We start from the raw sequence: 57671 nt of genomic DNA on the forward strand, positions 1-57671 counted from the left end.
GCCAGGGCCGAAGCGATGGCCGGTAAACGGGCGGTTATACACACATATAACAACCGCGTTAATGCGTTAGAAGCGGAAATGCGTTCCAGCCTCGCTCTTTTAGATGATGCTCACCGTCGTTTAAAACTTTACGGAGATGAGCTACTTGGGCTGGCTGAACAGGCCGTTGAAAACAGCCGGACCAGTTATGAAAGCGGACGAACCGGCATTCTGGAAGTTATTGACAGTGAACGTTCCCTGCTTGATTTACAATTACTCTCCTGGCGAGCGGCTGCCGATGCTTGGAAACAGAGGATCATCATCCAGACTTTGGTCAATCAACCGATACAAGGGTTCGTGAGTACGGAGAAACAAAATGAATAAAATAGCTGTAATTATACTCTGTAGTGCCTTTTTTTTTGTTGGTTTAAGCGTAGGGCGCTATTTCCTGCCTTCGACCCCATCTTCGGAAAACGAAAACTACATCCAGCTCGCTTCGAGCGAAAAAAGTGAGGAGCAGGAACCAGCCATATGGACCTGCTCCATGCATCCGCAGATACAGCAACCAGAGCCTGGAAACTGTCCTATCTGCGGCATGGCCTTGATCCCACTTGAAAAAGATAACAGCGATGATGACTCTCCCCGAGCGATGAGCATGAGTCGGAGTTCACGAGCACTTGCTGATATCCAGACGACTCCCGTGACACGCGAGTTCCCTGAGATGCAGGTCCGTTTGGTGGGGAAACTAGCCTATGACGAAACCCGGGTAAAATCTCTTACAGCCAGGTTTCCTGCACGGATTGATGAACTGTATGTCAATTTTACCGGCGTAAAAGTAAAAACAGGCGAACATCTGGCCAAGGTCTACAGTCCCGAACTCCTTACTGCTCAACGTGAACTGCTGACGGCCTATAAACGTGACCCTAACAGTTCTATTACCCGCGCCGCTCGTGGAAAGCTTCGTCTTTGGGGCCTTTTACCGTACCAGGTTGACAGCATTATTAAAAAAGGAAAGGCTCGTGACCACTTCGTGCTGCGTGCGCCCATAGGGGGACTCGTAGTATCTAAAAACGTTCAGGAAGGGGATTACGTTCAAACAGGTAGCCCCTTCTTTCGCATTGTTGATCTCACCGAACTGTGGCTTAACCTTGATGCCTATGAATCTGATATTACCTGGCTCCGTTATGGACAGGAGGTTGCATTTTCGGTGGAGTCTTTTCCGGGTGAAGAATTTCATGGTCGGATTGCCTTCATTGAACCTGAGGTAGACAGGAAAACCCGGACGGTTTCCATCCGGGTCAATGTTCCCAATCAGGATGGACGACTTAAGCCAGGGATGTTTGCCCGTGGCGATGTTGCCGTTAAAATGGCAGAAGGTGGCCAGGTTTTTGCCCCTGAATTTGCCGGTAAATGGATAAGCCCCATGCATCCTGAGATTATTAAGGATGGACCTGGCAAGTGTGATGTTTGCGGCATGCCCCTTGTTCCGGCTGAAGAGTTGGGTTACGTGGAAAATGTAGACGTTGCCATGCCGTTGGTTATCCCTGATTCTGCAGTCTTGCGCACCGGTAAACGAGCTGTAGTTTATGTAGCAAAGCAAGATGCCAAGCGACCAACGTACGAGGGACGGGAAGTTGTACTGGGCCCACGAGCAGGTAATTTTTTTATAGTCAAGAGTGGACTGAGTGAAGGTGAACGGATTGTTAGCAATGGTGCCTTCAAGATCGACAGTGCTCTCCAGATTCAGGCTAAGCCAAGCATGATGAACCCTCAAGGAGGGGGGCCTGCATCGGTCCACGACCATGGCGGTACAAGTACCACCGCAGAAGCGGATAACGCCCATCAAGAGGGCGCTGCAATGGTTGAAATTTCCGGTGATCTTGGCGCACAGTTACTCTCGCCCTACCTCGCCCTTCAGGCGGCACTGGCTGCAGATGACCTGGCTGCTGCCAAGGCCGGCCTCAAGGCAATGATGGAAATCGCCGGTCATGCAGGAAAACTCCCTGAAATGCTCCATTCCATGCTGGCTGCGGAATCACTGGACGACGTACGTCGTCCACATTTTGAAACGCTTTCCAATGCCTTAATTGCGGCCGTCAAAGCAAATCCTACATCATTTACCAGCGAATTACTGATTATGCATTGTCCTATGGCCTTTGGTGATCGTGGAGCGGACTGGCTACAGATGTCTGAACCACTCCAAAACCCCTATTTCGGGGCTGTTATGCTGACTTGCGGTGATGTTAAGGAACGGCTGATTCCAAATCAAAATGGACACGACGAGCATGATCACTGAGCAATCATCCAATCCGATTAACAAGCTCATCCGTTTTTGCCTGGAGAATAAGCTTGTTGTGGTACTTTTTACTGTTGTCCTGATTCTCTGGGGTGTCATGGTTGCCCCCTTTGACTGGGAATTCGAAACATTCCCGCGCGACCCGGTACCGGTCGATGCTATCCCGGATATCGGTGAAAATCAGCAAATCGTTTTTACCAAGTGGATGGGACGTTCCCCCCAGGACATTGAGGATCAAATAACCTATCCCTTAACCACTGCTTTGCTTGGTCTTCCTCAGGTAAAAACCATTCGCAGTTACTCCATGTTTGGTTTTTCGTCCATCTATATCATTTTCAAAGAAGACGTTGAATTCTACTGGACACGCAGTAGAATCCTTGAGAAGCTCAATAGCTTGCCATCCGGAACCTTGCCGCAGGGGGTTACCCCGCAACTGGGCCCAGATGCCACCGCACTGGGGCAGATTTTCTGGTATACCTTGGAGGGCATGGATAGCAGTGGCAACCCAACCGGAGGGTGGGATCTGGATGAACTGCGCAGCATCCAGGATTGGTATGTTCGCTATGGTTTGCAAGGTGTCGATGGAGTAGCAGAGGTGTCATCCATTGGCGGTTTTGTAAAAGAATACCAGGTTGATGTCGATCCTGATGCCCTGCGTACCTATAACATTGCCTTGCATGAGGTCTTTAATGCTGTACGTGCGAGTAATCTTGATGTCGGTGCCCGTACAATAGAAGTCAATAGTGTCGAGTATGTAATTCGCGGTCTTGGATTCATTGAAAACCTTGATGACCTACGACAGACTGTTATTACCCAGCGCAACAATATTCCTGTAACCCTTGATCAGATTGCTCAGGTTGCCTATGGGCCGGCCCTGAGGCGTGGAGCCCTTGATAAGGCAGGAGCAGAGGCCGTAGGGGGTGTTGTTGTCACCCGCTATGGTGAAAATCCGCTTGCGGTTATCAAGCGTGTGAAAGAGAAGATTGAAAAAATATCGCCTGGCCTGCCCAAAAAAAAAATGGAGGATGGAACCCTCAGCCAGGTTAAGATTGTACCATTTTACGATCGTACCGGTTTGATATACGAAACGTTGGGAACCTTAGAGGATGCCGTTCGCCAACAAATTTTAGTGACGATCATCGTCGTTGTTGTGATGGTGCTCCATTTGCGCAGCGCCACCTTGATTTCCGGTGTTCTTCCCCTGGCAGTATTGTTTGCCTTTATCGGCATGCGGCTTTTCAAGGTCGATGCCAATGTTGTCGCCTTGTCTGGGATTGCTATTGCCATTGGGACGATTGTGGATATGGGCGTGGTGCTCACCGAAAATATCCTCAAACATCTTGACGATGCTGCGCCAAAAGAGAATCGACTGGAAGTTGTGTACCGGGCCTGTACGGAAGTAGCCAGTGCCGTTGTAACGGCCGTGCTTACCACTGTTATCAGCTTTCTCCCTGTCTTCACCATGGAAGCAGCAGAAGGGAAGCTGTTCCGTCCGCTGGCGTATACAAAGACCTTTGCCCTTATTGGCTCTATTGTCGTTGCTTTAACCATACTCCCGCCACTTGCCCACTGGCTTATTGCCGGTACACACAAGGCAAGATGGTCAAAAATAGGCCTTTGGGGAACTATTGCCCTGTTGGGTCTCGTAGGAATGGCTTTCATCTCATGGTTTCCTTGGTGGCTTGGCCTACTGATGATCATTACTGCAGTCTTCCATTTGGCAGACCAAAAGCTCCCGTTCAATGTACGTCGCGTTATTTTGTTTTTATTTAATATCATTGTTGCAGTACTGGTTGCCATATGGCTGGCTGAGGACTGGAAGCCACTTGGACCAGAACAGCAATCCCACAATATGATTTTCGTGCTGCTTACAGTGGGCGGGCTACTGACATTTATTTATTTCTTTATTCATTTCTATGCAAAGATCCTGGCGGCTATTTTACGCTGTAAGACTGCCTTCCTCCTCTTCAGTAGTGTTATCGTAATTTTTGGTTTTACAGTGTGGCTTGGAGCAGACAAGGTGCTGGGGTGGATGCCGGAAACATTGAGGAACTCCCGACCTTACGTATCCCTGGCACACAACGTCCCCGGCCTGGGTAAGGAGTTTATGCCGGCATTGGATGAAGGGTCGTATCTCTTGATGCCGACCACCATGCCCCATGCATCGATCGGCGAGGCAATGGATGTGTTACGTAAGCAGGACATGGCGATTAATGCGATCCCGGAAGTTGAGCTGGCTGTAGGGAAACTTGGGCGGGTGGAAAGTCCGCTCGATCCTGCTCCTATTTCAATGATAGAAACAATTATCACCTATGCTTCGGAATTTAAGACCGACAATGACGGTCGTATCCTGACCTTTGCCTACAATGGAGAGGAGGATGTTTTTCTCCGTGATGAGGGTAACAACCTGATCCTGGATAAAAAGGGTCGCCCTTTTCGTCAATGGCGTGATGAAATTAAAAGCCCTGACGACATCTGGGACTTGATAGTTGATGCGGCCTCGATTTCGGGAACCACATCAGCGCCCAAGCTGCAGCCTATTGCCGCCAGAATAGTGATGTTGCAGAGCGGTATGCGTGCTCCCATGGGATTAAAGGTATATGGGCCAGATCTGGAGACAATCGAAAAGACAGCTCTGGATATCGAGGGCCTTTTGAAACAGGTTCCTTCTGTCAAAGCTGAAGCTGTCCTTGCAGATCGTATTGTCGGCAAACCATACCTTGAGGTGGATATCAACCGGGAGGCCATAGCCCGTTACGGAATAAAGGTAAAGATGGTCCAGGATGTGATCGAAGTAGCTATCGGCGGCAAACCGATCACCCAAACAGTCGAGGGACGAGAACGTTACTCCGTTCGAGTGCGCTATATGAGGGAATTAAGAGATACCATTGAATCTATCTCCACCATTTTGGTCGCTGCGCCCGACGGAACCCAGATACCGCTACGCGAGCTGGCTTCCATCAATTATGTCCGTGGCCCGCAGGTCATCAAAAGCGAAGACACGTTTCTGGTCGGCTATGTGATTTTTGATAAAAAGCAAGGGTATGCCGAAGTGGAAGTAGTGGAGCAGGCACAGGCGTTCCTACAGGGTAAAATACGCTCAGGTGAGCTATCCATTCCATCAGGAGTTAATTATACGTTCACCGGGAGTTATGAGAATCAGGTTCGTGCTGAGAAAAAACTCAAAATTGTACTGCCTATTGCCCTGTTCGCCATTTGGCTCATTCTCTACTTTCAGTTTAAAAAGAACGTAACCACCATGCTCGTCTTCTCAGGTATCCTCTTCGCATGGTCCGGGGGCTTCATCATGATTTGGCTCTACGGGCAGCCTTGGTTTCTTAATTTTGAGATATTGGGTCACAACCTGCGGGGGTTATTTCAAATGGGGACTATAAACTTGAGTGTTGCGGTCTGGGTAGGCTTTCTTGCTCTTTTTGGGATTGCTACAGATAATGGCGTAATTGTCTGCACCTATCTGCAACAGGTCTTTAAAGAACAATCGCCAGGTACTGTCGCAACTATCCGGGCTGCCACAGTGCAAGCAGGTGAAAGGCGTGTACGCCCTGCGATGATGACAAGCGCTACGACGATCCTGGCGCTTTTACCTGTGCTGACGTCCACAGGTAGAGGGTCTGATGTGATGGTTCCCATGGCAATACCAACATTCGGTGGTATGATGCTTGCCATCCTTACTATTTTTGTTGTCCCGGTATTTTACTGTGGCTTGGCTGAAATATCTCTGAAGCTGAAATTAAAAACTACCACTGCTGATGAGCAGGGGTAAGCGTTGTACGAACTTTCAATCCGTTATTTACGAAAAAATACCTCCTAAATCCTGCAATTGCCAAGTTTGATATGCAAGATTTAGGAAGTTTGTTAACTTTACTCAAGGAATTCTTCAATTGTATTGACCATGGGGATGAAGGAATCAAACCCAGATATTTCAAATATTTCTCGGATGTGATCCTGAGCCTTCCAGATTCCAAATTTGTTGCCGCTTTTTTTAAGACTGCGCGCAAAATTAAAAATAACTCTGAGCCCTGCACTGGAGATATACTCAAGTTCCGCAAAATCCATGATAAGTGGTTTACCCGGCTGCATGGAAAAAGAAGATATCCAATGTTCTGCTTCTTCAGCAGTACCGGAGTCAAGGCGACCAATGATATTGATAATGATATAGTCGTTACTGTCTGATGTAGTGATTTGCATAGAGGCTTTTTTTGTTATTTAATTGTTTTTGTAAATCTGAGAATGTTTTTCTCATCTTTTCTTGCGTATGTATAGCTATCTACAAAGTGTCGTACTAAATGGATACCAAGCCCTCCAGCCTGTCGCTCTTCAAAGGGCCTGCGTATGTCGGGAGATTCGACTTGAAGAGGGTTGAAAACCGGTCCATTGTCCTTATACACTATCAGTAGATCAGGGCCTGCCCGTTCCAGTGACACTTCAATTGAATTGGCAAATTCAGTGGAACAATATTTGAAAAAATTGGTATAGAGTTCTTCGATTATCAGAATTATTTCCAGGATTATTTTGTGAGAAACATCCCAAGTTTCAGCTAAATTTTCACATTGCATTCGGAATGCTTCAAAACTATCTTCTGATGAATCCAAAAAAAAGTGTACTTTCATATTGTAAATGATACCCACCCTTTAACTCTTTCAGCTATTAGGTTATGTCCGTCTTTGCGCCGTTTTTCCAGTAACAAGTTCGTGTAACACGCCATTGCTACGCATCAATTCTTTATACGTACCGTATTCTACCAATTTACCGGATTTCATTACACCCACGGCGTCAAAATGTTGAATTGTATCCAGTCGATGTACTACAGCAATAACCGTACGTTTCCCTTTCCACCTCTCTATTAGTCGTTGAATCCTTGCTTGTGATTTATTGTCCAGGGCTGAGGTCGCTTCATCCATGAGGATCACTTTTGGCTCTTTGAGCAGAACCCTGGCAATGGCAAGTTTTTGTTTTTGCCCACCTGATAATTTGTCGCCCATATTTCCCACATTATATTCCATTCCCGCTTCAGCAACATCTTCCAGGCAATCTTCCTCTATCAGCAGGCGAATGATTGCCTGATTCACCTGTTCGTTGGGTAAAGTTTCATCGGTCTTCATCTTGCCAAAAAGGATGTTGTTAAAAACAGATCTTCCCTGGATAGGTTCGTCTTTTTTTAAATATGTAAATAAATCTGTATACTCTCGATTACTTAATTGCTTCCAGTGAGGCCTGACGGAGAGGATACGGGCTTCAAGGCCGGGAGGCATTGAAAAAGATGAATGGATACCTGGCGCATATAACAATGCTGTTTTGAGGAGAAGATGTTGCTCCTTGATGGAAAGCTCATAGTGTGGGGTTGCATCCAGTCGGCTGACAAGTGACACATATTCTGATGCCGCATCAACAGAGATAGGGGTAGCCAGTATCGCTTTTTCATTGTTCTTTGATGCAAGGTGATACTCGACAGACAGTTTCGCTATTTGCTTTCCTAAAGCAAGTAAAGGGGGAATGAGGTTGTGTTTGCTGAGAAAATCTATAAAAGACGATTGAGCGAAAAGGGCCGTAAAGGTACTCTCTGTATCCCGCGATACGGCAAAAGTAATATTGTCCAGAATGGTTGAATATTGAAGATAGACTTTATGGTCATAAAACTCAATATAACGTTCATGCGGTGTGCCGGAATTACGCCTAAATTTTTCCCGCATAGTAATAAGCTTAGAGGTTACAGCCGGCGTTGAATTTTCATAAGCGGTCTCAAGGCCGAACCGAATGACGTCAACAAAAAAGCCGGCCTGTTGAAGACTTAAAATAAGGTGGTCAAGGTGGGGAGATTGAAACGTTTTTTTCTCAACACCGCTCTTACTGTCAACGGAATGGTGCGCATAGAGAAGGTTATCGAGTACGCTTCCCGAAAAAATAAATGGATGCTGAGAGATATACCCCACATGCTTTATAAGCTCACTTTTAGGTATGTTTTTTATCTCTATTCCATCAAGCTTTATGGAACCGCTGGTATAGCTAAACATTTTAGCAAGACATTGCACGAGCGTAGACTTACCGCTTCCGGAAAATCCAACCAAAGCAAGGTGTTGACCTGGCTGTAAGGAGAGTGTTACCTGCTGTAACAATGCTTTACCTTCTGCAACAGTGTATCCCACATTGGACAACTCCAAAGCTCCATGAATGGACACAGAGTCCATTGCTTGTCCAGTAAGTAGAGGCATAGAGGGGATATCAAAGGACTGCATGGTTCGTTGATATCGTACCGAAGCGTCCTGGTATACCTGATAAAACTCAATCAGTTCTTTCCAGGGATCATACAATTTTTCTTGAGCAGAAAGAAAGGCAACCATTGAGCCAAGTGCAAGCTGCCCGTTCATAACCAAGTAGCCCCCAAAGATGAACACGATAAAGGGACCGAGATTAACAAAATAGTTGTTTGTCGATTTGATACTAAAACGAAATAAAGACCATTTGAGTCGTATAGATTGGAGATGCTCAACAAGTTGATCGAACTTCCGTTTTTCAATGGAATAAGCACCGTGAACATTGATTTCATGAATGCCGGTAATCGATTCCGTAATCTGGCTTGCAACCAACCGGGATTGATCCACTCTCTTCTTATTGAGTCGGTTGGCCTTTTTCTGTAAATAAGGAACGAAAATGACAACAATCGGATAAATTGCCAGTGTGCAAAGGGCCAGCTGCGGGTGGAGCCAGAGCAGATAGCCCGCAAAGGCGAGTAATGTCAGTATATTAGCCACAGGGGCAGCCAGCGCCATCCCAGCAAAAGTACCAGCTGATGCCAGTTCAGTCATAAGGGAGGCTACGACTACACCTGGTTGAGTGTTGCGGAAAAAAAGAAGAGGTAGAGAAATTATATGACTATAGAGGGCTGTTCTCATACGCAATATAGCCTGTTCACCTATTCTTGCCTGTAGGTAATTAACACACAGTTTACTTACCCCGGTAATCGTGACGGCAAGCAGGTAAATGGCGCAATAAACTAATAATTGGTCAAGTTTTTTAAGAACTATTGCCTCGTTTACGATCCGTTTTTGCATCTCCAAAGGTATGACTCGAGCAATCACCATTACTGCTATCAACACAAGTAAAAGCAGTTGCAATTTCAGGTTTTTGTGAAACGCCCAGAAAAACAGATTCTTCTTGGTTACCGGAGGCTGTATTGGTTGAGTATCGGCTTTCACGTTTTGATGCTTTTGCTAGATGAAAGAGTTGAAGACGATGATAGGTTATTGGCCAAAGAGTTCTGCTCAAGTGAAATAACGACCAGCGTAATGTCATCCATTTGTTCAGCATCTCCTCGGAATACGGTAACCTCCTCGATGATCTTTTGGATTATCTGAGCAGGTTGGGCGTGATGGTTATTTCGAATAATCTCTTTTACCCTTTCTTTGCCAAAACGTTCCAATTGCTCATTTTCAAGATCCCACACTCCATCACTACCAATAATGAGAATATGTTTGGAGTGCGTCAGGTGGAAAGTATTACCCTTGTATTGGATGTCGGCATCCAAGCCGAGCACTAATCCTTTTCCTAGCAGTTCTGTAAAAGTATCATTTGCAGGAGTAAAAAGAAGGGCAGGCTCATGACCGGCTCGAATCCATTCAACGGTGTTGTTGTTCGGTTCTATTTCAAGGTAAAACAGTGAAGCGAAATTGCCATATTGTAATGTGTCCCAACACAGGTATCGATTGACATCGTTTATACGCTCTGCTGCTAACCCAGGCTTCTGAACTCGAACACGTAAAAGGGCCCTGAGGGTTGCCATGAGTAGCGCTGCACCTATACCATGGCCAACAACATCACCGACAGCTACATGAAGTTTTCCAGGATGTGTTTCTGATTCGATAAAATCGAAGTAATCTCCTCCGGTTTCGTCACAATAAATACTTACGCCGCTTGCAGTTATTCCTTTGTCTGAATAGTCATTCTGGGGCAAAAGTGTCATCTGCACTTCTTTTGCAATCTCCATTGCTTTGTGCAGCTGCAGGCCCCGTTGGAGTTGAGAGGTCATTCGGTTGAAGCTATGGAGTAAATCACCGACTTCGTCTTTTGTGGAAACCTTAAACGGTTTGCTGAAGTTTCCGTTTGCCAGCTCGTCTGCTGCTGTTGATACCTGCTTGATGGATTGGGTGGTTTGTTTAAAGCTGGAGCGAATAAACCACAGTAAAACTGTGATGCAAGACAGAGCTGTAATAATGTATGCAAGTCTGAATTTTATCAGCGGCTGCAGTACCTTCTTTCCTGGAGCTATAATCACCATCGTCCAAGGAGCTTGATGCAGTCGATAAAATCCGCTGATCTCCGTCGGAGGGATGCCTTTGCCAAAAACAATTCCAGATTCATCCGTTGATAACGCAGCTAATGTCTTTTTTTCAAGAGCGTTAGACTGGCCGAACTGTTTGGTCGAGTGTTGAGCGGTTTGTTCTTTGTTATTAATTGTTTGAGCTAGAATATGACCATCCTGATCAACAATATACGCCTTATAGATATTCCACCATTTAGATTGAATTGTTTGCGCAATGAGTTGTTCAAAATCAAGATATAGTTCTATCTTACCGATTATTTCATCCTCCATGTTTACAAGACTGGTGCTCAACAGGACGTTGTTTTGCTCAACAGCTACTTCATAGAGAGGCGGGGTAACTCCCAGTACTTTACCTGTATTTTTTTCATTTTTTGACCGGTGTAATATATGCCGTCTCATTCTGAGCCCCTGGCTTCCCATTTCATTGGGCCATTCGGCATTGATCTCAGTTACTCCCTGAATTTGATGCAAGCGATCAACAATGATTTCATGAATGCCGGTTTCCAAATCTCTTTTTGACATGCCGTCGAGAAAAGAAAGTAATTGTTTTGGCCGGTTAAGCTGCATGTCAATATTATGGGCGGCTTTTTCCAACTGAGCCAGCGCCGTTTCTCCCCACTGGTCAACCAGAACATTACGGACAGCTATAAAGCCAAAGACACCTGTCAGGGTCAGAAACAGGAAAATCGGCAGTATAATGAACACCACGGTTCGTTGGTGGAGTGTTTTTGGCTCGTACATAGGCTTGATTATAAATGGAGTGTGGGTAAGGCGTTAGAAACAGTTACTAACAATAAGTATAAACTACTATTTATAGGTAAACTTATGCAGCTTTTTTTTTGAATGGTTTTGCCGGTGAGAGTAATAACAGGGAAATATCAGATAACTTTGATGGAGGAATGGCAATAGTTGGGAGTACTATAAAAAAATTGACCAGGGATATTTAGTGGTGTTCTTCAAACTCTTTTCGCTTTTATCGGTGAGTATAACAAACTGCCAAGGTTTGCTTTGCTCAGTATTGGCCGGCATGACGTATACTTCCTGATGAGGTTTTAGCACAGAGTACGTAGAAAATCCTCCCGGACCAAAGTCAACATCTTTCCACTAAGCCGCGATTAGTAGGGCAGATCCGGGCCTTCAAGTAACACCCGGGAAGCTTGTCAACCCGGATGTATTCTTATCGAGTCTATAAGAGTAAAAAGCAGAGAGCCATAACCAGTGTCGGTACAAAAGCGTAGATTAGCAGGAGTAGCGGGGATATACCGTTGCTGAAGTAATCTTTCAGGAGTGCCTGCCCTGCTGGATTCGGGGCGTTTGCAATTACAGTAAGTCCACCTCCGGTAACTGCACCTGCTACCACCGCGTATTTCAGACTATCGGTGAAACCGGGGACCAGGGTACTCAGATACGTTATGGCGGCATTATCGTTAAAGGCTGTAAGCACGGTTGCACTCAGCATCAGAGGCAGTTCGTGCAGGCTGCCAAGCACAGGGCCTATCCACCACCCCTGCAGTCCGCCGTGAATGACCAAGCCACCCAGAAAAAAGCCTACAAGTATAGGTGATTTGAGATTAACCGTGTTCTGAAAAGGCCATGTAACATGGGAAAAGCCTATAAAAAAGAGCAGGCCGGATACAAATATTGCCGGGTAATGGGCAGTCGTAATAGTCCAGACCATAAAGCCCACATGGATGGCCGTAATCCAACCCGGAACATCACCGCAACGTTTATCCCAGTTGGGGTCGATAAGCTTTGGTCTTTTGTCTCTGGGGAGTAACCCTGGTACAGAGACACACATTTGCTGGGTCTTGAGGTCTTCAAATTCCTGTTCAAAGGTTTCTTCAAGAAGAGTACAATCTGTGTTGTCGAGGCAGTTACACGCTGTTAAGGTAGACTCTTTCGCAGTACTCTTAATTCGCTCAAACTCTTGTTGTAAATCATGGCCTATGCGCTCCTCAGCCATTTTTAAATCTTGTTTAAGAAAATCGCTGTGGATATATTTTTCCCTGATTTCATTTTTGAGCAGGGAGAGCATAAAGTTCTTTTCCAGGCCGGCAATTTCTTTTTTAAACACCCAAAAGACCATGGTGTTGGATATGAGAATACCAATAACAGCCTTCCAGCCGAAAGTAGTGAACATGAAGGGAAGATTCCAATCCCAGGAAGCCGCGACCATGAGTACCGGTGGGGCGGCAAAATGGGTAAGCGTTCCTCCTACCGAGACATTGACAAAAAGCAGGGCAATGGTGGCATATTTAAATTTATTGCTTGGTTTTAATTCATAAAATTTTTGTGCCAATAGCATCGCAGAAATTGTCATGGCAGCCGGTTCTGTAATAAAAGAACCCAGGATTGGCCCCAAGGTCATGATAGTTAACCACCACGCCGCCAATGTACCCTGAAAAACTCCGGCTATTCGGCTCATAATATTTTCCGATAGTTTCAGAATAGGGCGGGAGGATGCCAGCGTCATGATAACCACCACAAACATCGGCTCTGTGTAATTGACGCCACTTATATAATTGACAAAGGTATGCCAGTCATAGAAGAAAATAACAGCAGCCGTAAGCACCACTGCCCAGAGACCAAAGATAACCTCAACTTCTCCAAGAAAGTGAAAGAGCTCTGCAAGCAGATGGGTAGAGCTTTCTGATGCACGGCCAGACTCGATCTCTTTTTGATGCTCTGCCTTCCACTTATGCGCATAATAAAGGAATTTACTGCTTAGAAATGTATGAATAATAGCAGCCAGAAAAATGAGACTAGCCACCAGGTTAAACGGGGTGTGGCTGATGCGATGTTTAAGAATAGCTCCTATGCCGACAATGTCAGCATCATGATAACTTGCAAAGCTTGGTGGGAAATTAATAGCGGCTTCATGTGATTCCGGGCCACCTCCTCCCGCATAGACAGAGGTCGAAAGCAGCAAAAAAAATAAAAAAAGGATGATTTTTGCACACATTTTCATAAACTTCCTTCAGCTTTTTTAGTCGTTTTTTGTGAAAAGCAGATAGCGTACTGTAGGGTATAATGTAAATAATCTCATATGTTCAGTGGGATAGCCTATCCAGTTTATACTTTTTTGACAAGAATAATACAGGCGGTGTGGCTAAAGATAGGCAAAGGTTTCAATCGTGGATTCTGAAAATGAAAAGCAGGTTTTATGCCATCTTACCCGATGAGATGCCTGCTGAGTATGTGGGGCAATTTTTCAGGAAAATCTGGCCGACCTTTTGCTTCTCAATGGTGACTTACGTTCCATGGCTCTGGGCAAAAGATTCTCTTGGGCATTTGGCCGGCTTGATTTATGGATTCCGCTTGCTTCTTCTTCTGTAACTATTCAGCAGCACCCCACGGAGTCTGCGCTTACCTCTCTCCACGATCTGCCCGCTCAGCATACCGATGTATAGCTAATCGGTCAGCTTGTGAACATTTGGAGCACTGCTGAACAGTTACATTTCGGGGTAGATTGACAGTTTTTAGATCTTCGCTGAATAGTTACCTTCTTCTTTTATTAATTGGGGGTGTCTTGAAAAAATATTGTTACCGGGTTCAGGCTCAAGATAGGTATTGCTACAATTAAATTATGCGGAGGAAAAAATGATTATTGATGCGCATGTGCACTGCGGCATTCAGGACAATTCTCCACCACAGGCTTTGCAGGACTACCTAGACTATAGCAGCGGTTCCGGTATTACAGGAGCTGTTATGTTTCCTCCTGTTGCCGAGATCTATGATCGCTGGGATTATCAGTTTGAAGATACTGTCTATTGGCAGAAAAGACGGCAGCGTGCCAACGAATATCTCTTGTATATCGGTACAGATGATTTTCAGGTATTCCCTTATTTCTTTATCTGGAACGATTTTGCAGTTGAGCAGATAACCATGGAACATAAGGGGATCAAATGGCATCGCCACGATGATGAGCCGGAGTACCACTATACCAGTGAATTGTGTGAAAAGGCGGTGGAGGAAATCAGGAGACGGAATATGCCGGTGGTATTGGAAGAGGAGCTGGCTAATACCCTTTGCTTTATTCAAGAGATTGCCCCAGGGGTCAAGGTTATTATTCCTCACCTGGGCGGCCTCAATGGTGGTTATGAAGCCATTAAGGCTAACGGCTTGTGGGCACTGCCCAATGTTTATGCCGACACCGCTTTAGCCGCATCACATGAGATGCAGGATTATATTCACCATTATGGTACCGAGCGATTGTTTTTTGGTTCGGATTTTCCCTTTGGCGATCCAAAAAACGAATTAAAAAAAGTCTTGCGGCTGAAGGTCTCAGAGCGGGAAAAGGACCGTCTTGTTGCCGGAAACATTCTTGATTTGCTGGCCACAAGTAATATCACCAGGTAACTAGTCACAGTACAATCTAAATGTTCGGATAAAGTCTTTTCAGTTTTATCCGCGCATCATCCGTCTTAAGTTGCCAATGGACCTGCGTCTGCCGGTTGTTTCGATCCAGTCGCGGAAGCGGTGCTGCCATTCTGCCCGCGTTTCCCTCCATTCCGGGTTTGTTGCCATTATGCCGCCCGCGCATTTATAATATCCGCACCTGGCCAAACCGTCACATACAAATTCCGCAATGTCGCTGAAGTAGGCGCCGTGCTCCTGGGGATTGTATGCGTTAACAAGCATAAGGCCATTATCCTGGTCAGTAACAAACAGCTGCTCATCCCGGGCCATGGATCCAAACGTGAAAAAAAAAGGAAAAGGAGGAGGGCCCAATTGCTCCTGGGCCAATTCAATGTGTCGCTGCACAAAACTTCTGCCGATAACGGCCATTGCGGTGCCAACCATATGAGAATTGGCATCTTCACTGACCATGCGGACAAAGCTGTCTTTTTACCTGGTGGGACAATGCTTCAAGATCTTCGACCAAAGGTTGTTGAAAGATAGAGTTCACCAACAGCAGACTGTTTTGTGACTCATAACGAACGATATCGGTTAATTCTATGACACCAACAGGCCACCTGTCTTTCATGATGGGAAGATGCTTGATACTGCATCGTAACACCATCAGCATGGCCTCGTACACATATGCGTTATGATCAAGGCTCAATCAGCTATGTTGTCATAACCTCGGCTACTGGAGTATCGTACGGCAGCCCGGAAGCCAGAATACGAATACAAAGATCCCTATCCGTCAGGATACCGATTATCTGCTTTTTTCGGTTTTTCTTTTCGAACTCGCTTCTTTTTTCCCCGACCATGACCGCAGGCACATTCTCCTCTGCCATTTTTTGAGCGGCAAGCTGAATGGTGGTCTTGCCTGATATTATAACCGGTTCGCGAGTGAGCAGGTCTTTCACCTTGACTGTTGTCAGATCATTATCGCCGACAGTAGTGACGACCTGATGCAGCCGGGTACTGTTTTCAAGTTCTACAAAGTCTGAAAAATCTTCGTTTTTCGAGCAAAAATCATGAAAAATATCTTCAGGTAAACCATAAACCAGCGTGTCTTCAATTGCTTTTGCTTGCAACCGAACCAGATTGTTCATCAACAATCCCATCTGACCGAACAGATCCCCCTGTTCAAGGCGATTATATAACTTGCCGTTGCTCTGGTATATTTCGACAGCTCCACTTCGAATCACATAAAGATGATGGATCCTGTCTCCATAGCGCAAGATATCACTGCCTGCCTGGTAATAGGCAACCTCCATCGACGACAATGCACAATTTACAGATTCAACAGGCAAAGTATCAAAAGGCGGGTATTGAATGAGGAAGTCCCTGATTTCAAATAACTCCATATCCATCAAACGTAATCGTCACAGTTTTGAAACTGAGAACTCTCCTAAATAATTGATTAAAAACAATTTCATCCATTGAAAGGGATTGCAATTTCCGCAGTAATTGAGCTTATTATCATGCGTACCCATGTGTTGCACCGCTGCGGAAAAAGAACATATACATATTGCCGACCAAATAGCAAATACAGGATGACTAAAAAATGTTTGTAGAAGATCATGTAGAGTTTACCGGATTATCGGGAAAGACCTATACATTTGAGGTGTATCCTAAAAGTGCTCAGCTTCCTGAAGCCGGCGGTATTTTTATTGTTACGTATATGCATCCGCGTGGTCATCGAGCTGGATTCAAGGTAAATTCTCTTCACGTTGGAGTGGCTGATAATCTTCATGCAGCGGTACATGCTCTCAAAACAGAAGAAATGCTTTTGAAAAAATGCTGGAATTATACCTGCATAATGAACCTTGATACACCTGTTACAAGAGATGCATATTGTGCTGACCTGAATGCGCATCTTTCGTTGGAGAAGGAGAGAGGGGACTGATTGCCTGTTTCGGCAATGTTAAATATGGTATGGCCATGGAAGCAAGGTTGTGCCTGAATGAACAATTTCCCCGGCCGTGAACATTTTTGATATCTAAGAATCAGGACCGGGAAGAGTCTAAAATTTCAACCCTACGTTCAGTGATGAGGTCTGTAAAGAGTATGTGCTGTCCAGGCTTAAAATAGAACTTGGACACAATACCCTGGGGTAAAGAGGGACTAACCTTAAACGACGATTAGCCTTTTTTGCGCTGTAAGGGTAAATTAAAGAGCAACAGGCCGGAGAAAATGAAAAAAATTCCAGCGATATGATAGGTCTGAAAACGCTCTTCCAGGAAAATCATGGCCAGTAGAGCAGTAAAAAGTGGCAGTAGATTGATATAGAGACCAGCGCGATTTGCGCCAATTTCGTAAATCCCCCGATTCCAGCATAAGTAGGCAAGAATGGATGGAAAGAACGCAAAGTAAATCAGGCTGAGAATAACCGATTGTGACACTACCCAGGGAGGCTCTGATTGTATTTCCCAAAGGTAAAGTGGTAACAGGAAGACAACACCAACAGCAAAAGTCGCGGTTAAAAAACTCAGTGGGTGAATATCCGGCCGTTTGCGTAGCAGAGCTGTGTAAGTAGCGTAAAGAATAATTGCCAGCAACATAATCAGATCGCCGATTACAAATTCCAGATCCTTCAGTCTCTGCATGTCGCCCCGTATAATAATATAGCCGGCTCCGCCAGCGCAAAGAGCGATGGCAAACATCTGCCTTAACGTAATACGATCACCAAACAGAAGAAAACTGATCAGGACAATAATAGCCGGCATAATGGATTGAGTAAGTGAAATATTAATAGCTGTGGTCGTGTGAGCTGCCGTGTAGAGAAGAACATTGAATGAAGCAATACCTAGCAACCCGAGCAGAAGAATGGTTTTCCAGCCTTTTTTTATTTCGGGCCAGTCATTGCTTACATAGGACCACGTGAATGGGATCAATACCGATAAGGCGATGGTCCAGCGCCAGAAAGCTAAGGTGATCGGTGGAATTTGGTCGGCAATAAACCTGGCCAGGGTTGCATTCCCCGCCCAGAAAAAGGGGGGCAAAATCATCAGCAGGTAGACCCACTTTAAATTAGGTTTCATATCGGCCAAGGTTAAGGTTATCATATTGAAGGTCGAGACATTTTCATATTCCCTTCACTGAAAGTCTTGTCTGTATGCGAGCCCCCGTTGGCAAGGGAGCATTATATTTACAGAGGCGCAAGTTTGATCAGAAGAATTCTCGTTTTATTGCCAGAGGGAAAATAGTGACAGACCGTACACAGAATTTGCAGTCGAGATCCTATATTTTATCTTCCAAAACCTCCCGTATTGTTCTGGACAATTCCTCACGCAGTATTGGTTTTGACAAAAAAGCTTTGATGCCGATGGCATCGGCTTTCTCCCGAGTGATTAATTCACTGTACCCTGTACACAGTATGATGGGTGTTTGCTGCCTGATACTCAATATTTTTTTTGCTAGATCCATTCCGGTCATTTTGGGCATGGTCATGTCTGTGATAATCAGGTCAAAGCTTTCTGGTGCGGCACTAAATGCATGAAGCGCTTGCTGACTGTTTGAAAATGCTGATATCTGATACCCGAGATCTGTTAATGATGTTCTCATCAGGTCCACAATCATCTGGTCATCGTCAACTAGTGTCTGTCCGCGAGAAGCTATTTATTTGATTTAGTAAGAGAAAATCGCCTTTTAAGGGGTGCTCTTTTTAGGATTTCTGGTAAAGTTTTTTTAGTAAGTCGCTAAAATTACTTGATTAACTATTTCCGGAAATCGAAAAAGATGCGAAAAACTCACAATCAACAGCTACCTTTAGCAGAGGCTGCCCCTGACCACCCCAAGGCGAAAGAGTTGGAAAAGATCAGTGATATACTTGATGAAAACACTATCATATACGACCTGGTTCTACAAGATATTGGCTCATTAACGCAAAAGAGCGATGCTAAAAGTGGAGCCTGCGGTATGACTGCAGAGCAGGTGATACGCGCCGCATCCGTAAAACAAATAGAGGGCTGCAGTTATAGAGAATTGGAATTTCGCCTGGTTGATTCCAGGGCGTATGGCCTTTTCTGTAGAATCCCATTTGGGAAACATTTTAAAAAATCAACGCTGCAAAAAACAATCAAAGCTATATCCGAAGCCACATGGGAGGAGATCAACAGGGTGTTGATCGGCTATGCCCAGGATGCAGGTATTGAGAAAGGCCGCAAGGTGCGCGTAGACTGCACCGTTGTCGAAACCAATATTCATGCACCCTATGACTCTGAATTGCTTTTCGATTCTGTTCGTGTTCTGGCCAGACTTCTTGATGACGCGAAAACAAGGCTGCCAGGGATCATGTTTTCCTTCCATAACCATCGACGGGCGGCAAAACGACGGAATCTGGAAATTACAAATGCCAAGAATAATGCGGCAAGGCAGAAGCCATATAGAAAACTTATAGAACTCACAGAGAAGACAATAGGCTACGCAGAAAAGGGGGTGCGTAGTTTACAGAATTATGTGGGAAGTTCCATAATTGAACAAGCTTTGGCAAGCGGTATTTGCAAACAGTTGCAAGAATATTTGCCTATTGTTCGTCAGGTAGCGTGCCAAACCAAACGCAGAATTTTTGCTGGTGAATCTGTTCCGGCCCTGGAAAAGATTGTTTCAATCTTTGAGCCGCATACGGATATTATCCGCAAGGATCGCCGAGACACCTATTACGGTCACAAAATTTGTCTTACCGGCGGCGCTTCTAATCTCATTCTTGACTGCGTAGTACTTGACGGCAATCCTGCGGACACTACGTTGACCGGGTCAATGCTTGACAGGCAAAATGATATTTACGGACGCTATCCTTTGCAGGCGTCTTTTGACGGCGGTTTTACATCTCAAACGAACCTTAAGGAAGCAAAGGATAATGGAGTTAAAGACGTCTGTTTTTCCAAGGGGCGCGGGCTCAAGGAAGAAGACATGTGCCGAAGCAGATATGTTTATAAAGGATTACGAAATTTTAGAGCAGGGATAGAATCCGGTATCTCCTGGTTGAAGCGAAGCCTTGGCCTGACTCGTTGCACCTGGAAAGGATATGAGGGATTTAAGAGTTATGTGTGGGCGTCGATAGTCTCTGCCAACCTGCTTACCATAGCGCGTCAACAACTGGCTTAACAGCCAGTTGTTTGGCGGGATTTCTCTAAACAGAAAGGACAGGTGCGCTTAGATTTTGGTTTTTGAAGGAATTTTCATATGACAAGCTGAAAAAGACAGCAAGAGTTTGCTTGTCTCATGAATCGATTGTGTTCGCTGGTACGACTGGCAGCGACCGCCTTTGAAAAAAATGCCATTTATGGACAGACACCAACTAAGAGGATTCGTTCAATTCCAGTCTGTAGGACAGTATCCGGTTGTTCGGCCTTGTTTTGGATATCATTGTCGATTTTGGGAAAGAAAATGCATACACTGGTTCCTTGGCCTGGTTCACTGTAAACCTTAATTGTTCCACCACAGTTTTGTACTATCCCGTGCACTACAGACAGCCCAAGTCCGGTTCCTTCGCCGATTTCTTTGGTGGTAAAATAAGGATCAAAGATTTTGCTGAGCGTGGCTCTATCCATCCCGTACCCTGTATCACTAACTTCCAGTCTCAGATACGTTCCTGAGGACAGTGCCACTTCAGAATATGTAAAATCTTCTTTCAATATTGTTCGTTCAGTTAGAGAAACTTTCAGAATTCCGCCCGACTCCCTCATTGCATGATAGGCGTTGGTGCAGAGGTTCATGATAATCTGATGGATCTGTGTTGCATCTGCAAGGATTGTCCCGGAATCTTTTGGAACATCCTGTCTGATCTCTATCGTCGTGGGAAGAGATGATCGTATAAGTTTTAGTGCTTCCTTGATTATAAAATCTAATTGAATAGGTTTTTTGTTCAGTTCTGATTGTCTGCTGAACAAAAGAATTTGGTTCACCAGATTCTTTGCACGGAGTGCTGCATTTACAACCTGGCTCTGCATCTTTCTCGTGTAATCATCAGGGGGAAGCCTTTTCTGGACCAGTTCCGCATAGCCTAATATAGCAGACAAGATGTTGTTGAAATCATGGGCGATGCCGCCTGCAAGCGTCCCCATGGCTTCCATTTTATGGGATTGGGCGAGCATGGCTTCGAGCTTCTCTTTTTCTTCCTCAGCTTTTATCTTTTCTGTCAGCTCGATCCCTGTGCCGACAATATAACTGTCACCAAAGTACTCTATATGTTGAGTCATGTATAAAATCGGAATCAATCTGTTGTCTTTGGTTTGGGTGTAAAATTGAGTGGTTAAGTTCCCGGTTTTAAGGAGTTGTTTTATAGCACTGTTTAAAGTTGGAATATCAGCAACATCGACAAAGGTGGTGATGGGAGCATCTTTTAATTCATCTGGAGAATAACCGAGTATTTTCACATATTGCTCATTCCATTTTTTCATTACATATTGTTTACCTTCAAGCTTAAACAGAAAAAATACACCGGGTAGACTTTCGATGAGATGATTAAAAAATGCTTTTTCTTTTATCAAATCGTTTCTGACCTTCGTCTGTTCGCTTACATCCCTGCCTTCTGCCAGAAGTGAAATGATATTTCCCTTTTCATCACAGATAGGGGAGAGGTTGAAGTCTACGTTAATTGCGTCTTGTTTATCATTTTTATGAATACCTTCAAAACGGCAGAATTTCCCTTTTGAACTGGCGTCGATTGCTTCGTGTAAGCGATTTTTTAATTCTTCTCCTTGCCACCAGGGAGTTTCACAAAAGGGCTTTCCAAGTACATCTGTTTCGCCCTTGGCTATAAACCGCAAAGCAGAACGATTAACCTTGGTTAATATGCCTTCAGGTGTAAGTGTTTCGATAAACTGAATGGTATGGTTAAATATCGCTGAAAGCTCACGTTCCGCTCTGTGCAACATCATGTTTTGTATGTGGATTTCTTTCATTGAAGCCCATACCAAAGCGAAAGTAAGACTCAGTAAAATAAAAGTTAAGCCAACTATTTTAATGACATAGCTGAATTGGCTGTTACGAATATCTGTCATATACTGGCCGGTGCCGATGTAACAATCTAATTCATTAATACCAATGATATAGGAAATTTTTTCTTGAGCAGATACCTCTCCTGGTCTTTGGTAATGATACGATACATACCCTAGCCCTTCTGGTGATTTTGCAACATTTATTAAAGTTCGTATAATGTAAACGCCATGGGCATCTTTCAAGTCCCACATATCAGTCATTTCTTTTTCAGGTTCAAAGGGTTGGACCAGCATGATTCCGTCATAGGAGCTCATGAAAATGTAATTTTCACCAGTATGGTCATTGTAGATCATCGTTCTAATGAAGTTGCGAACCTGTTGAAGAGCATTATCCTTAGATATTTTCTGATTACGGTAGTCTACGAGTATCGGTTCAATGGAATTTCTGGCAATCTGAACAGCCTGTTTGAGAGAAATCAGTCTTTGCTTTTTCGTTTCGCCCATGTATTGGTTGGCAAGATAACCGGAGGAACAGGCAAATACAAAGCCAAGGATCAGGCCGATACAGATTATTTTTAATCTGGCCGGCCTTAAAATTGATTTTTCACCAGTAACACTCATATTTCCCCTAGATACCTTCAGCCCACAAATAGATTAGTTGATTTTGAAAACATGTACTCCGAATTATTAGACGATAATTAGACATTTTAATCAAATCAGATCCATATAAAATGAAATAAGTAGGGTGGGCGAAATCGATATCGTTGGTATATTTGTAATATTATTAGTGGATTAGGCCTGGTGGGTGGGGTGAAGGTAAGCGTGGGGCGTTGCTAAATAGTTACTATTTTTTTTTACTCGCTTCTCCTGGTTGACCTCGATGACAATACAATCATGATAAACAAGCGGCTATATCTCGTCCAATGAGGAACTAACCCGAATTTCTCATGAACATTGTGTCAACCTGTCAAATTACAAACAATCTTTATATGTTATACAAACTAAGATGAAGTTGAAAGTTTTTCACAATGTTCACCAAAGGTCAGTCCATCCAGCACCATTTTCTTCAGTATTTTGGCAATGAATATAGGCTACTATGATTCATTGCCAAAAACTTTGAAACTGGCGCTGCCTGAACTGATGAGAAATCCAGGCTAATCGACAATATGCTCTATGTAGCTATGGCCACGCTATCGACTACATGAGTTTGGTTCTTTTTTATAAGACCAATTGTATTTCGTTATCAATAATGCTAACCATCTGTTACCCTTTATACGGCAATGAATTTACATCAGAGGCTGATCTGGTATACTCTGATGTATACAGAAAACGCATCCTCTACGCTTTCAACTCAATATTTATAATAATCATGTCTTTTTTCTTTCGTATTATTCCACTCCTCGCGCTTATTTGTACTATGAGCTTGGTTTCGACAGACCAAGCTAAAGCAGATACACAGAAATATGACCTGGTCTTTGCCTGGGACAAGGACCTCAACAGCGTCCTTGATTATAAAGAGGAACTGGAAACACTTTTTGAGCCGGATATCAGCAAGCACCTTAAAATTGTAAAAAGAGACAATCAGTATGGTGTGATTTATGACTGCAACGCCTCGCTCCAGGCTATCCTTAAAGTGATCGTCAAGCATGGCGCAGTCCTGCAGGAAGCTGGACTGGACCAGGCTTTTGCCGTCCAGGACAAGGGGTATCATGAGCTATTTAATGTCAGTTACGGCTATGGACCCAACTTGGACGCCATGAAAAAAAACTATCAAGTAATATATACATATCTTGGGAAATCCGTAGGAAAAGATCTCTATATCGAACAGGATGAGAAAGAGAATTATATGCTGGTCTACCGTCGGAACGGAGATCGTTCTTCGACTTTGGTCGTGGCCAAGCGGCACGGTCGTTTGCTTCGTAAAAAAGGGATAAAAACAACCATCACGGAGGAACTCAACAATCAGGTCGTCTATGGAGAGTCCACTTATCTCCATGGAGAGGAAGAGATACAACCAGCAAGCAAAAATGAAGAGATTGCAGTGCTTCCGACAATTACCGCGCAACAAACTCCTTCGCTGGTTGTATTGCGACCTGAAAAGTTAAAGGTCGCTATCCATGGAAATGCTGCCAAGGCATTAACCCCGGAAGCCATAGCTCCAGTTACAAAACCACCCAAAACCACTGCTGAACTTAGTAAAGCCTCTAGTTCCCATATCGAAAAGAAAATTGAGAGGTACATCAAGCAGTTACGCAAGAAAGGTAAAATTCGTGGTGACGAAAAAACCGGTTGGATGGTTTATGACCTTAACCGTGATATCAGCCTGGTTGATATTAATGCCGACCAAACGTTTCAAGCGGCAAGTATGATTAAGCCTTTTCTTGCACTTGCTTTTTTTCACGAGGTTCGTCAGGGTAGACTGATATATGGTCCTGAAAGCAGGAGAAAAATGGAGGCCATGATTCAACGCAGCAGTAATTCAGCAACAAATTGGGTCATGCGGCAGATAGGTGGCCCTGCCACGTGTCAAAGGCTATTGACACGCCATTACAGCAACCTGTTCAAACAACTTCATATCGTTGAATATATACCCCAAGGGGGGCGTACTTACCGCAACAAAGCACTCCCATCAGATTATATACGCTTTCTTCGAGCTCTATGGAACAAAGAGCTTCCCAATAGCAAAGAAATACGTCGGCTCATGTCTCTCCCCGGCCGAGATAGACTTTACTATGGGACACCTATTCCTCAAGGGACGCTGGTTTACAATAAGACAGGAACCACTGCCCATCTCTGTGGCGATATGGGAATTCTTGCCCCTAAAACTAAAAATAGTGAAAGGTTCCCATATGCGATAGTCGGCATTATTGAGCGCAGCTCCCGTCCCTCTAATTACAAACAGTGGATGCAGTCCCGCGGCGGCGTAATCAGACAGGTTTCCACGCTTGTTTATGAAGATTTAAAAAAGAAGCATACACTGCGATGAGCATCGTTAAAAAACGTTTCATCACTCCGGTGTAAACTTACTGCAGCGAAGGTCAGGGAGTAAGCAGGGTGTCTGGACGTATCAACCCTGAACAGTCCTTCTTCGAATGTAAACAGGCATCAGCTTCTTAAAATATAGATATTTGCATTGGCAGCGGCAGTACACAGCTGGAAAGAAATCTGGTGTCGGAGGTCGGAGGTCGGAGGTCGGAGGTGGTACTACTTTTCAACTATCGAGCCAAATTGTTGAACCTGTAGTCTTCGTGATTTGTCTTCCGTCGAGCGATTGCAACGTGTGATGCAACGAAGTTAAATACACCCGTCAAGCGGATACGGATAAAATGCCGTCGTATCAGTGTAGGACATAATATCAGACGATTTTTTACCTGGTGTTTTGATAGTGCGATGTATGAACAAACAATGAATTAAACCATTATTCAGGAGAGCATCTCCTCTTATCTGTCCACCAATAATTGTAGATGTGGGTATGGTATATCTATATCCTCAGCCTGAAAGCGCTGGACAACTTTTTCATAGATTTCCGTTCGAACTGACCCTACTCCACGTTCAGGGTCTGCTATCCAAATACGAAGTTCCATGTTAATTGCACTGTCGCCGAGTTCCGTGATCCGAACAGACGGAGTCGGCAGCTTCAATACGCGAACACATTCCATACTGATGCTTTTCAGAATCTGACCAGCCTTTTGAAGATCTGTTTGATACGAGACCGAAACGGGAATGCCAATGCGAACCTGAGATGACGAATGGGTAAGGTTAGTGATGTCATTGGTGATGAGTTTTTCATTAGGAATAATATGCTCGACTCCATCTCTTGCCATTACAGTTGTATAGCGTGATTTTACCGCTTTTACCTCGCCCCAATAACCTCCTAAACCTATTACATCTCCTGGTTTGACGGCTTTATCCACTAACAGAATTAATCCGCACACAAGGTTTGAAAATACATTTTTTAGACCAAACCCCAAACCTAGTCCAAATGCGCCTGAGAAAATAGTTAAAACACTTATATCTAATCCGAGCAGATCGAGTGCTATCGCCGCCACTAAAAACCATGCAACTGCTCTAACGAAAAAGACAAGAAGTTGTCGAGCCGAATGACTAACATCATTTTCTGCTTCTAATTTACGATCAATCCATTTCGTTGCTGTCTCAGAGAGCCATAAAAACAATACAACTAGAAAGATTGTACCAATAATATCCAGCATATTAGTATGTAGGCTACTGACATCAACTCGATGAATTGTCAGCCATCGAACAACAACACCGAGCACTCCGCCAAGGTACAACGCTGAAATGCTCCAGAGAAGAAGAGCGAGTATCTTCACTCGAAATGAATTAGAAACAATGGACGTGACCACACGGATGACCACCCATGCACCAGCCAGATTTGCAGCCAGTGTCAATAACGTATCGTCAATGTTCAACATGTTTGTCATCGTTACCAAAAGCAGCAATAATACATACACCGACAGATGGAACACTACAAGTGATAGCGACGAATATAGTCGACGTAAAGCATGGCTTTTAATGGATGACTCGTTAGATGCAAGCTTAAGCAATCTCCCCCTAGATTTTTTTTGAATTACGATGGCTATGCAAACGACAACTGCGATAACAGTCAACTCATACAAAGAATCTATTTCAAATAAATGTTCCTGCAACCAATGCCACATGGATGACAGAGTGAAAAGGACCATCTTCATCCCCTGGAGTTGGTTCAGCACATCGCCCCAGCTAATTTCTACACTATCACTTGAAATACGAAGAATAGACTCAGTTTTTGTCAGTGAAGCCATCTTTATTACAGTAAGAAGAGGTATTCTAGGAAAGATGAGAGAACCATGATCGGATTATACAGGGATGCAGTGGTAAAATAGTGAAAAGGGGTGATTAGCTCCAAGTATTATCTGATACATAGACATTACAAACATGCCGTGACTGATCAAGATAACTGATGGAAAATAAGTTACGGGTGTACATCTTGTCAACGTATTAATTCTGCAGTCAAAAAAAGATATGTGAATAGTAACCACTATGTTTGTCAGGCATCGAATGGGACACAGAAAAATATGCGTCCTTCTCAAAGCTGATGCTAGAAACAAATCATTCGACAGCTTTTGCTTGTGCTATCCATGTTATATCAATTGAGCCGATAAGAAAGCAAACATTAAGGGGCTTTGTCCCGTGCAGTACGAATAAAATGGAAGACTCCCTGGATGTACTCAAGGATAGGTGCAAGATATTGTCTTGCCGTCCAGAGAGAATGAGTCTTCAACGAATATTTTAAATCAGGTTTGTTGAGAACAGGCTGGATATCATTTGGAACACGATATCTGAAATATATGAGACCAGGGGAGACTGCTGGAGATTCTCTGGTAGGTGCAAAGAAGAAAGGCCCATATTGCCTCCTCCCGTGTGTACGGGATTGTGTACAATATAGGCCCTATCTGCTGTCTATCTCTAAATAAATTAATGGTTACTTAAAGTTAGACGATATTGGTGGAGCTATGCGGGATCGAACCGCAGACCTCTTGACTGCCAGTCAAGCGCTCTCCCAGCTGAGCTATAGCCCCGTAACGATTAATTGAGCGATTCTCTACCATGTATTGGGGATGGCTGTCAAGATTAATTGTTTCTTTTTGGTCTGGTAAACCTTAGACGTTGCCAACTACAAGTACAATTGGTAATGTGCCATGTTCATTGTTGATGCCGATAAAATAAAATACTTCCCGGCACAAAGATCTCGTAAAGAATGCTGAATAGGCAGTTAAAAAATATCTCATTTTATAGGTGATTTCGGAATGTTTTCTCCGTTTAATTTTCTTTTTGGTTGGATGTCCAACGATCTTGCGGTTGACCTTGGCACTGCCAACACCGTTCTTTATGTGAAGGGCAAGGGCATCGTCCTTCGCGAACCATCGGTTGTGGCTGTTCGTCGTGATCAGCGCGGAAGCCGGGTGTTGGCTGTGGGTAGAGAGGCCAAGGAGATGCTGGGGAAGACTCCAGGTAACATCGCCGCTATCAGACCCATGAAAGATGGTGTTATTGCTGATTTTGAAGTGACCGAGGCCATGCTTCGTTATTTTATCAACAAAGTACACAATCGAAGAACTTTGGTGCATCCCCGGATCATCATTTCCGTTCCTTCCGGTATCACTCAGGTTGAAAAACGTGCTGTGCGTGAATCTGCGGAATCGGCAGGGGCCCGCGAGGTGTATCTGATCGAGGAGCCCATGGCCGCCGCAATTGGTGCTAACCTGCCTATTACAGAACCGACCGCTAACATGATTATTGATATCGGAGGTGGTACAACCGAAGTAGCTGTGATCTCACTAGCGGGTATTGTCTATGCTAAGTCTGTGAGGGTGGCCGGAGACAAGATGGACGAATCGATTCTGCAGTACATCAAACGCAAGCATAATTTGGCCATTGGTGAGCGAACCGCAGAGGAGATAAAGACAACTATCGGCAATGTGTTGCCTGAAGAGCCATACGAAACCATGGAGATCAAGGGACGTGACCTTGTTTCCGGTATTCCCAAGACATTGACCATAACATCCAAGGAAATTCAGTCCGCCATTGCAGAGCAGGTCGATGTCATTGTCGATGCTGTACGAGTGGCGCTAGAAGTAACCCCCCCGGAGTTATCAGCAGATATTGTTGATCAGGGGATCGTGCTTACCGGTGGTGGTGCGTTGCTGAAAAATCTTGATAAGTTATTGAAAGATGAAACAGGTATGCCGATTATCGTTGCTGATGACCCACTTTCTTCGGTTGTGCTTGGGTCCGGCCAAGCTTTGGATAATTTGGAAATTCTCCGTGAAATTGCCATTGATTAGTCTGTAGCATTCTCATAGTTACGATGCGTGTCATTGGTTGTTACCTGCCAGTTGCTGTAAGCAGCTGGGGGTACGGCCGGGCATGCAATGTGTACTGATAGCCGGCCTGCTCTCGTTATGGGGACAGGCGTCTTCTTTTTTCCAATGCGTAAAAAAAGTACAAGGAAATCAAACAGCCGTTTTCGGTTATTCAGGTTGGTCATTTTTGCCGGCTTGATTATGACTTTGGCATTCATTTTTCTGGTGTCCACCTTAGGCAATCAGAAATTTGGTGGACTGCATAAACTTGTCCTTGAAACCACCGGACCTGTTCAAGAGGTAGTCACCTCCGGCGTGAATTATCTGCTTTCTTTCAAGCAGGGGTATCTCGAAGTACTGGGTGTCCGCGAGGAAAATAAGCGGTTATGGAAAGAGTTAAAGGAATGTCGGGCGTTGTTGCATAAGAGTAGGGAAGCCATGGCAACCAATGCTCGATTGAAAAAATTACTTGCCTTTAAGGATGCAGCTGATTTCCCAGTTGTTACCGCATCGGTTATAGGGAAAGATCCTTCGATGTGGTTCCGTTCTCTTATTATCGATGCAGGGACCAACAGCGGTGTCGTTAAAGGAAGCCCAGTGGCTAATAGCGAGGGGATTATCGGCCAGGTTATTACGGCTTCTCCCAGTTACTCCAAAGTGCTGTTGGCCATTGCTCCTTCCAGTGCGATTGATGTTTTACTGCAGAAGTCCCGAGTCCGTGGCGTTCTTAAAGGGTCTGGCAAGTTAACTTACCGGCTTGAATATGTATTGAAAACCGTTGAAATTGAAGAGGGAGACGTTGTTGTTACTGCCGGATACGGCGGAATGTTTCCCACTGGAATGCCGGTTGGGGTGGTCTCAAAAGTGATACGCAAACGACGCGGCATGTTTCATGAAATAGAAGTGACCCCTTCTGTTGATTACAAAACACTCGAAAATGTATTTGTTCTGCAGCGCAACGAATCGGCTGTGGACGAGTAGTTGTGTGCAGTCTTGCCGTTTTCCTGCTTTGTGGCAGCAGGTAAGGCGGGCTGGACAGCAATAAAGGGAAGGATAATGCAATGATTGTTATCGGTTTCACCGTGCTTGGTGTGCTGTTGGTTGTTCTGCAGACTAGTGTCTGCATGATCCACCCGGTCTGGTTGCTTGCTCCTGATTTTTACTATATTCTGGTAGCCTATCTGGCTTACCGTCTTGATCTGTTGCGAAGCTTGATCATCCTATTTTTTCTGGGGTGTGTTTTGGATGTTTTTTCCGGAACTATCCTGGGGATGTACTCTTTGCTCTGTTTCAGTGCTTTTTTTCTCTTGCGCTATGCTGCCCAAAAAATGCCGGTGAGTGAGTCTCTTTACCAGGTGCCGCTGGTAGGCGTTAGTTATCTGGTTATTTCGTGGATAACCTATATCCTGGTGTCGATTTTTGAACCTGGAACGTTGGTAGAGTGGTACTGGTGGAAGATGATGGTCCGGACATGTTTGATAGTGGCTTTTGCGTTCCCTTTGTTTCGTTTTTTTGAATATGCCAATCATTGGTTAAGCAAAGGGCTTTTTGCCTGGAAAAAAGTTCGGGTAAGGACCGATAACAGGTATCGGAGCTAGGCCGAATTTCTCGTGAGCATTTTGCTGTTTAAAAAAATAAATGATTTCAATCTGATGCTTTAAAAATAATCAAATACACAATCAAAAACTGTTCACCGAAGGGCAGCTCATACTGTGCCGTTTTCTTCTGTATTTTTGCAGTAAAAGGTAAGCGTAGACTACGCTTACCCCGAGTCTCCGCTTACCTTTTACTGCCGCTAACTTAGAACCTGGCAGCGCCTGAACTGATGAAAAATCCCGGCCGGTTGGTGACGTTCATAAATAGTTTTTTAATCCTATTTGACTATTATGTTCAAAACCCTATCCTCAGATTACTTGCTGTATGGCCTGCTGCAAAACTTGTCGCACGCACGAACTTAGGCTAAAATCCTCATTTATGGATAGCCACTGGTTGAAAATGCATCGTTATTGTAAGACACTATGAAAAATATCAGACGGAAAAATCGTCGGCGTCCAGAGCCGATGCTAGCTGCGGAGCGCAAAAAAGACCCAGGGGTTACTAAGCTGACCCCCCGTGATGATAACGAGCTTGACGCGTATAAAAAACGGGCTCTTTATGCCGCTTTCGTGCTTCTCTTCTTCTTTGCCGTTATTATCAGCCGATTGTGGTTTCTCCAGATGCAAAAAGGAGAATATTACAGGGAGTTAGCGGATTCCAATCGAGTTCGTTACCTGGAAGTGGCTGCACCAAGGGGCAATGTTGTGGATCGTTATGGTCGGGAGATAGTGACCAATCGCCCTTCGTTTAATGTGGTGTGGGTACGGGAAGATAACAAGATTGATGATGAATGGCTGAAGAAAATCACCAGAATTTTAGGGGTTGATGTATCTGATATACTCGAAAAAATAAGAAAAATGGCCCACAACCCTGGTCATATACCCGTGCGCCTGGCTGAAGATATAGACTGGGAAACCGTTGCCAAGATAGAGAACAATCGCATGGATCTGCCGGGTATTAAGATTGAAGTGGTTCCGCTTCGGGTCTATCATTGGGGTAATCATGCCTCACATTTAATTGGCTACCTTGGCGAAATAAACAAGAAGCAGCTTGCTGCGTCTGAACCAGGGATCTATCGCGGCGGCGATTTGGTCGGTAAAATGGGGTTGGAGCGGCTGCGTGAAAAAGATCTGCGCGGTGAAAAGGGGCGGAATTATATGGAAGTTAACGCCCTTGGATTTGAACAGAAAAACTTGAAAGGCATTGAGCCGCTCCCTGGTAATGATTTGCGCTTGACTCTGGATATGGAACTGCAGAAAGCTGCAGAAGAGATCATGGATGAACAGGATTATGCAGGGGCGGTTGTTGCCCTGGAGGCAAATTCCGGGCGATTGCTGGTGCTTGCCAGTGCTCCTGCTTTGCATCTTGATGAATTTGTGGGGGGCATATCACATAAGGCGTGGAACGCTATGTTGGATAACCCGCACCACCCATTGGTCAATAAGCTGGTACAGGGGCAATATCCTCCAGGTTCTACGTATAAAATCATTACTGCACTTGCAGGGTTAGCCGAAGGAGTTATTACGCCCGACTCAGTCATCTATTGTCCGGGGCATTATCGCTTTGGTAACAGGACCTACCGGTGTTGGAAGCGGGGCGGCCATGGGGCTGTTAATTTGAAGCGGGCCCTCTCCGAATCCTGTGATGTCTATTTTTATCAAGTCGGGCAACGCCTTGGGGTGGACAGGCTGGCAAAGTATGCCAAATTATTTGGCCTGGGGGAAAAGACCGGTATTGAGATGGAACATGAAAAACCGGGGCTTGTTCCCACTGCTGCCTGGAAGAAAAACCGGTTTGGGAAATCCTGGCAGGAAGGGGAGACACTCTCAATCGCTATCGGCCAGGGGTTTAATTTGGTTACGCCGGTTCAGTTGGCATTGATGACCGCTGCCCTTGCCAATGGAGGCACGCTGTATAAACCGACGCTTGTAGAGGAAGTAAAAGATCCTGATGGTCACGTTATCGAATCGTTTACGCCGGTGGTGCTGGAACGACTCAGAGGACAGGGGCGAAATCTTAAACTTGTTCGGGAAGGACTGGTAGAGGCTGTAAATGGAAAACGCGGTACAGGCAGGCGGGCGAGAGTATCGGACAAAAATATTATGGTCGGCGGTAAAACCGGTACTGCGCAGGTAGTTCGCCTTAAGCAATACATTCATCTTAAGGAAGAGGATATCCCGTATAAGTACAGGGATCATGCACTTTTCATCTGCTTTGCTCCTGCGGAAAATCCGGAAATTGTTGTTGCCGTTGTGGTGGAACACGGTCTGCATGGCGGTAGCGCTGCAGCACCGGTGGCCAGAGCGGTGTTGGAAAAATATTTTGCCGGTAAGTATGCGCTGGAAGAGATTGATACTGTGGTTGTTCCGCAGCGTATGTTGGAAGGAGATAGTCCGTTGCTAGTCAACGATATTGCCGGAGATATACTTCGGCAGCAAACTCAAGTGATACAGTAAGGGTTCATGTTACGTTTTGATCGTCGATTAATTCTTCATTTTGATTGGGTGATGCTGCTCATGCTGGTTTTGGTATCCGGTATGGCACTGGCTAATCTCTACAGTTCTACTTGGAATGGGAGCGGGAGCGCTTCGCCTGTATTTTTTAAGCAGCTCTATCTCTTTGTTGCGGCTTTGTTTTTGATTCTGCTCTTTATTTCGGTTGATTACATTGAGTTGGCAACCTTTGGTTATCTGATGTATGGCGGGGTGGTCCTTTTATTGCTGTATACCACTTTGTTTGTGGATACCATTGCCGGTACCCAACGTTGGATTAATCTTGGTTTTTTTAAGCTGCAGCCTTCTGAACCGGCAAAGTTGACCCTGGTACTTGTGCTCGCTTCCTGTTACTCCAAAAATGAAGTCCGTGATGGCTATCGCATCCGGGATCTGATTAAGCCGGGCATTCTTACGGCTATTCCCTTTGTACTAATCATGATTCAGCCTGATTTGGGGACGGCACTTATGCTTGGCATCCTTTTTGTGTCCATGACCCTGTTTGTCAAGCTGCGTTGGTCAACTGTCGGCATTCTTGGTGGTGCCGGCCTGGCATGTGTTTTATTTGGTTGGAAATACCTGCTCAAAGATTACCAGAGGCGGCGTATTGAGACCTTTCTCAATCCTGAGGGCGATCCGATGAACCACGGATACCAGATAATGCAGTCAAAGATTGCGGTTGGAAGTGGTAAAACCTTTGGTAAGGGGTTTATGGAAGGAACCCAGGGACACTTGAATTTTTTGCCTGAGCGCCATACTGATTTTGCTTTTTCGGTATGGGGAGAGGAGTGGGGCTTTGCCGGAGCAGTGTTTTTTCTCAGCTGCTATTTTTTTCTGCTTCTCTGGGGGATTAATATTGCCCTGAGTGCAAGGGATAAATTCGGGGTACTGCTTGCCTATGGGCTGGTAATGATGATTTTTTGGCAGGCCGTTATTAATCTTTTTATGATTATGGGCTTTTTGCCGGTTGTGGGAATTCCGCTGCCTTTGTTCAGCTATGGTGGATCCTCCTTGATAACAACCATGGTTGCTATTGGTATATTGATGAACATACGTATGCGTCGGTTCCAAACTACCTGATGAAGCTGCGAGAAGGGAAGTTGAGAGTTTTGCCCAAAATGCGTAAAATGTCACGACGCAGGAGGGCAAGGTTTTTACGACTTCATCAAAACCAATTGACGTAGCCCTTCGATAAAAAGCGGTTCAGTGTTCAGGCCACTGGTCACTGTATACCGCATGCCCAGATCTTCGGCTAATTTTCTGTACTCGATGTCCAGCTCGTAGAGTGTTTCCACATGGTCGGAAACAAAGGAAATGGGCACAATGAGCAGATTTTTGCACTGGTTGTGGGCTAATTTTTCAATTGTTTCCGGTGTTGACGGTCCTAGCCATTCTACCGGCCCACTTCGGCTTTGATAGCAGAGGTGACCTTTCTTTCCCGTTCGCTCTTCAAGGGCTGCAATGGTCTTTTGCAAGTCGTCCACATAGGGATCGCCTTCTTCAATGAAACGCACAGGCAGGCTGTGTGCACTGTAAACAATTTCAGCCTTTTCCCCTGCAAAGGAAAGAAGGCCTTCATCGATTTTTGCGGTAAGGCTCTCTATGTATTGTTGTTGAGCCGGCCAGGAATCGATTTTTGTTATGCCGAGATTGAGCCCTAATTTTTTTGCGGTGTGGTCCACGTCGGAAAATGATGAGCCGCTGGTTGCTATTGAGTAATGAGGATAGAGGGGGAGAGCAATGATTTCCTTGACCCCTTCGGCAACCAGTTGGGTAAGGACCACTTTTGCAAAGGGATGCCAGTAGCGCATGCAGGAACGGACCGTAAAATTGCCATCGTGTGCAAGGGCTTGCTCAAGAGCTGCTGCCTGCTGGTCGGTAATTTTACGAAGTGGTGAGCCTCCCCCTATTTTGCTGTAGTTGACTGCGCTTTTTGGTGCCCTGCGCCTGGCTATGAGGGCAGCGATCGGTTTTTGTAAAAATGACGGACCTAGTCTGATAATTTGTCTATCTGAAAAAAGGTTGTAGAGAAATGGTCGAATATCTTCAATTTTTTCGGGGCCACCAAGGTTTAAGAGGAGCACGCCTTTTTTAGTATGTGTAGTCATAAAGCAAGAGTAACCAGCGTTTGGCGTTTAGGTCAAGAAAATGTAATCCTACCCCTTGATTTATAAGATAAAGAATGGCTATAGTCAAAGTATGGTTACTTTGTTTTCTCACACTTCCTCATCTTTCTTGTCACATCCCATTATTGTTCAATATTATGCTATGCTCGGGGGAGCAGTGGTGCGTTTGTGTCGAAGTCTGTCAGGATTGGGAAAACAGAGTTCTGTTGAGAGGCGGCATGGGGCCGCCAACGCTATAAACAGTGGAGGATATGTATGGAACTGAAAATCGAAGCCAAAAATCTCGATATGCGAAAAGGTTGGCAGGATAAAATTGAGGGAGAGCGCGATAAGCTTATCCGTCATTATGCCGGTTTGGTGCATCATCTTCGCGTAACGATTGAGGCTACCCCTGGTTATAAAGAGGGGGGATACGAGGTTCGCTTGGTCGCTTCTGTACCTAACGATACTGTCGTTGTAAAACGTTGGGGAGAAAATGTCAGGCCACTGTTGGTTGAGGCATTTGATGTGCTTGGTTTACAGCTCAAAGAGAAGGTAAGAAAAAAACAAAACCACAAAGGAGCCAAGGCTGCACTCGGAGCAACCGTGGATACCGCAGCATCCGGAGTGATTAGACGGCTTTTCCCCGAAGAAGCCTATGGGTTTATTGTCACTGGTGATCAGCAGGAAATATTCTTCCATGCTGGAGCTCTAAAAGATATTTCCATGAGTGATTTATCCGAAGGTGATGCCGTAACGTTAGCTGTTGAGGAGGGCGATAAAGGTCCTCAGGCATCATGGGTAAAGAGCGCTTCCCTCTGATAGGTATTTTTTAAATTACTAATAGCCCCTGCCGTTTGGCAGGGGCTTTTTATTTACCCCTATACCTCAAACCCTGGTAAGGGCCTCTGAATACTTATTTTTCAATCGTTTTCTTCTACCCGCAATATGCCATGACCACTCAAGAGATATACATCATAGACGGTAGCGCCTATATTTATCGTGCCTACCATGCAGTGAGGCCGCTGACCAATAGCAGTGGGTTGCCGACCCATGCTATCTACGGTTTTGCAACCATGCTGAAAAAACTCATCAACGAAAAGAGCCCACAATACCTTGCCATCGCTTTAGACAGCCGTGGGCCGGTTTTTCGGCACGATATGTTTTCTGAGTATAAGGCAAATAGGCCGCCGATGCCCGACGATCTCGCTGTTCAGGTGCCCTATATACATTCGCTGATAGAGGCCTATAATATTCTCAGTCTTGCCGAGACCGGGCAGGAGGCTGACGACCTTATCGCCTCGTCGGTTGCCAGGATGACTGCTCTTGGGTGTCGAATTGTCATTGTATCAGGCGACAAAGATTTACTGCAGCTTGTTTCCGACCAGGTAACCCTGTGGGATCCTATGAACGACCGGCTTATGGACGAAGGGGCTGTTGAGGAAAAATACGGTGTTTCAGTTGCAGGGCTGCTCGATTATTTTGCCTTAACCGGCGACAGTGCCGATAACATTCCAGGTGTACCGGGGGTCGGGCCTAAAACAGCACAAAAACTGATGAGCCGGTATCAAACACTGGAGGGTTTGTATGGTGCTGTTGATGAGTTGAAAAAGTCGAAGATGAAGGAACGAATTATTGCCCATCAAGATGATGCTTTTCTTTCAAGAGATCTGATTCGGCTCAACCGGGAGGCTAATGTTCCGTCGCAGCTTGAGCAATATGTCGTTCAGCAGGTAGACCATGATAAGTTGCGTAGTCTGTATACTGAGCTCGAGTTTCATTCTCTTCTGAAAAATGAAGTCAAAACCACCAAAGTGAGTACGGATGCCTTTTTTCTCGTCCAGGATGAGGAGCAGTTAGATGGGCTTTGTCAGCAGCTCGCATCGGCTTCCCATGTGGTGCTTGATACTGAAACCGACTCTTTAAATACTCGGGTTGCAAATCTCGTGGGTATCTCTCTGTGTCTCGATGATAAAGCTGCCTGGTATCTCCCCTGTGGGCACGTGGAAGATGGGCAAAGAGTCTCCGGTCAACTTGATAAAGACGTTCTTGTTGAAAAATTACGACCCTTTTTTGAAGATGAGGAGGTCGTTAAGGTGGGACATAATCTAAAATATGATTATGCAGTGTTAGCCTCGCCACGCAATGGTGGAGTGCAACTCTCGGGGCCGCTGCATGATACAATGATAGGTGCCTGGTTACTTGATCCGGGGCGGAGGTCATATAAGCTGGATGATCTCTGTGAAGAAATTGACCTTCGTCTCACTCCTTTTGCTGAAGCGGTGAAAGGAGATAAAAAAGATGATGCGTTTACCCGGGTCGAACTCAATGCTGCAAAGGATTACAGCTGCGAAGATGTCTATGGTGCATGGCAACTTTTTACCAGACAGCGTGAACAGTTGAAAGAATGGGGCTTGCTCCCATTACTTGAGAATGTGGAGGGGCCATTGGTCAGAGTCCTTGCCGCCATGGAAACAGTGGGTATTGTTGTTGATGCCGATACTTTGGCAACCCTTGCCCATGATTTTGGGCAAGAGCTTGTTCGTTATGAGCAACAGATCTATGCTGCTGCCGGCAAAGAGTTTAATATACAGTCCCCGAAACAGCTCGGCGACATTTTGTTCGAAGAACTTGAGTTGCCGAAGGGGAGGAAAACGAAAACCGGATGGTCAACAGATGTCAAGGTTTTAGAGAAATTGAAAAATTATCATGAGTTGCCTGCGTTGATTCTCCAGTATCGCAATATCGCCAAACTCAAGTCAACATACGTGGATAAATTGGCAGCGCTCCGTGATCCGCAAAGCGGTCGAGTTCATACTTCCTATAATCAATGCGGGACCGCCACCGGAAGGCTTAGTTCAAGCAATCCTAACTTACAGAATATTCCGATCAGGACAGAAGAGGGAAGGCGCATTCGATCAGCCTTTGTTGCTGAAAGCGGATGGCAGCTCCTGGCCGGCGATTACTCCCAGGTCGATCTTCGGGTAATGGCGCACTATTCACAAGACCCATCCTTGATTGCTGCTTTTAAGAGAGGGGATGATATCCATCAGCAAACCGCTTCACAGATTTTCTCTGTTGCCTCGGAGCTGGTAACAGCAGAAATGCGCCGAGCAGCCAAAACAATTAATTTTGGCATTGTGTACGGCATGTCGAGCTATGGCCTGGCCAACCAACTCGATGTAAGCAGGAAGGAGGCGCAGTCATTTATTGATCGCTATTTTGCTCATTTTTCCGGAATAAAGGATTTCATGGAAAAGGTTGTAGCTGAAGCCAGGGAAAAAGGGTTTGTTACAACATTGACAGGGCGAAGGAGAAGCGTACCCGAAATAAATAGCAGTAATCGAACTAAACGCGAATTTGCGGAGCGTATCGCTATTAATACACCCATTCAAGGCACTGCCGCCGATATTATGAAAAAGGCCATGTTGCAGGTAGATGGAGAGCTGAGGAAGAGCGCTTTTCAGGCCAAGATGATTCTCCAGATACATGATGAGCTTGTTCTTGAAGTACCTGACGGAGAGCTGACAGCAGTCGCTCGGTTATTGCAGGAATCAATGGAAAATGCAGTCGTTCTTGATGTACCGCTGACAGTGCATCTTGATTCTGGTCAAAATCTTGGCAAAGATGAACGTATTTCGTTGATATAATGAGCGCTGCATACTGCCCTTAGTGTTTTTTTCCACGATTAAGGATATTTCTTATAGTCCGTTCCGTTTTTTCGGATTTTTTATTTTTTTTGTTGCAGCTAGGACGACATTCAGGTTCTGAAAGCGGCTATTGTCGGTGTTTGAGTATTTCTAAGATAAGGAGCGAATTTTGCATTAAAATGGGCAACGGGTATATTTAAATCGGGAGGAGAGAATATGAGTCCTCGGCAAGCAATACGAATTCTGATGCTCAGTCCCATTTATTTTCGTTTAAGTCCTGCCCAACGGTGGAAATTAGTGCGCGAATATTGTCAACTTATTGAATCGTGTAAATCGTAATGTATTTTTTCGGTGATTATGTAAAATGATGCCGCAGGCAATACATAGGGAAGAGCGGCGTAAGCATCCACGTTATAAGGTAAAGCAAGGGACGCTGGCCTTTGTGGAAGCAAATCCTTGCGAAATAATTGATATCAGCGAATCAGGAATGGCCATCAACTACATCGCATTTAATGAAAGACGTATTAGCAGTTACAAATTTGATCTTTTTTCTTCAGATAAAGAGACGTATCTGCCACACCTTCCTGGTGAAATAGTTACTGAAATAGCACTCGTTCCCCCATCCCTCTTTAGTGTAATCCGCACTAAACGACTTGGTGTTCAATTTGAGGACCTCACTCTGGATCAACGGTCATTGCTTCGGTATTTTATAGTCCAAAGCGCTGGTAGAGGAGTCTAACCCAAATTTCTCATGAGCATTGTTTCCACTTGTTTAACTCTAGGTTATCTTCAATTATTTTTTTTATGTTGAGCAAAGTCGTATGACAGTGCAACTTTGCTCAATGGTTAAGAGAAGTTCGCGCTAAAGCCGCTCACCCAAAGGAGCAAAAATACGGGCTGGTTCCCCTGTATACACCTGGCGGGGGCGGTGAATCTTGGTCGCAGGATCCTCCCGCATTTCTTTCCATTGGGAAATCCATCCCGGCAGGCGACCAAGGGCAAACATGACCGTGAACATGTTGGTCGGAATACCGATGGCCCGGTAGATGATACCTGAGTAGAAATCAACATTGGGGTAGAGATTGCGATTGATGAAGTAGTCGTCATTGCGTACGATTTCTTCCAGCGTCTTTGCTATCTCGAGCAGTGGATCGGAAACATTCAATACATTCAATATGCCGTCGCAGGCTTTTTTAATGATGGTTCCGCGAGGATCGTAGGTCTTGTAAACTCTGTGGCCAAAGCCGGATAACCTGAACGGATCATTTTTGTCCTTGGCCTTGGCGATATACTTTTTATAGTCTGCCCCGTCGTGATAAATGGCTTCAAGCATTTGGATAACTGCTTCATTTGCACCGCCGTGCAAGGGGCCCCAGAGGGCGTTTATACCGGCAGAAATAGATGCGTACAGGTTGCCACCTGAACTACCGACAAGGCGGACGGCTGAAGTTGAGCAGTTTTGCTCATGGTCTGCATGGAGTATCAGCAGTTTGTTCATCGCTGCAACCACTTCAGGCTGAACCGTATATGGCCTAACCGGCGTGTCAAACATCATGTTGAGAAAATTTCCGCAATAGGAGAGGTCGTTACGCGGGTAAACCAGAGGGTGACCAATGGACTTTTTGTAGGAAAAAGCGGCAATGGTTCGGATTTTTGAAATCAGCCGACTGGCCGTGTTGTTAATGTTTAACAGCGGGTCGTCACCCATCTCCGGGTAGTAGTTGTGCAGAGTGTTTACCATAACGGAGAGAATGGACATTGGTGAAGCGTTGGGCGGGAAATGATCAAAAAAATGAATCATATCCTCATGGAGAAGGGCGTATTCTTCCAGTAAGGTTCGAAACTCCTCCAGTTCTTCCCGATTAGGCAGTTTGTTGTGCAGCAATAAGTATGCTACTTCAATAAAAAGACATTTTTCAGCCAGGTCTTCAATGTCATACCCGCGATAGCGTAAAATACCCTTGTCGCCATTGAGATAGGTGATGGAACTGCTGCATGAAGCTGAATTTTTAGAGCCGACATCATACGTGGTAAATCCTGTATCTTTCAACAGTCTTGAGATGTCGATCGCCTTATCTCCTTCTGCGCCTTTTAAAATTGGCAGTTCGTAGGTGTTGTCACCAATGATCAACTGTGCGTGGGTGTTTTTTTTAACTATATCGGTCATAAGCTGTTTTTTCCTGCGAATAAATTGCAATGCCGATTAGTCCTTGAAATACAGGATGAAGAGTAACTGGCACTACAGATTAAAAGGAACACCTCGGAAAAAAGATGCGATGGTCCACCGGTTAAGGTAGATTAATGAGGTGTTGTTTCGATTCCGTTCTAGGATAAGAACATCGTTTTGAGGACGTTGAACTTTTCCACGGTTGAGGCCTACTTTGATTACCAACCAGTAATATTACTTTATTTGTGAATAAAAATCAAGTTTGTAAGTCTGGAATGGGGAAGGGGGCTCGGTTGGAAGGATCAGTTTTAGCGTGATAAAATAGATAAATAGCCTCTGTGGAGGCCGAAGGTTGGTTGTTGTATGCAAGACGAATTGAAAGAAATGCGAGAGAACATCAAAGAGGTCATGGAATATGCAGTTCCTGACGGTTTTTTCGACAAGGCAGAGGATTTGCTCGACGTGTATCGCGACGACAGAATCGGTCTCAATGTGCTCCTTGAATTTTACCGGACACTTCCCGGAGCCAAAGAAGCTTTGATTAAAGATATAGTTTTATTTGCTCGCCAGCATGGAGTATTTTTGTTGGGAGCAATGACTGGTCTTAGAGAAGGTTACCTCTATCTGGTATCCAGCGAAGGAATTGAGTTTCAGGGGACCGTGGGTGACGGATTTCTTGCCCGGGAGCTCCTTGATTTTTTTCAGTACGAAAGCGAGGAAGAGTTCAAGCGAATCTGTGCCGAGCATAAACGGTTCGTTTCCTATGATCCGCTGCAGATTGATGAGGATATATGCCCTGCATGCCATGCCTGCACCGGTGAGGAACATGAACTGGGGTGTCCTGTGGAAATATGCCCTTGGTGTGGGGGGCAATTGGTTTATTGCAGCTGTCGTTTTGAACAATTGGGCTTGGATGCCATAAGTACTGAACAGGAGCTGCTCCAGCTCGAAGCTCTGCTTGAGGAGCGGGGAAGGATTCCGTACTCTCCTGAACAGCGGCCGAATTATGCCGATGAAGGGCCCGGAGTTATCATTGAGTAAATGAGTTGATTATTGTTGTGGTGTGGAAAGAGAACAATAAAAAAGGCCGTGTCTCAGACACGGCCTTTTTTATTGTAAACGCTACGGAGCGCGAAAAATCATTTTACTTTAAGTGACTCCAAATATTTAAATAAATCAGAGTCAGATGAAAGCACCAGCGAAGTGTTGTTGGTGATAATGTCACGATAACTTTCAAGACTTCTTATAAAAGCATAAAATTCCGGGTCCTTTGAATACGCTTTACCATAAATTTTGGTTGCTTCGGCATCAGCCTTACCTTCTATTTCGACGGCCTCACGCTTTGCTTTAGAAGTGATTTCTTTCAACTCTCGTTCTACCCGACCGAGAATTTCGGCTTTTCGGCCTTCACCAAGAGAGCGTTTTTCAGCAGCGATACGCTTACGTTCAGAAATCATACGGTCATATACCTTCTCACGTACCGAATCGATGTAGTTAACTCGCTTAAACATAACATCGATTAGTTCGATGCCGTATTGGGGCATAACCTTAGCCGCAGCTTCAAGGACCATCTGGCTGATTTTGTCACGTCCCAATTGAGGGGGTACTATCAGGTCTCCAGCCTGGCTGGTGGAGGTCATATAGTCCTTGGTCCAATCTGAACTACGGATTATTTCAATCAGGTCGTTCTTGTTGACAAGGTCACGCAGGGTACCGTCAAGGATATCATCAAGCAAAGTACGGGCACGATTTTCAGTACCAACAGCCTGGAGGAAACGCAAGGAATCGATAATTCGCCAGCGTGCCGTGGTATCCAGGTAAATAAAAGTCTTGTCGTTGGTCGGGATCTGATTTGGAGAGCCATCCCACATCAGAATTTTTTTCTCAAACACTCGAATATCCTGGATAAAAGGCATTTTGAGTTTTAAGCCGGCTTCCGTCTGCGGCTCACCAACCGGCGCGCCGAACTGGGTAACAACAGCTTGTTCCCCTTCTTTAAGGATATAAAAGCCGTCCCAGACGGTAACCCCTGCAGCTACTACAATAATTAATCCTAAAATTTGAACTATTTTCTTCATGGGTCTCACATGGTTAGAGTAGAAACATTAGACAATGTACTGTCATGTTGTTACTGGGGGGTTGGGGAGCTCTGTTTCTGCCTTTTTCCCGTCAGGTCCAGAAATGGAATCACTGCCTGGTTGCTTTTATCCATCACGTAAACTTGTTCAACATGGGGAAGGATTTCCTGCATCGCTTCCAAGTACATGCGTTGCCTTGTTACTTCTTGTGCCCCTTGGTATTCTTTTAAAATAGCATTGAACCTGTTGGTTTCTCCTATCGCGCGGTTGGTCCGCTCAATAGCATATCCACGTGCTTCTTCAACGGTTTGTTTTGCACTACCACGCGCTTTGGGGATAACCCGATTGTAAGTTTCCTCTGCCTCATTGACCAAACGTTTCATGTCCTGATCGGCAATGTTAACCTCATTAAAGGCAGGTTTTACCTTTTCCGGTGGGTTAATATCCTGAAGCTGCAGAGTACCAATTTTCACGCCGCATTCCAGGTTGTCAAGTTCTCCCTGCAGTTCTTTTTTTGCATCTGCAGCAAGAATTTCACGGTTACTTAGTACGTAGTCAAAATCCATGTTGCCGACAATCCTGCGGGTAACCATTTCCGAGGCATCGCGCACTGCCTGGGAAACATTGCGAACCTTGAACAGATACTTCACCGGGTCGCTGACTATATATTGGACGATCCAGGCGACCTCAATGACGTTTTTGTCGCCAGTCAACATCAAGGCCTCCATATCGAAACCGCTTCGGTTAAAATTGCTTGTTTTACCGGGAGTCCTGGTGCGAAAACCAAATTCCTCTTTTCGCACTGCTTCCACATTTACTTTATACAACTGTTCAATAAACGGAATTTTAAAGTGCAGTCCTGGGTCGGTTGTCCGCGAATACTGACCAAACCTGAGCATAACCCCTACTTCGCCCGGCTGAATAGTGTAAAAGGAAGAGTAGATAACTTGAAACAGGAAAACAGCAGCAATAATCATTACCACCTTCCCCATTCCGGCAAACATTCCAGGTCCTTCGGTCGGTGGTTTCCCTTCGTCGTCACCTTGTCCGGTTGGCTTTTGTTGGTTGGTAAAAGATTCTCTTATTTTGCGGATAAGCGCAGCAAGAAAATCTTCCGGTGAAGAGGGACGCTTTTTTTGTCCCCAGGGTGGTTGTTCGTTCATTGGCATGGATGTACCTCTGGTTATTCAGGTTGGCGGCAGGAGGATAATGGATGGGCAACCCTGTACTTCTGCAGCAATTTGTAAACGTGCAAAAGAGAGTGTGACCATCACTTTCTGCTGAATTTTTAATAAACGCAATTTAATGTATGCACATTGGTACCTGACGTCAATCCTGAATCATCATAAAACAGGAGAAAGAAACCCTGTGTACACTCACTTGCAGGTTAAGGAGGTGCTAATGGTGGCTCCAAGCAGTTCCCCAGCATACCAGAAGAAACAAAAGCGAGCCAAGCATGAGTAGATATTGCACCTGGTTGGTGGCTGCCGTTCTGACCAGTTTTTGACGATTGCATACTACGCCTGTAAGGATACCACTGAGAAAACCGAAAAAGTGGGCGCCTATATCCGTGGACGGGCCGGAACTGCCCAGTAAGGTGAGCAAAGCGGCCCCTGCTCCTAAAGGAAGAAGATAGTGCTTAAGAGAGGTTTTTTGCCCGGATCGAAGTCTGATGCCTGCCAAAATACCGATGGCGGCAAATACAGCAGTGGAAAAACCGACGGATAGGTGCGGTTGGTCGCGGACCACGATATTGATCCAGTTCCCGACAGTGCCGGCCATGAGCACCATGAACCAGCAAAGGCCATAGCCGACGGCACGACTAAGCAGAAGGATAATGTTAGCTCCAATCAGACAATTGCCCACCAGGTGAACGATATCAGCATGCAGGGTTAAGGCCGTCACCAACCGCCACCACTGGTTTTCAAAGAGAATTTTCCGGCTGTCAATGGCACCGGTTTCAAACCAGGGATTATCAGGATACCATCCCCCTGTATGCCAGTAAAAAACTGCAAGCAGACCCATCAGCAGGATGGTCGTTTGCGGATAAAAAAAAGGTGGTTGCCATACTTGCTCAGGCAAGGGAGGCCAGTTTTTGTTTTCTTCTGTGTATTTATTTAGCTGTAATTGAGCCGTGTGGGCCTGGTCCCTGTTGACTTGAATTGACCGATTGACCGAGTCAATGGAATGATCGATATCTATAGCGGTGAGAACAAGGGAAAATGTGTTAAGCTGTTGGGGTGAGCCGGTAGCTATCTCTACCAGGTCTGGTATGTTATCTTTCTGAACTGTAGAATCCATTGGAAGTGTTGTTGGTGTATCAGGCGTCACCATCAGTTGCTGCGGACAGTACCTTGACCCACGGTAAAAAGGCATTATGTTTGTTGCATCTCACTAGGAGATACTGTAAACACTCAAACTCTAAATCCCACCTTTTTTAATGGCTGGGCAACAAAAAAACATTGCTGGAAAAATAATTATGATGACACACTTGAGTAAACTGGCACCATTTTTTCTGATTCTCTTTGCAGTAATGTTCTGTGAGGCTGGAATCACGACAGATTATGCCGATGCCCGTTCCAAATTTGGCGGAAGGAGCTTTAGTCGCTCGACCCCTCAAAAAACGTATAAATCACCGGCTCAAACAAAACAGGCTCAGCAGGGCCAGAAGTCCGGTTTTGGCAGAGGGCTTGCCGGAGGATTATTGGGTGGTGCCCTTGGCGGTCTTTTGCTTGGTAGCATGTTTGGCATGGGCGGTAGCGGTATGGGAATCCTGCCGCTGCTGTTATTAGGTGTTGCCGGTTACTTTTTGTATAAGCGGTTTGTCTCCAGACCGACAGGTTCTTCATCCGCAGGGTATAAACCACCGCCATTCGATAAAAATACCTTTTCCGGTGGTGCTTTTTCCGACCAGGCCAAAAGTTCTGCTCCACCAGTGCCGCCCATTCGGGAGGCCAACACTCTTGAGGACGGAATTGCGGAGATCCGAACCACTGATCCGGGATTTGATGAAAAATATTTTGTGGAAATAGCCTCAGATGTATTTTTTAAAATCCAGGCAGGCTGGATGCGGCGTGATCTTGCCAGCTACAGTCATCTGTTGGGAAAACAGTTGGCGGAAGAGTATGAAAAGCATTTCGCAGAGATGAAGGCCAAAGGCCATATCAATAAGCTGGAAAGCATTGCTGTCAGGAAAGTAGAAGTAATAGATGCCGGCAAGCAAGGAAATGAAGATTTTATTACCGTCTTGTTCACTGCCAATTTGCTTGATTATACAGTGGATGATAAAACCGGCGACCTGGTTGAAGGAAGCATGACTGAACCCGTGAAGTTTGCAGAAAAATGGACATGGGCCAGGCCGGAGCGAACTGAAGACTGGAAGCTGGAAGGCATTGATGTGGTTGAAGACTGATTGTAATATCTGTTTATAAGTAATTGAAAGCTGCATACTGATCTGGTATGCAGCTTTTTTTTTTTAGGGTTCGGAAATCATTGAAGTCAAGGTCCTTGCCAAAAAACTTAATTCGTCCTGTATACTGCTTGTTTGATGCACTTTTTCAGTGTGACTTTAATTATTAGAGAAAGCTTTTTCAGAAAGGAGCGAATTTCGTTGTATGGGGGAGCAGTTGTCGCTAGGATGGCTTTTTTTGAGAAAGAATCCTTTAGAGGAACCACGACTATTTAAAACACTATATGATGCAAAAAGAGACCGTTAAATATACAGATGTTATTGTACCCGTCTTTAACGAAGCGGAAATACTTCCAGAGTTTCACCGTCGGGTGACAGCCTTGGCCCTCCCTCTGAACCTCATTTATGTAGATAATGCCTCGACTGACAGGTCTGTGGACATTATTTCGTCTTTTGATGATGTCACCCTGATTCGTCATGCTACCAATGAAGGGTATGGCGGGTCGCTGCTGGATGGAATAGCAAATTCGGACAATGAAAAGATCGTTATTATCGATGCTGACTGTGAGTATCCGCCAGAGGCCATTCCTGATCTTATAGAACAGCTTGACCGTACCGAGGTAGTCTATACCAGTCGCTTTTTGGGTGGACGAAACCGGTTTATGCCCCTGACCAAACGTTTGGGCAATCAACTTATATCATGGCTGTTTAACCTGCTTTTTGACCAGAAAGTGACTGATCTCTACACAGGATGCAAGGCATTTAACCGCTCAGCCCTGTATGAAGTGCAATTATCTCGTAAAGGATTTGAGCATGTGTTGGAGCTCGGCGTCGCCTTTGCCCGCAGAAAGATTACCATCAAAGAGATTGGTGTTGAATTCACGCCTCGCCATACGGGAGAAGCGAAAATGCAACACCTTTCCGAGACCTTGAAGTATCTCTATCTCACTGTCTATTATTTTTTATCCAGGTGAGGACATGAGTAAACTTGTAGGACTGATACCAGCAGCAGGAAAAGGGGTACGTGCGCGTCCCTACACGAGTCTTGTTCCAAAAGGAATGCTTCAGGTTAATGGTAAACCCAACCTGGAGAGGATCATCTGTCTGATGCGGGATCAGCTCGGGATAGATGAAATTTATATGACTGTCGGCTACCTTTCCGGGGTGATCAAAGATTACTTCAAGGATGGCTCGTGGCTGGGAGTTACGCTGCATTATATCGACAATAGCGAACTCGATAAGGGCTTGGGCTGGTCAATCCTGCTCGCAGGACGCGATCTCAATCGTCCCTGTTGCGTTATGTTGAGTGATGAATGCTATGTCGGTTCCAATCACGCAGAACTGCTCGATATCGATTATGAACATGCGCTTGCCACCTGTACGGTAATGGATGCTGATGATACCAAGCTCATTAAGCGCAACTACTCGGTTCATAAAGAGGGCGGCAGGGTGCTGAACCTGGTGGAAAAGCCCCAAGTGCTGGAAAATAACCTATTGGGGTTGGGAACTTTTATTTTAACTCCTGATTTTTTCCCCCTTCTGGCCGATGCCTTTGACCAGGCCGCCGATGGATATGTTGAATTTGTGACCTTCCTTGATTCGTTATGCAGCAAGGAGCCAGGTGTCCTTTGTTTTGAAATTAAGGGGACCTACGTCAATATCAATGATCGGGATAGTCTTAATCTTGCTCGCTATTATGAGCGCAATATCACCTTTGACGAAAATCATATTACCCTGCTTCTTTACTCCGAAGGTGTTGAGGAAAATATTGATTTTACCATCAATCGTTATCGGCGAAACCGCTCGATTGATACTGTTTATGTGGTGGTGCCGTTTGTCAATTCCGTAGAGAAAAAGATCAGGTCCTGTGGGGCCGAGGTTATCCGTTGTCCGCAGGATATCGTATTGTATGGCGAAAAAATGCGGTATGCACTGGATCGTGTTACCGGAGATATCATTGTCATGGCTGAAGCTGACTACACCTTTCCAGAGCACGATATCTGCAAATTGCTGCAGTACATCAAAGAGGCCGATATGGTGGTCGGTACCAGAACCACCAGGCAGTTGATCGAGCAGGGCTCAGATATGCGGGGATTGGTCAGGATTGCTAATATCCTGCTAGCTAAATTGATAGAGATGCTCTGGTGGCGACGCGAAGTGAGAATTTCAGATGTTGGTTGTACATTCCGGGCAATGTGGCGGTCGTGCTATGATGATCTCAAAGACAAATTGGAGGGCAACGGACCTGAGTTGCTTGCTGAGATGGCGGTGGAGATATTAAATGACCGCAAGCGGATGATAGAAATTCCGGTCAACTACTATAATCGTAGCACAGCAATGTTTGAAAAGTATCGAAACCGAAAGACTTTTCTCCGTATCTTGCTGATGATCGCCGGAAAACGATTAGCCAAAAGCCGATAGCCGGAGGCTGTTGTATCTGGTGGAGGGGGGAGGGGTCCCGCTGCGTAGGTTGATGTTACTGCAGAGGGACCATGAGGGAGGTTTTACGCCGGTTCAGGTTCCTGAATGTCAACCACTGAAACTTCAAAATAGAGTGTCATGCCTGCCAGTGGATGATTGAAGTCAATGACCAATGTTTTTCTTTTATCCTCATATACAAAGCCTTCCACCTTCTGGCCTTTGGGACCGACTGCTGTTATTTTTTCTCCCACCATCCGTGCTTCCATCGGGACATGTTCACGCGGGACCTCAAGCAACGCATCAAGTGTAACTTCGCCGTATCCCTCTTCGGGTTCCACAATAAAGGTTTTCTGTTGGCCTATCGACATTCCGGTAAGCTCTTTTTCCATCCCTTTAATTATTTCGCCTTGGCCGTGGGTGTAAACAAGCGGATCTTCTTCCAGGGTACTTTCATACACCCTGCCGTTCTCCAATTTTAGCACATAGTGGACGGTAACGGATTTCCCTTCACTGACGTTCATATTTTCCTTGTTTGTTGGATAGTTGGTATTGATAGTTGGTATAAAGCTACTCAGTGGTTCTGCGAATAATTTCTTTTGAGGGGATAAGGGCTGTTGCCGTGGCTGAAACAATATTGCCGGCCACGCCAGGGCCGTCGCCGGCAACAAATAACCCCTCCACTGCTGTTTCCAGGTTATTGTCAGTTGCAACCTGGGTTGCAAAAAATTTTATTTCCGGTGCATAGAGCAGGGTCTCGTCATTTGCCACTCCCGGTACAATCTGGTTGAGCTGCTGCAAACCATCCACCAGGTTGGTGAGGATCCTTTCCGGCAAGGCCATGGCAATATCGCCGCAAACAACATTGGTGAGAGTAGGTTCAATGTAGCTATTGTGGATTCGGTTCCAGGTGGATCGTCTGCCTCTTTTTAGATCACCAAACCGCTGTAAAATCGGCTTGCCCCCGCCTATGAGGGTGGCCAGCTTCCCAATGGATTCACCGTAGGCCTGGTTATCTTCAACCGGGTCTGTGAGAACAACTTTGGAGAGAAAGGCAAAGTTGGAATTTTCTGATTTACGGTCCATTAGCGCATGGCCGTTGACACAGACAAAGTCCTGGTAGTTTTCCAACGCAACATACCCTCCAAAATTGGTACAAAAGGTCCGAGTCTGATCATCATACTTGGCAGTGCGAATAAAGAAGGTCGGATCATAAATAATGGAGCAGAGATCCTGCATGATCTCATTATGTACTTCAACCCTTACTCCCACTTCAATGCCGCGTTGGGAAACATCTATATTGTGGCGTCTGACAACTCCTGCAACCCATTCTGCACCAACTCTTCCAGGAGCAAGGATGACGTGTGGTGCCTTGTAGGTCCCTTTTTGGGTAATGACTCCGGTAACCTTGTTTTCGGTTACAATAACATCTTCAACTACTTCGGAATGATGAAAGGTGACCCCTTTATCGGCAATATATTGTCGCATTCCATCTATATGACGGGGAAGATTGTCGCTGCCAAGGTGTTTTTGTTTGATGATCAAGAGGTCGATGCCGCATTTTCTGGCATCTTTACGGATAGAGTAGGCTGCTTCACGATCAGTGGGGAAAACCTGGCCGTCCATACCGAAAAGGTTGAAAATTTCTTCTGTCTCGTCGATCAATGCACAGGCATCAGAAGTTGAGAGGAATTGTGTCAGGTCGGTTTTTCCAAGTTTATGGATGAAGTTGAGCTTGCCGTCTGAAAAAAGTCCTGCCCCACCTATACCACAAAGAATATTGCACGGTTGGCACTTGATACAACCTTTATCACCAATGGGGCATTTTCGCTGCAGGGGTGGTTTCCCTTTTTCAATGACCAACACCCGGAGTGAGGAATGTTCGCAAAGGTAGTAAGCGGCGAAGAGCCCTGCTGGACCGGCACCGACGATGATGACATCATATTGAGGGGTAACCTTGGAGGTATTCATTCTCTGTTTCTCATTATAAAGATTGGTGCTCTAGCTCCATGCATATATGGTTTGTTCATTGAGGCCGCCTCTCTTTCTGCCATATTTATTCTGCCTTTGCCAGAGCAATTTGCACAGGGTAAGGCTATTGGTCGAAAAACAGTTTGCGCATCTCTTACATGAGGAATACCATAAAGAATAAGGACTTGATTTACAAAAAGACCTGACACTGGAGTGGGCATTACCATTGGAGGTAGTCTTTTGGTTGGAGCCCTGTAGTTCAACAGCTCGGATGGAGAATGGAAGTATGCAAGCAGATGATTTGATTGTTCAGCAACTTGGGGAATGCCGTTTCCATTCTCCCATGCAAGGTGTCATTTTTACCGATGTTGCAGAATCAGTTTTGTATCATAACCAGTACCAGGACCTGCAACCCTATGTAGAGGAAGGGTCGGTTCCACCTTCCTTCCAAGTGGCAGGTCCACGGGAAAAAATTTTTTTTGATCCTGCAACACTTTCCTGCGGTATTGTCACCTGCGGTGGCCTTTGTCCTGGGCTTAACGATGTGATAAGAGCCATCGTCTTGAGCCTGCATTATCATTATAATGTGAAAAAGGTGTTTGGCTTTCGCTATGGGTATGAAGGGTTAAACCCGACATATTACCATACTCCGCTTGAGTTGACTCCTGATTTGGTGGAAGGGATTCACCTGAAGGGAGGAAGTGTTTTAGGGTCGTCCCGTGGTCCCCAGGATGTTGGGGTTATTGTGGATACGTTGGTCCAGCTGAACATAGGGATTCTTTTCACCATCGGCGGAGATGGAACCCTGCGCGGCGCAGCGGCCATAGCGGAAGAAATTTCGCGACGGGGGCTTCATATTTCGGTGATCGGTATCCCGAAAACCATAGACAATGATATCTGCCATGTGGATTTTTCTTTTGGTTATGAAACCGCAGTGGCGGAATCCCGCCATTCAACCTATACCGCCCATGTTGAGGCTGTCGGCGCGCGAAACGGGGTGGGACTGGTTAAACTGATGGGACGTGAATCAGGCTTTATTGCTGCTGCGGCAGCCTTGGCCAACAATGAGGTTAATTTTTGTCTCATCCCCGAGGTCCCTTTTGAAATGGAAGTTTTGCTGGAAGCACTTGAACGTAGGCTTCGCCTACGTGGGCATGCTGTGATTGTGGTTGGCGAAGGGGCCGGACAAAATCTTTTTTGTGGAGATCGGGGCGAGGATGCATCAGGTAACTGCAAACTGGGGGATATCGGCCTGCTTCTGCGAGATCGGATTAAAGAGTATTTCAAGAAAGTGGGAATGGATATGACTCTGAAATATATTGATCCCAGCTATATGATCCGTTCCACGCCCGCCTCCGCATATGATAGTGCCTTCTGTTTACAGCTTGGGCATTACGCCGTTCATGCCGGGATGGCGGGGATGACCAATGTACTTATTGGGCACTGGAACAGCCGCTTTACCCATGTGCCTATTCCGCTTGCGACCAAAGGGCGGAAAAGAGTTGATCCCAATGGGCGATTATGGTCCAGCGTGTTGGCGGCCACCGGGCAACCGGTAAACCTTGTTTAGCAGCGAGGAATGCTAAAAAAAGGGGGGAAGGGAAAATGCAAAACGATACCCACCTGATATGGATTGACCTGGAGATGACCGGTTGCGATCCTTTTACCGATCACATTATTGAAGTGGCGTCAATTATCACTGATTCCGACCTTGAAATTCTCTCGGAAGGGCCGGTCTTAGCCATTCACCATGAAGAGGATATATTGGCAGGTATGGATGAATGGAATGTTTCGCATCATACTCAGTCAGGGCTCATCGACCGGGTCCGGCAAAGTACCATCAATTATCGAGAGGCAGAGCTTCTTACCCTTGCCAACCTTTACCAATGGGTGCCGGAAGGTAAGTCGCCCATGTGCGGTAACTCTATTTGCCATGATCGTAGGTTTCTCGGTCGATTTATGCCGGAGTTGGAAGCCTATTTCCATTATCGAAATATTGATGTTTCAACCATCAAGGAATTGGCTCGCAGATGGTCTCCTGAGTTGGCACAGGGGATGAAAAAACGTCATGAACACTTGGCCCTGGCAGATATAAAAGAATCCATAGAAGAACTACGATATTATCGAAAATGTTTTATCAGCTGTCAGTCTTGACCGCTGTTTCATGGATAGCACAGCGGTCAAGGCCACACACTATATCAGTTATCTACCTCAACTCCCCATATCTCCTCAGCATATTCCTTGATTGTTCTATCACTGGAGAATTTACCGACCCGAGCTACATTGAGGATCGATCTGCGAGTCCACTCATCTGTATCAATAAAGCAGTCATTGACCGTCCGCTGACACTCCAGGTAAGATTCAAGGTCCAGCAGCAGGTGGTATTTGTCATTTTCATTGAGCAGGTCGTTGATCAGGGGACGAAAAAGGTTGACGTCCCCATGGCTGAAGACGCCTTTTGCAAGGGCATCAATAATCTTGCTGACCACCGGGTTTTGTTCGTAAATCTGGTAAGGCTTTCTGGATTTACATTTCTTCTCATATTCAGCCTCTTCGGCTGTCATTCCGAAAATAAAGATATTCTCTTCGCCTACTTCTTCCCTTATTTCAATATTAGCCCCATCCAGAGTGCCGATGGTCAGTGCTCCATTTAAGGCGAATTTCATGTTTCCGGTACCAGATGCCTCTGTGCCTGCAGTGGATATCTGTTCGGAAAGATCTGCTGCAGGGATAATTATTTCAGCAAGAGAGACATTATAATTGGGAATAAAAACAACCTTGAGTCGGTCTTCCACCCGTGGGTCATTGTTTATGACTTCGCCTACTGAGTTAATCAGTTTGATGATGAGTTTGGCTCGGTGATAGGACGGAGCAGCCTTGCCCGCAAAAATAAATGTCCTTGGTTGAATATTGGCATCAGGAGTGGTGAGCAACCGCTGATAGATTTCAATAATATGGAGCACATTAAGGAGTTGCCGTTTATATTCATGTATACGTTTGACCTGGATGTCAAACATGGAACGCGGATCTACCACTATACCTGAGCGTTTTTGGATCAAGGCTGCTAGTCGCTTTTTGTTGTTTAGCTTAATTTGCCGCCATTGATGGCAAAACTCTTTGTCCGTGTGATACTTCTCCAGCATACGGAGCTGGTCAAGGTCGGTTACCCAATTATAGCTTATTTTGTCGCTGATAAAAGAGGACAGTTCGGGGTTACATTTCAGCAACCACCTGCGGGGTGTTATCCCGTTTGTTTTTGAGTTGATCCGATTGGGATACATTTCATGGAAATTGTGAAAGAGGTGCTTCTTCAATAACTCTGTATGGAGGGCGGCTACTCCATTTGTCGAATGGCTACCGATAATTGCCAGGTTGGCCATCCTGACCCTTTTGGGCTGATTTTCGTCGATGATTGACATTTCCGTAAGTTTGCGCATGTTGCCGGGGTAGCGTTCATTGACTTCTTCTAAAAATCTACGGTTAATTTCATAGATGATTTCCATGTGCCGCGGTAATACCCGGGAAAGCATTTCTACTGTCCATGTCTCAAGTGCCTCCGGCATAAGGGTGTGATTGGTGTAGGCAAAGGTTTTTACGCAGATATCCCATGCCTCGACCCAGCCCAGTCTCTCATCATCAAGCAGGATCCTCATCAGTTCGGGGATGGCTATAGCCGGGTGGGTGTCATTGAGCTGTACCGCAACCTGGTTGGGGAAATCGGTAAATGTCCTATTTTCTTTGCGATACCTGCGGAGAATGTCATGGAAGGTGGCGGCGACAAAAAAGTATTGTTGCTTAAGACGCAATTCCTGGCCTTCCCGGATTTCGTCTGATGGGTAGAGCACCTTGGAAATGGTTTCAGAGCGGACTTTATTTTCTACTGCGTTGATATAGTCGCCGGCATTGAAAAAGCTAAGGTCAAGTTCCCTGGATGCCTTGGCTTTCCACAGGCGCATGTTGATCACATGGTCGTTGTTGAACCCTGGGACCAGCATATCACAGGCCATGGCCATGATTACTTCGGTATCCACCCACTGTGGACGGTAGTTGCCTTCTGCGTCAGTCCCGCTACTGACCCTTCCATAAAAATGAATAGGATACATGAACGAGGTTCGCTCGTAAATCCAGGGGGAGCCGAGGCGCATCCAGCTATCAGGTGCTTCAAGCTGGTAGCCGTCGACAATGGTTTGGTTAAACAGACCAAAGTCATACAGGATGCCATAACCATAGGCAGGAATCTTCATGGTGGCTATGGAATCCATAAAACATGAGGCAAGGCGCCCCAGACCACCGTTACCCAATGCTGCATCTTCTTCGTATTCACGCAGCTCTTCCAGGTTGTATCCCAGTTGTTCCAAAGCTTCGGATACCTGACCCAAAAGCCCCATGTTGATGATTGCGTTGCCAAGTGAGCGGCCCACTAGAAATTCCAGTGACAGGTAATAGACCCTTTTTTTATTTTGGGCATAGACCGTTTTTTGAGTGGTAAACCATTTTTCCATGAGCATATCGCGCAGGGCATAGGAAAGTGCCCTGCACACATCCTGTTTTCCTGCCATGTCCGGATCACGTCCTTGAAAGCTGACTAGATGGTGGCGGATACATGCTTTGAATTCTTCAATGCCGGTTTCGCCGAAAATGGATGCATAGGCATTTTGGGAAGTGGGGGAATCTGTCTGCAGGTCCATAGCCTCTCCTTGGGTTGATGAAAGGTAGGAAAAGAAAATAATCAGGGGAAAAGTCATTTACTGATATGTTGAGTGTAATGCAAGATGCTTTGTTTTGCCAATCAATATGATACAATCAACCTGTACAAGCCCGTGAATATTTTTTAAGGTATGAAAAAAGGGAGTAAGTTTTTGTGTAAGTTCTAACCTGTTTTGGTTCCGCGAATATTTCATCACTATAGTGGCAGCTATGAAAAAGACGAATTCAGCGACAACAGGCCAAAGGGGATCATTCCCCCTCTTTAACAGTGAACAGTCGGCCGGTGCTGATCTGCTGCAAGGGATCGTAGATCATTTTCCTGATCCTGTATTTGTGAAAGATAGAAACCATCGCTGTTTGTTTGCAAACAAGGCATTTGAAGATTTTTTCGGCCGCAGTGCAGAAGAAATAACGGGGCAGGCATGTTGTGCGCTTTACCCGAAAGACCAGGCTGATTTGTCCAGGCAAAGCGATGAATTGATGTTTTCTACAGAAAGCCCGGTTGAAAATATCGAGCAGGTCGTCGATGCCCGGGGCCGTGTCATCAGGATCGTTGCCCATAAGAGCATCTACCGGGATGGGAGAGGGCACCCGTTTCTTATAACTGTGCTAAGAAATGTGACAGAAGCAACGCGGGAGCAGGATTATGAACGCCAAGTGAACAAGGTTTTGAAAGAGCTTGCTCTTGGTGGGAGCAGGGAAAATATCCTTGGCATGATCCTGGAGATTGCGGAGGAGCAGTTTAAGGGGGTCACAGCCTCTATTTTGCTTGTCGATCATAAGGAACAAAGGTTGCGCCTTAAGATTGCTTCCAAGCTGCCCGAGTATTTTACTGCAGTGGTTGATGGCACTCCCATTCGCGATGGCATGGGATCCTGTGGTACGGCGGCATTTAGAAAAGAAAGGGTTGTTGCCGAGAATTTACAAACCCATCCCTACTGGCAAAGGGTGAAGGATATCACCCTGCGGGCAAATCTCCATGCGTGCTGGTCAGAACCGATCATCATGTCGCAGGGCAATGTGGCAGGAACATTTGCTCTCTATTACGACAGAGTCAAGGTTCCTGGGCCAGAGGAAATTAAACTCATGGAAACCATGGCGCAGTTAGCCGCAATAACCGTTGAACACCATAAGGTGCAGGAAGAGAAGGCACTGCTGCGTAAAATGATGGCTAATATCATAGATTCCATGCCTTCTGTGCTCATCGGTGTGGATGCCGGTGGAGGAGTGACCCAATGGAATAAAGAAGCCGAAAAACTGACAGGTGTTCCTCCGCAGCATGCGCTTGGAAAAAAAGTGGGCGAAATATATCCGTATTTTCAACCCGAGGTTTTGCAAGAGATAAACCAGGCTTTACTGTGCAGGGAGATAAAGCCTAACCTGAAAAATAACCGCAGCATAGATGGAAATACGCTCTATGAAGATATCACCGTTTATCCCTTAAGTTCCAATGGGATAGAAGGGGCTGTTATTCGGATAGATAATGTGACCGAACGGGTGCAGCTGGAGGAAGTAATCATCCAGGCTGACAGAATGATGTCCATCGGGGTACTGGCGGGCGGCATAGCTCACGATTTTAATAATATCCTGGTTGCTATCCTGGGGAATCTTAGCCTCGCTGCCCAGTATCTTGAACGCGAAACAAAAGCCTTTGAGTTGGTGCAAAAAGCCGAAGATGCTTCCTTTCGGGCTAAAGGTCTTGCCAATCAATTGCTGACTTTTGCCAAAGGTGGCGAACCGGTTCGGCGGATTATGTCGCTGGAGACGTTGATCAAGGAGTCGGTGCAATTTATGCTTGCCGGCAGCAAACTGCGCAGTCATTACAGCTTCCCTGAAAAATTTTGGCCGGTGAATGTCGATCCGGATCAAATTAGTCAAGTGGTACAGAATCTTGTTGTCAATGCAAAACAGGCCATGGCGGATGGCGGTGTGATTGATATTGGATGTGCTAATCTTGCTCGAGGTGCACCCGATTTTCCACCGCTACTGGAGGCAGATCGATGTATTGCCGTTACAATTCGGGACTATGGAGCCGGTATTCCCGATGAAATAAACGCTCAGATATTTGATCCCTATTTCAGCACCAAGCAGACAGGAAGTGGATTAGGACTCGCTGTTTGCTATTCTGTTATAAAACGGCATGGTGGTTATATCACTACCCGCAAGGTGGATGGAGATGGTGCTGCCTTTGTTTTTTATCTTCCTGTGGTGAATGTTGAGCACAAGGCCAATGCGTTGCCTGCGCCGGAGAAGGTCGCCAGGGGAG

Annotated in this window: 44 protein-coding genes and 1 tRNA gene (2 of these 45 running past the window's edge); 23 read left to right on the plus strand and 22 right to left on the minus strand. The window is 45.5% G+C overall.

Annotated features, from left to right (window positions below):
* The 3 genes in view from ACHZCY_RS17485 to ACHZCY_RS17495 are tightly spaced (each overlapping or abutting the next) and all read left to right on the plus strand, a layout consistent with a single transcriptional unit that may run on beyond the window.
* Window positions 1-363 carry the 3' portion of a TolC family protein gene (locus ACHZCY_RS17485; protein WP_319549826.1) on the plus strand. Its footprint begins 960 nt before the window's first position, so only the last 363 of its 1323 coding nucleotides appear in the window; its start codon lies beyond the left edge, outside the window; its stop codon occupies window positions 361-363.
* Window positions 356-2275 (plus strand): efflux RND transporter periplasmic adaptor subunit, encoded by a 1920-nt coding sequence (locus ACHZCY_RS17490; protein ID WP_319549827.1) that lies wholly within the window; start codon window positions 356-358, stop codon window positions 2273-2275. The genes ACHZCY_RS17485 and ACHZCY_RS17490 overlap by 8 nt, the downstream gene beginning before the upstream one ends.
* On the plus strand, window positions 2265-6059 hold the full coding sequence (locus tag ACHZCY_RS17495; protein ID WP_319549828.1) for an efflux RND transporter permease subunit: 3795 nt from the start codon (window positions 2265-2267) through the stop codon (window positions 6057-6059). The genes ACHZCY_RS17490 and ACHZCY_RS17495 overlap by 11 nt, the downstream gene beginning before the upstream one ends.
* 98 nt (window positions 6060-6157) lie before the next feature.
* Here the strand turns inward: ACHZCY_RS17495 and ACHZCY_RS17500 are convergent, their stop codons facing one another.
* The 5 genes from ACHZCY_RS17500 to ACHZCY_RS17520 form a co-directional block, all read right to left on the minus strand.
* The gene (locus tag ACHZCY_RS17500) at window positions 6158-6484 is read right to left on the minus strand and encodes an STAS domain-containing protein (protein WP_319549829.1); all 327 of its coding nucleotides are present in this window, start codon (window positions 6482-6484) and stop codon (window positions 6158-6160) included.
* A 14-nt stretch (window positions 6485-6498) separates the two neighbouring features.
* Window positions 6499-6906 carry an ATP-binding protein gene (locus ACHZCY_RS17505; protein WP_269755903.1) on the minus strand — a complete coding sequence of 136 codons (408 nt, stop codon included), beginning with the start codon at window positions 6904-6906 and terminating at the stop codon, window positions 6499-6501.
* A 42-nt stretch (window positions 6907-6948) separates the two neighbouring features.
* Window positions 6949-9489, minus strand: a complete 2541-nt coding sequence (locus tag ACHZCY_RS17510; RefSeq protein WP_319549830.1) for an ABC transporter ATP-binding protein/permease — start codon at window positions 9487-9489, stop codon at window positions 6949-6951.
* A complete protein-coding gene (locus ACHZCY_RS17515) occupies window positions 9486-11354 on the minus strand; it encodes a SpoIIE family protein phosphatase (RefSeq protein WP_319549831.1) in 1869 nt (622 codons plus the stop codon). The genes ACHZCY_RS17510 and ACHZCY_RS17515 overlap by 4 nt, the downstream gene beginning before the upstream one ends.
* 445 nt (window positions 11355-11799) lie before the next feature.
* Window positions 11800-13581: a putative Na+/H+ antiporter gene (locus ACHZCY_RS17520; protein ID WP_205223389.1), complete on the minus strand. Its 1782-nt coding sequence runs from the start codon at window positions 13579-13581 to the stop codon at window positions 11800-11802.
* A gap of 292 nt (window positions 13582-13873) precedes the next feature.
* On the opposite strand from ACHZCY_RS17520, the gene ACHZCY_RS17525 reads away from it, so the two are divergent.
* Both ACHZCY_RS17525 and ACHZCY_RS17530 read left to right on the plus strand, forming a co-directional pair.
* Complete coding sequence (locus ACHZCY_RS17525) at window positions 13874-14023, plus strand: hypothetical protein (RefSeq protein WP_319549832.1); 150 nt, start codon at window positions 13874-13876, stop codon at window positions 14021-14023.
* Between the two features lie 190 nt (window positions 14024-14213).
* The gene (locus ACHZCY_RS17530; protein WP_319549833.1) at window positions 14214-14972 is read left to right on the plus strand and encodes an amidohydrolase family protein; all 759 of its coding nucleotides are present in this window, start codon (window positions 14214-14216) and stop codon (window positions 14970-14972) included.
* 45 nt (window positions 14973-15017) lie between these two features.
* Here the strand turns inward: ACHZCY_RS17530 and ACHZCY_RS17535 are convergent, their stop codons facing one another.
* The 3 genes from ACHZCY_RS17535 to ACHZCY_RS17545 are packed head-to-tail and all read right to left on the minus strand — an operon-like array spanning window position 15018 to window position 16378.
* Entirely contained in the window at window positions 15018-15443 is a 426-nt protein-coding gene (locus ACHZCY_RS17535; RefSeq protein WP_319549834.1) for a DUF294 nucleotidyltransferase-like domain-containing protein, read from the minus strand.
* Entirely contained in the window at window positions 15433-15642 is a 210-nt protein-coding gene (locus tag ACHZCY_RS17540; RefSeq protein ID WP_319549835.1) for a CBS domain-containing protein, read from the minus strand. Before ACHZCY_RS17540 ends, ACHZCY_RS17535 begins: the two co-directional genes overlap by 11 nt.
* Before the next feature lie 40 nt (window positions 15643-15682).
* A complete protein-coding gene (locus ACHZCY_RS17545; protein WP_319549836.1) occupies window positions 15683-16378 on the minus strand; it encodes a cyclic nucleotide-binding domain-containing protein in 696 nt (231 codons plus the stop codon).
* A 194-nt stretch (window positions 16379-16572) separates the two neighbouring features.
* Here ACHZCY_RS17545 and ACHZCY_RS17550 point away from each other — a divergent pair, with 194 nt between their 5' ends.
* The gene (locus ACHZCY_RS17550) at window positions 16573-16914 is read left to right on the plus strand and encodes a hypothetical protein (RefSeq protein ID WP_319549837.1); all 342 of its coding nucleotides are present in this window, start codon (window positions 16573-16575) and stop codon (window positions 16912-16914) included.
* A gap of 235 nt (window positions 16915-17149) precedes the next feature.
* Here ACHZCY_RS17550 and ACHZCY_RS17555 read toward each other — a convergent pair whose 3' ends face one another.
* Together ACHZCY_RS17555 and ACHZCY_RS17560 are read right to left on the minus strand one after the other, a co-directional pair.
* A complete protein-coding gene (locus ACHZCY_RS17555) occupies window positions 17150-18049 on the minus strand; it encodes a DMT family transporter (RefSeq protein ID WP_205223395.1) in 900 nt (299 codons plus the stop codon).
* Between the two features lie 199 nt (window positions 18050-18248).
* Window positions 18249-18626: a response regulator gene (locus tag ACHZCY_RS17560; RefSeq protein WP_319550232.1), complete on the minus strand. Its 378-nt coding sequence runs from the start codon at window positions 18624-18626 to the stop codon at window positions 18249-18251.
* A 120-nt stretch (window positions 18627-18746) separates the two neighbouring features.
* Here ACHZCY_RS17560 and ACHZCY_RS17565 point away from each other — a divergent pair, with 120 nt between their 5' ends.
* Complete coding sequence (locus tag ACHZCY_RS17565) at window positions 18747-20114, plus strand: ISNCY family transposase (RefSeq protein ID WP_319549838.1); 1368 nt, start codon at window positions 18747-18749, stop codon at window positions 20112-20114.
* A 176-nt stretch (window positions 20115-20290) separates the two neighbouring features.
* On the opposite strand, the gene ACHZCY_RS17570 is transcribed toward ACHZCY_RS17565, so the two are convergent.
* Entirely contained in the window at window positions 20291-22570 is a 2280-nt protein-coding gene (locus ACHZCY_RS17570) for a cache domain-containing protein (protein WP_319549839.1), read from the minus strand.
* A 796-nt stretch (window positions 22571-23366) separates the two neighbouring features.
* Here ACHZCY_RS17570 and ACHZCY_RS17575 point away from each other — a divergent pair.
* On the plus strand, window positions 23367-24935 hold the full coding sequence (locus ACHZCY_RS17575) for a serine hydrolase (protein ID WP_319549840.1): 1569 nt from the start codon (window positions 23367-23369) through the stop codon (window positions 24933-24935).
* 454 nt (window positions 24936-25389) lie between these two features.
* Here ACHZCY_RS17575 and ACHZCY_RS17580 read toward each other — a convergent pair whose 3' ends face one another.
* The 3 genes from ACHZCY_RS17580 to ACHZCY_RS17590 form a co-directional block, all read right to left on the minus strand.
* Complete coding sequence (locus ACHZCY_RS17580; RefSeq protein ID WP_319549841.1) at window positions 25390-26751, minus strand: mechanosensitive ion channel family protein; 1362 nt, start codon at window positions 26749-26751, stop codon at window positions 25390-25392.
* Between the two features lie 371 nt (window positions 26752-27122).
* Window positions 27123-27299 (minus strand): DUF6538 domain-containing protein, encoded by a 177-nt coding sequence (locus ACHZCY_RS17585; protein WP_394713448.1) that lies wholly within the window; start codon window positions 27297-27299, stop codon window positions 27123-27125.
* 153 nt (window positions 27300-27452) lie between these two features.
* A tRNA-Ala gene (locus tag ACHZCY_RS17590) sits at window positions 27453-27528 on the minus strand.
* A 228-nt stretch (window positions 27529-27756) separates the two neighbouring features.
* On the opposite strand from ACHZCY_RS17590, the gene ACHZCY_RS17595 reads away from it, so the two are divergent.
* From ACHZCY_RS17595 to rodA, 5 genes are all read left to right on the plus strand, one after another.
* Complete coding sequence (locus ACHZCY_RS17595) at window positions 27757-28794, plus strand: rod shape-determining protein (protein ID WP_205223399.1); 1038 nt, start codon at window positions 27757-27759, stop codon at window positions 28792-28794.
* Window positions 28795-28938: 144 nt separating this feature from the next.
* Window positions 28939-29793, plus strand: coding sequence for a rod shape-determining protein MreC (gene mreC / locus ACHZCY_RS17600; RefSeq protein WP_205223400.1), 855 nt, complete (start codon window positions 28939-28941; stop codon window positions 29791-29793).
* 80 nt (window positions 29794-29873) lie between these two features.
* Window positions 29874-30410, plus strand: coding sequence for a rod shape-determining protein MreD (gene mreD, locus ACHZCY_RS17605; protein ID WP_205223401.1), 537 nt, complete (start codon window positions 29874-29876; stop codon window positions 30408-30410).
* A gap of 420 nt (window positions 30411-30830) precedes the next feature.
* The gene (gene mrdA, locus ACHZCY_RS17610; protein WP_205223402.1) at window positions 30831-32864 is read left to right on the plus strand and encodes a penicillin-binding protein 2; all 2034 of its coding nucleotides are present in this window, start codon (window positions 30831-30833) and stop codon (window positions 32862-32864) included.
* A 6-nt stretch (window positions 32865-32870) separates the two neighbouring features.
* Complete coding sequence (gene rodA / locus ACHZCY_RS17615; protein WP_205223403.1) at window positions 32871-33980, plus strand: rod shape-determining protein RodA; 1110 nt, start codon at window positions 32871-32873, stop codon at window positions 33978-33980.
* Between the two features lie 74 nt (window positions 33981-34054).
* On the opposite strand, the gene hemH is transcribed toward rodA, so the two are convergent.
* Complete coding sequence (gene hemH / locus ACHZCY_RS17620; RefSeq protein ID WP_319549842.1) at window positions 34055-35008, minus strand: ferrochelatase; 954 nt, start codon at window positions 35006-35008, stop codon at window positions 34055-34057.
* Window positions 35009-35281: 273 nt separating this feature from the next.
* On the opposite strand from hemH, the gene ACHZCY_RS17625 reads away from it, so the two are divergent.
* The 3 genes from ACHZCY_RS17625 to ACHZCY_RS17635 all read left to right on the plus strand — a co-directional run bounded on the left by ACHZCY_RS17625 (window position 35282) and on the right by ACHZCY_RS17635 (window position 39394).
* On the plus strand, window positions 35282-35827 hold the full coding sequence (locus tag ACHZCY_RS17625) for a cold shock domain-containing protein (protein ID WP_205223405.1): 546 nt from the start codon (window positions 35282-35284) through the stop codon (window positions 35825-35827).
* Between the two features lie 131 nt (window positions 35828-35958).
* Entirely contained in the window at window positions 35959-38655 is a 2697-nt protein-coding gene (gene polA, locus ACHZCY_RS17630) for a DNA polymerase I (protein WP_319549843.1), read from the plus strand.
* 364 nt (window positions 38656-39019) lie between these two features.
* On the plus strand, window positions 39020-39394 hold the full coding sequence (locus ACHZCY_RS17635; protein WP_319549844.1) for a PilZ domain-containing protein: 375 nt from the start codon (window positions 39020-39022) through the stop codon (window positions 39392-39394).
* Between the two features lie 123 nt (window positions 39395-39517).
* On the opposite strand, the gene ACHZCY_RS17640 is transcribed toward ACHZCY_RS17635, so the two are convergent.
* Window positions 39518-40822, minus strand: coding sequence for a citrate synthase (locus ACHZCY_RS17640; protein WP_205223408.1), 1305 nt, complete (start codon window positions 40820-40822; stop codon window positions 39518-39520).
* A gap of 363 nt (window positions 40823-41185) precedes the next feature.
* Here ACHZCY_RS17640 and ACHZCY_RS17645 point away from each other — a divergent pair, with 363 nt between their 5' ends.
* Window positions 41186-41863: a hypothetical protein gene (locus ACHZCY_RS17645; RefSeq protein ID WP_319549845.1), complete on the plus strand. Its 678-nt coding sequence runs from the start codon at window positions 41186-41188 to the stop codon at window positions 41861-41863.
* A gap of 98 nt (window positions 41864-41961) precedes the next feature.
* Here ACHZCY_RS17645 and hflC read toward each other — a convergent pair whose 3' ends face one another.
* The 3 genes from hflC to ACHZCY_RS17660 all read right to left on the minus strand — a co-directional run bounded on the left by hflC (window position 41962) and on the right by ACHZCY_RS17660 (window position 45201).
* A complete protein-coding gene (gene hflC / locus ACHZCY_RS17650) occupies window positions 41962-42900 on the minus strand; it encodes a protease modulator HflC (protein WP_319549846.1) in 939 nt (312 codons plus the stop codon).
* A 50-nt stretch (window positions 42901-42950) separates the two neighbouring features.
* Window positions 42951-44069, minus strand: coding sequence for an FtsH protease activity modulator HflK (gene hflK, locus ACHZCY_RS17655; RefSeq protein WP_319549847.1), 1119 nt, complete (start codon window positions 44067-44069; stop codon window positions 42951-42953).
* A 229-nt stretch (window positions 44070-44298) separates the two neighbouring features.
* Window positions 44299-45201, minus strand: coding sequence for a rhomboid family intramembrane serine protease (locus ACHZCY_RS17660; RefSeq protein ID WP_319549848.1), 903 nt, complete (start codon window positions 45199-45201; stop codon window positions 44299-44301).
* 178 nt (window positions 45202-45379) lie between these two features.
* Here ACHZCY_RS17660 and ACHZCY_RS17665 point away from each other — a divergent pair, with 178 nt between their 5' ends.
* The 3 genes from ACHZCY_RS17665 (at window position 45380) to ACHZCY_RS17675 (ending at window position 48730) form a co-directional block, all read left to right on the plus strand.
* Entirely contained in the window at window positions 45380-46312 is a 933-nt protein-coding gene (locus tag ACHZCY_RS17665) for a Tim44 domain-containing protein (protein WP_205223413.1), read from the plus strand.
* A gap of 281 nt (window positions 46313-46593) precedes the next feature.
* Window positions 46594-47283, plus strand: coding sequence for a glycosyltransferase family 2 protein (locus ACHZCY_RS17670; RefSeq protein ID WP_319549849.1), 690 nt, complete (start codon window positions 46594-46596; stop codon window positions 47281-47283).
* 4 nt (window positions 47284-47287) lie between these two features.
* Complete coding sequence (locus ACHZCY_RS17675) at window positions 47288-48730, plus strand: sugar phosphate nucleotidyltransferase (RefSeq protein ID WP_205223415.1); 1443 nt, start codon at window positions 47288-47290, stop codon at window positions 48728-48730.
* Between the two features lie 83 nt (window positions 48731-48813).
* Here the strand turns inward: ACHZCY_RS17675 and ACHZCY_RS17680 are convergent, their stop codons facing one another.
* On the minus strand, window positions 48814-49251 hold the full coding sequence (locus ACHZCY_RS17680) for an FKBP-type peptidyl-prolyl cis-trans isomerase (RefSeq protein ID WP_205223416.1): 438 nt from the start codon (window positions 49249-49251) through the stop codon (window positions 48814-48816).
* A gap of 46 nt (window positions 49252-49297) precedes the next feature.
* A complete protein-coding gene (locus tag ACHZCY_RS17685; RefSeq protein WP_319549850.1) occupies window positions 49298-50698 on the minus strand; it encodes an NAD(P)/FAD-dependent oxidoreductase in 1401 nt (466 codons plus the stop codon).
* A gap of 286 nt (window positions 50699-50984) precedes the next feature.
* Here ACHZCY_RS17685 and ACHZCY_RS17690 point away from each other — a divergent pair, with 286 nt between their 5' ends.
* Together ACHZCY_RS17690 and orn are read left to right on the plus strand one after the other, a co-directional pair.
* The gene (locus ACHZCY_RS17690) at window positions 50985-52268 is read left to right on the plus strand and encodes an ATP-dependent 6-phosphofructokinase (protein ID WP_205223418.1); all 1284 of its coding nucleotides are present in this window, start codon (window positions 50985-50987) and stop codon (window positions 52266-52268) included.
* 35 nt (window positions 52269-52303) lie between these two features.
* Complete coding sequence (gene orn, locus ACHZCY_RS17695; RefSeq protein ID WP_205223419.1) at window positions 52304-52852, plus strand: oligoribonuclease; 549 nt, start codon at window positions 52304-52306, stop codon at window positions 52850-52852.
* A 44-nt stretch (window positions 52853-52896) separates the two neighbouring features.
* Here orn and ACHZCY_RS17700 read toward each other — a convergent pair whose 3' ends face one another.
* A complete protein-coding gene (locus ACHZCY_RS17700) occupies window positions 52897-55386 on the minus strand; it encodes a glycogen/starch/alpha-glucan phosphorylase (RefSeq protein ID WP_319549851.1) in 2490 nt (829 codons plus the stop codon).
* 229 nt (window positions 55387-55615) lie between these two features.
* On the opposite strand from ACHZCY_RS17700, the gene ACHZCY_RS17705 reads away from it, so the two are divergent.
* Window positions 55616-57671 carry the 5' portion of a hybrid sensor histidine kinase/response regulator gene (locus tag ACHZCY_RS17705; RefSeq protein ID WP_319549852.1) on the plus strand. It continues 377 nt past the right edge of the window, so the window shows 2056 of its 2433 coding nt (coding positions 1-2056); it begins with the start codon at window positions 55616-55618; the stop codon falls past the right edge of the window.

It is taken from the genome of Desulfogranum marinum (assembly GCF_963675105.2).
Classification (GTDB): Bacteria; Desulfobacterota; Desulfobulbia; order Desulfobulbales; family Desulfobulbaceae; genus Desulfogranum; species Desulfogranum marinum.

Coding starts and splice junctions, on each gene's coding strand:
- ACHZCY_RS17490 (WP_319549827.1), top strand. CDS start 356: ATGAATAAAATAGCTGTAATTATACTCTGTAGTGCCTTTTTTTTTGTT.
- ACHZCY_RS17495 (WP_319549828.1), top strand. CDS start 2,265: ATGATCACTGAGCAATCATCCAATCCGATTAACAAGCTCATCCGTTTT.
- ACHZCY_RS17500 (WP_319549829.1), bottom strand. CDS start 6,484: ATGCAAATCACTACATCAGACAGTAACGACTATATCATTATCAATATC.
- ACHZCY_RS17505 (WP_269755903.1), bottom strand. CDS start 6,906: ATGAAAGTACACTTTTTTTTGGATTCATCAGAAGATAGTTTTGAAGCA.
- ACHZCY_RS17515 (WP_319549831.1), bottom strand. CDS start 11,354: ATGTACGAGCCAAAAACACTCCACCAACGAACCGTGGTGTTCATTATA.
- ACHZCY_RS17520 (WP_205223389.1), bottom strand. CDS start 13,581: ATGAAAATGTGTGCAAAAATCATCCTTTTTTTATTTTTTTTGCTGCTT.
- ACHZCY_RS17525 (WP_319549832.1), top strand. CDS start 13,874: ATGGCTCTGGGCAAAAGATTCTCTTGGGCATTTGGCCGGCTTGATTTA.
- ACHZCY_RS17530 (WP_319549833.1), top strand. CDS start 14,214: ATGATTATTGATGCGCATGTGCACTGCGGCATTCAGGACAATTCTCCA.
- ACHZCY_RS17535 (WP_319549834.1), bottom strand. CDS start 15,443: ATGGTCAGTGAAGATGCCAATTCTCATATGGTTGGCACCGCAATGGCC.
- ACHZCY_RS17540 (WP_319549835.1), bottom strand. CDS start 15,642: ATGCTGATGGTGTTACGATGCAGTATCAAGCATCTTCCCATCATGAAA.
- ACHZCY_RS17545 (WP_319549836.1), bottom strand. CDS start 16,378: ATGGATATGGAGTTATTTGAAATCAGGGACTTCCTCATTCAATACCCG.
- ACHZCY_RS17550 (WP_319549837.1), top strand. CDS start 16,573: ATGTTTGTAGAAGATCATGTAGAGTTTACCGGATTATCGGGAAAGACC.
- ACHZCY_RS17555 (WP_205223395.1), bottom strand. CDS start 18,049: ATGAAACCTAATTTAAAGTGGGTCTACCTGCTGATGATTTTGCCCCCC.
- ACHZCY_RS17565 (WP_319549838.1), top strand. CDS start 18,747: ATGCGAAAAACTCACAATCAACAGCTACCTTTAGCAGAGGCTGCCCCT.
- ACHZCY_RS17570 (WP_319549839.1), bottom strand. CDS start 22,570: ATGAGTGTTACTGGTGAAAAATCAATTTTAAGGCCGGCCAGATTAAAA.
- ACHZCY_RS17575 (WP_319549840.1), top strand. CDS start 23,367: ATGAGCTTGGTTTCGACAGACCAAGCTAAAGCAGATACACAGAAATAT.
- ACHZCY_RS17580 (WP_319549841.1), bottom strand. CDS start 26,751: ATGGCTTCACTGACAAAAACTGAGTCTATTCTTCGTATTTCAAGTGAT.
- ACHZCY_RS17595 (WP_205223399.1), top strand. CDS start 27,757: ATGTTTTCTCCGTTTAATTTTCTTTTTGGTTGGATGTCCAACGATCTT.
- mreC (WP_205223400.1), top strand. CDS start 28,939: ATGCGTAAAAAAAGTACAAGGAAATCAAACAGCCGTTTTCGGTTATTC.
- mreD (WP_205223401.1), top strand. CDS start 29,874: ATGATTGTTATCGGTTTCACCGTGCTTGGTGTGCTGTTGGTTGTTCTG.
- mrdA (WP_205223402.1), top strand. CDS start 30,831: ATGAAAAATATCAGACGGAAAAATCGTCGGCGTCCAGAGCCGATGCTA.
- rodA (WP_205223403.1), top strand. CDS start 32,871: ATGTTACGTTTTGATCGTCGATTAATTCTTCATTTTGATTGGGTGATG.
- hemH (WP_319549842.1), bottom strand. CDS start 35,008: ATGACTACACATACTAAAAAAGGCGTGCTCCTCTTAAACCTTGGTGGC.
- ACHZCY_RS17625 (WP_205223405.1), top strand. CDS start 35,282: ATGGAACTGAAAATCGAAGCCAAAAATCTCGATATGCGAAAAGGTTGG.
- polA (WP_319549843.1), top strand. CDS start 35,959: ATGACCACTCAAGAGATATACATCATAGACGGTAGCGCCTATATTTAT.
- ACHZCY_RS17635 (WP_319549844.1), top strand. CDS start 39,020: ATGATGCCGCAGGCAATACATAGGGAAGAGCGGCGTAAGCATCCACGT.
- ACHZCY_RS17640 (WP_205223408.1), bottom strand. CDS start 40,822: ATGACCGATATAGTTAAAAAAAACACCCACGCACAGTTGATCATTGGT.
- ACHZCY_RS17645 (WP_319549845.1), top strand. CDS start 41,186: ATGCAAGACGAATTGAAAGAAATGCGAGAGAACATCAAAGAGGTCATG.
- hflC (WP_319549846.1), bottom strand. CDS start 42,900: ATGAAGAAAATAGTTCAAATTTTAGGATTAATTATTGTAGTAGCTGCA.
- hflK (WP_319549847.1), bottom strand. CDS start 44,069: ATGCCAATGAACGAACAACCACCCTGGGGACAAAAAAAGCGTCCCTCT.
- ACHZCY_RS17660 (WP_319549848.1), bottom strand. CDS start 45,201: ATGGATTCTACAGTTCAGAAAGATAACATACCAGACCTGGTAGAGATA.
- ACHZCY_RS17665 (WP_205223413.1), top strand. CDS start 45,380: ATGATGACACACTTGAGTAAACTGGCACCATTTTTTCTGATTCTCTTT.
- ACHZCY_RS17670 (WP_319549849.1), top strand. CDS start 46,594: ATGATGCAAAAAGAGACCGTTAAATATACAGATGTTATTGTACCCGTC.
- ACHZCY_RS17675 (WP_205223415.1), top strand. CDS start 47,288: ATGAGTAAACTTGTAGGACTGATACCAGCAGCAGGAAAAGGGGTACGT.
- ACHZCY_RS17680 (WP_205223416.1), bottom strand. CDS start 49,251: ATGAACGTCAGTGAAGGGAAATCCGTTACCGTCCACTATGTGCTAAAA.
- ACHZCY_RS17685 (WP_319549850.1), bottom strand. CDS start 50,698: ATGAATACCTCCAAGGTTACCCCTCAATATGATGTCATCATCGTCGGT.
- ACHZCY_RS17690 (WP_205223418.1), top strand. CDS start 50,985: ATGCAAGCAGATGATTTGATTGTTCAGCAACTTGGGGAATGCCGTTTC.
- orn (WP_205223419.1), top strand. CDS start 52,304: ATGCAAAACGATACCCACCTGATATGGATTGACCTGGAGATGACCGGT.
- ACHZCY_RS17700 (WP_319549851.1), bottom strand. CDS start 55,386: ATGGACCTGCAGACAGATTCCCCCACTTCCCAAAATGCCTATGCATCC.